At 63.4% G+C, this 55,339-nt stretch carries 55 protein-coding genes and 1 pseudogene (2 of these 56 cut by a window edge); 28 read left to right on the top strand and 28 right to left on the bottom strand.

The features are described 5' to 3' along the window. Window positions 1–573 carry the 3' portion of a putative bifunctional lysylphosphatidylglycerol flippase/synthetase gene (locus tag ACMGE0_RS01550; protein ID WP_436814098.1) on the top strand. Its footprint begins 369 nt before the window's first position, so 573 of the gene's 942 nt are visible here — the last part of the coding sequence; its start codon lies off the left edge, out of view; it ends in the stop codon at window positions 571–573. Here the strand turns inward: ACMGE0_RS01550 and ACMGE0_RS01555 are convergent. The 3 genes from ACMGE0_RS01555 to ACMGE0_RS01565 form a co-directional block, all read right to left on the bottom strand. Beyond that, window positions 553–2,058 (bottom strand): phospholipase D-like domain-containing protein, encoded by a 1,506-nt coding sequence (locus tag ACMGE0_RS01555; RefSeq protein WP_436814099.1) that lies wholly within the window; start codon window positions 2,056–2,058, stop codon window positions 553–555. The two genes, ACMGE0_RS01550 and ACMGE0_RS01555, sit on opposite strands and share 21 nt — an antisense overlap. Window positions 2,059–2,153: 95 nt before the next feature. Next, window positions 2,154–2,357, bottom strand: coding sequence for a hypothetical protein (locus ACMGE0_RS01560; RefSeq protein ID WP_436814100.1), 204 nt, complete (start codon window positions 2,355–2,357; stop codon window positions 2,154–2,156). A gap of 288 nt (window positions 2,358–2,645) precedes the next feature. Further along, on the bottom strand, window positions 2,646–2,813 hold the full coding sequence (locus ACMGE0_RS01565; RefSeq protein WP_436814101.1) for a hypothetical protein: 168 nt from the start codon (window positions 2,811–2,813) through the stop codon (window positions 2,646–2,648). A gap of 167 nt (window positions 2,814–2,980) precedes the next feature. Here ACMGE0_RS01565 and ACMGE0_RS01570 point away from each other — a divergent pair, with 167 nt between their 5' ends. Continuing rightward, window positions 2,981–3,493, top strand: coding sequence for a ferritin-like domain-containing protein (locus ACMGE0_RS01570; protein WP_436814102.1), 513 nt, complete (start codon window positions 2,981–2,983; stop codon window positions 3,491–3,493). Window positions 3,494–3,531: 38 nt separating this feature from the next. Here ACMGE0_RS01570 and ACMGE0_RS01575 read toward each other — a convergent pair whose 3' ends face one another. The 6 genes and pseudogenes from ACMGE0_RS01575 to ACMGE0_RS01600 form a co-directional block, all read right to left on the bottom strand. Continuing rightward, window positions 3,532–3,747 (bottom strand): hypothetical protein, encoded by a 216-nt coding sequence (locus ACMGE0_RS01575; RefSeq protein ID WP_436814103.1) that lies wholly within the window; start codon window positions 3,745–3,747, stop codon window positions 3,532–3,534. Window positions 3,748–3,926: 179 nt separating this feature from the next. Next, window positions 3,927–4,142 carry a hypothetical protein gene (locus ACMGE0_RS01580; protein WP_436814104.1) on the bottom strand — a complete coding sequence of 72 codons (216 nt, stop codon included), beginning with the start codon at window positions 4,140–4,142 and terminating at the stop codon, window positions 3,927–3,929. A gap of 87 nt (window positions 4,143–4,229) precedes the next feature. After that, the gene (locus tag ACMGE0_RS01585) at window positions 4,230–5,387 is read right to left on the bottom strand and encodes a GNAT family N-acetyltransferase (protein ID WP_436814105.1); all 1,158 of its coding nucleotides are present in this window, start codon (window positions 5,385–5,387) and stop codon (window positions 4,230–4,232) included. A gap of 86 nt (window positions 5,388–5,473) precedes the next feature. Then, a pseudogene (asnB, locus tag ACMGE0_RS01590) lies at window positions 5,474–7,402 on the bottom strand (asparagine synthase (glutamine-hydrolyzing)); the annotation flags it as partial. Window positions 7,403–7,502: 100 nt separating this feature from the next. Next, window positions 7,503–8,876: an FAD-containing oxidoreductase gene (locus tag ACMGE0_RS01595; protein ID WP_436814106.1), complete on the bottom strand. Its 1,374-nt coding sequence runs from the start codon at window positions 8,874–8,876 to the stop codon at window positions 7,503–7,505. Further along, a complete protein-coding gene (locus tag ACMGE0_RS01600; protein ID WP_436814107.1) occupies window positions 8,873–9,349 on the bottom strand; it encodes a DUF4126 family protein in 477 nt (158 codons plus the stop codon). The genes ACMGE0_RS01595 and ACMGE0_RS01600 overlap by 4 nt, the downstream gene beginning before the upstream one ends. Window positions 9,350–9,589: 240 nt before the next feature. On the opposite strand from ACMGE0_RS01600, the gene ACMGE0_RS01605 reads away from it, so the two are divergent. From ACMGE0_RS01605 to ACMGE0_RS01625, 5 genes are all read left to right on the top strand, one after another. Continuing rightward, window positions 9,590–11,416 carry a sensor histidine kinase gene (locus tag ACMGE0_RS01605; RefSeq protein ID WP_436814108.1) on the top strand — a complete coding sequence of 609 codons (1,827 nt, stop codon included), beginning with the start codon at window positions 9,590–9,592 and terminating at the stop codon, window positions 11,414–11,416. Further along, on the top strand, window positions 11,413–12,786 hold the full coding sequence (locus ACMGE0_RS01610; RefSeq protein ID WP_436814109.1) for a sigma-54-dependent transcriptional regulator: 1,374 nt from the start codon (window positions 11,413–11,415) through the stop codon (window positions 12,784–12,786). Before ACMGE0_RS01605 ends, ACMGE0_RS01610 begins: the two co-directional genes overlap by 4 nt. Window positions 12,787–12,998: 212 nt before the next feature. Then, window positions 12,999–13,982 (top strand): tripartite tricarboxylate transporter substrate-binding protein, encoded by a 984-nt coding sequence (locus ACMGE0_RS01615; protein ID WP_436814110.1) that lies wholly within the window; start codon window positions 12,999–13,001, stop codon window positions 13,980–13,982. 193 nt (window positions 13,983–14,175) lie between these two features. Continuing rightward, window positions 14,176–14,637: a tripartite tricarboxylate transporter TctB family protein gene (locus tag ACMGE0_RS01620; protein ID WP_436814111.1), complete on the top strand. Its 462-nt coding sequence runs from the start codon at window positions 14,176–14,178 to the stop codon at window positions 14,635–14,637. Window positions 14,638–14,649: 12 nt separating this feature from the next. After that, a complete protein-coding gene (locus ACMGE0_RS01625; RefSeq protein ID WP_436814112.1) occupies window positions 14,650–16,155 on the top strand; it encodes a tripartite tricarboxylate transporter permease in 1,506 nt (501 codons plus the stop codon). 251 nt (window positions 16,156–16,406) lie between these two features. Here the strand turns inward: ACMGE0_RS01625 and ACMGE0_RS01630 are convergent, their stop codons facing one another. Continuing rightward, a complete protein-coding gene (locus tag ACMGE0_RS01630; protein ID WP_436814113.1) occupies window positions 16,407–17,459 on the bottom strand; it encodes a LacI family transcriptional regulator in 1,053 nt (350 codons plus the stop codon). A gap of 273 nt (window positions 17,460–17,732) precedes the next feature. Between ACMGE0_RS01630 and ACMGE0_RS01635 the strand changes: the two genes are divergently transcribed. From ACMGE0_RS01635 to ACMGE0_RS01670, 8 genes are all read left to right on the top strand, one after another. Next, window positions 17,733–18,977 carry an ABC transporter substrate-binding protein gene (locus tag ACMGE0_RS01635; RefSeq protein WP_436814114.1) on the top strand — a complete coding sequence of 415 codons (1,245 nt, stop codon included), beginning with the start codon at window positions 17,733–17,735 and terminating at the stop codon, window positions 18,975–18,977. 273 nt (window positions 18,978–19,250) lie between these two features. Continuing rightward, the gene (locus ACMGE0_RS01640; protein WP_436814115.1) at window positions 19,251–20,177 is read left to right on the top strand and encodes a carbohydrate ABC transporter permease; all 927 of its coding nucleotides are present in this window, start codon (window positions 19,251–19,253) and stop codon (window positions 20,175–20,177) included. Continuing rightward, window positions 20,174–21,067 (top strand): carbohydrate ABC transporter permease, encoded by an 894-nt coding sequence (locus ACMGE0_RS01645; RefSeq protein ID WP_436814116.1) that lies wholly within the window; start codon window positions 20,174–20,176, stop codon window positions 21,065–21,067. The genes ACMGE0_RS01640 and ACMGE0_RS01645 overlap by 4 nt, the downstream gene beginning before the upstream one ends. Window positions 21,068–21,073: 6 nt before the next feature. Further along, window positions 21,074–22,180: an ABC transporter ATP-binding protein gene (locus ACMGE0_RS01650; RefSeq protein ID WP_436814117.1), complete on the top strand. Its 1,107-nt coding sequence runs from the start codon at window positions 21,074–21,076 to the stop codon at window positions 22,178–22,180. Between the two features lie 165 nt (window positions 22,181–22,345). Beyond that, window positions 22,346–23,173 (top strand): BON domain-containing protein, encoded by an 828-nt coding sequence (locus ACMGE0_RS01655; protein WP_436814118.1) that lies wholly within the window; start codon window positions 22,346–22,348, stop codon window positions 23,171–23,173. A gap of 62 nt (window positions 23,174–23,235) precedes the next feature. Further along, window positions 23,236–23,469, top strand: coding sequence for a hypothetical protein (locus ACMGE0_RS01660; RefSeq protein ID WP_436814119.1), 234 nt, complete (start codon window positions 23,236–23,238; stop codon window positions 23,467–23,469). A 218-nt stretch (window positions 23,470–23,687) separates the two neighbouring features. Further along, window positions 23,688–25,388, top strand: a complete 1,701-nt coding sequence (locus ACMGE0_RS01665; protein ID WP_436814120.1) for an HWE histidine kinase domain-containing protein — start codon at window positions 23,688–23,690, stop codon at window positions 25,386–25,388. Between the two features lie 71 nt (window positions 25,389–25,459). Continuing rightward, on the top strand, window positions 25,460–26,482 hold the full coding sequence (locus ACMGE0_RS01670) for a DNA topoisomerase IB (RefSeq protein ID WP_436814499.1): 1,023 nt from the start codon (window positions 25,460–25,462) through the stop codon (window positions 26,480–26,482). Window positions 26,483–26,542: 60 nt separating this feature from the next. On the opposite strand, the gene ACMGE0_RS01675 is transcribed toward ACMGE0_RS01670, so the two are convergent. Together ACMGE0_RS01675 and ACMGE0_RS01680 are read right to left on the bottom strand one after the other, a co-directional pair. After that, window positions 26,543–27,103 carry a type 1 glutamine amidotransferase domain-containing protein gene (locus ACMGE0_RS01675; protein WP_436814121.1) on the bottom strand — a complete coding sequence of 187 codons (561 nt, stop codon included), beginning with the start codon at window positions 27,101–27,103 and terminating at the stop codon, window positions 26,543–26,545. Between the two features lie 34 nt (window positions 27,104–27,137). Continuing rightward, window positions 27,138–27,335, bottom strand: coding sequence for a hypothetical protein (locus tag ACMGE0_RS01680; RefSeq protein WP_436814122.1), 198 nt, complete (start codon window positions 27,333–27,335; stop codon window positions 27,138–27,140). Window positions 27,336–27,547: 212 nt separating this feature from the next. On the opposite strand from ACMGE0_RS01680, the gene coxB reads away from it, so the two are divergent. From coxB to ACMGE0_RS01705, 5 genes are read left to right on the top strand one after another with little or no spacing between them, the layout of a single operon-like run. Continuing rightward, window positions 27,548–28,600 carry a cytochrome c oxidase subunit II gene (gene coxB, locus ACMGE0_RS01685; RefSeq protein WP_436814123.1) on the top strand — a complete coding sequence of 351 codons (1,053 nt, stop codon included), beginning with the start codon at window positions 27,548–27,550 and terminating at the stop codon, window positions 28,598–28,600. Window positions 28,601–28,616: 16 nt separating this feature from the next. Then, window positions 28,617–31,130: a cytochrome c oxidase subunit I gene (gene ctaD, locus ACMGE0_RS01690; protein ID WP_436814124.1), complete on the top strand. Its 2,514-nt coding sequence runs from the start codon at window positions 28,617–28,619 to the stop codon at window positions 31,128–31,130. Beyond that, window positions 31,127–31,510, top strand: coding sequence for a hypothetical protein (locus ACMGE0_RS01695; protein WP_436814125.1), 384 nt, complete (start codon window positions 31,127–31,129; stop codon window positions 31,508–31,510). Before ctaD ends, ACMGE0_RS01695 begins: the two co-directional genes overlap by 4 nt. Beyond that, on the top strand, window positions 31,507–32,151 hold the full coding sequence (locus tag ACMGE0_RS01700; protein ID WP_436814126.1) for a cytochrome c oxidase assembly protein: 645 nt from the start codon (window positions 31,507–31,509) through the stop codon (window positions 32,149–32,151). The genes ACMGE0_RS01695 and ACMGE0_RS01700 overlap by 4 nt, the downstream gene beginning before the upstream one ends. Continuing rightward, entirely contained in the window at window positions 32,148–33,212 is a 1,065-nt protein-coding gene (locus tag ACMGE0_RS01705) for a c-type cytochrome (protein ID WP_436814127.1), read from the top strand. Before ACMGE0_RS01700 ends, ACMGE0_RS01705 begins: the two co-directional genes overlap by 4 nt. Window positions 33,213–33,417: 205 nt before the next feature. On the opposite strand, the gene ACMGE0_RS01710 is transcribed toward ACMGE0_RS01705, so the two are convergent. Next, a complete protein-coding gene (locus ACMGE0_RS01710; RefSeq protein ID WP_436814128.1) occupies window positions 33,418–33,684 on the bottom strand; it encodes a hypothetical protein in 267 nt (88 codons plus the stop codon). A 112-nt stretch (window positions 33,685–33,796) separates the two neighbouring features. Between ACMGE0_RS01710 and ACMGE0_RS01715 the strand changes: the two genes are divergently transcribed. The 3 genes from ACMGE0_RS01715 (at window position 33,797) to glgX (ending at window position 36,468) form a co-directional block, all read left to right on the top strand. Next, on the top strand, window positions 33,797–34,099 hold the full coding sequence (locus ACMGE0_RS01715; RefSeq protein ID WP_436814129.1) for a hypothetical protein: 303 nt from the start codon (window positions 33,797–33,799) through the stop codon (window positions 34,097–34,099). Beyond that, complete coding sequence (locus ACMGE0_RS01720; protein ID WP_436814130.1) at window positions 34,096–34,323, top strand: hypothetical protein; 228 nt, start codon at window positions 34,096–34,098, stop codon at window positions 34,321–34,323. Before ACMGE0_RS01715 ends, ACMGE0_RS01720 begins: the two co-directional genes overlap by 4 nt. A 66-nt stretch (window positions 34,324–34,389) precedes the next feature. After that, window positions 34,390–36,468, top strand: a complete 2,079-nt coding sequence (gene glgX / locus ACMGE0_RS01725; RefSeq protein WP_436814131.1) for a glycogen debranching protein GlgX — start codon at window positions 34,390–34,392, stop codon at window positions 36,466–36,468. A gap of 148 nt (window positions 36,469–36,616) precedes the next feature. Here glgX and ACMGE0_RS01730 read toward each other — a convergent pair whose 3' ends face one another. From ACMGE0_RS01730 to ACMGE0_RS01760, 7 genes are all read right to left on the bottom strand, one after another. Then, a complete protein-coding gene (locus ACMGE0_RS01730) occupies window positions 36,617–37,600 on the bottom strand; it encodes a phosphotransferase enzyme family protein (RefSeq protein WP_436814132.1) in 984 nt (327 codons plus the stop codon). A 316-nt stretch (window positions 37,601–37,916) separates the two neighbouring features. Further along, window positions 37,917–39,404, bottom strand: coding sequence for a glycogen synthase GlgA (glgA, locus tag ACMGE0_RS01735; RefSeq protein ID WP_436814500.1), 1,488 nt, complete (start codon window positions 39,402–39,404; stop codon window positions 37,917–37,919). Window positions 39,405–39,701: 297 nt separating this feature from the next. Next, window positions 39,702–40,061 (bottom strand): DUF2934 domain-containing protein, encoded by a 360-nt coding sequence (locus tag ACMGE0_RS01740; RefSeq protein WP_436814133.1) that lies wholly within the window; start codon window positions 40,059–40,061, stop codon window positions 39,702–39,704. A 427-nt stretch (window positions 40,062–40,488) separates the two neighbouring features. Next, on the bottom strand, window positions 40,489–40,986 hold the full coding sequence (locus tag ACMGE0_RS01745; protein ID WP_436814134.1) for a YciE/YciF ferroxidase family protein: 498 nt from the start codon (window positions 40,984–40,986) through the stop codon (window positions 40,489–40,491). A gap of 85 nt (window positions 40,987–41,071) precedes the next feature. Next, on the bottom strand, window positions 41,072–41,257 hold the full coding sequence (locus tag ACMGE0_RS01750) for a hypothetical protein (RefSeq protein WP_436814135.1): 186 nt from the start codon (window positions 41,255–41,257) through the stop codon (window positions 41,072–41,074). A gap of 23 nt (window positions 41,258–41,280) precedes the next feature. Beyond that, window positions 41,281–41,673, bottom strand: a complete 393-nt coding sequence (locus ACMGE0_RS01755) for a BON domain-containing protein (protein WP_436814136.1) — start codon at window positions 41,671–41,673, stop codon at window positions 41,281–41,283. 78 nt (window positions 41,674–41,751) lie between these two features. Continuing rightward, the gene (locus ACMGE0_RS01760) at window positions 41,752–42,339 is read right to left on the bottom strand and encodes a cysteine hydrolase family protein (RefSeq protein WP_436814137.1); all 588 of its coding nucleotides are present in this window, start codon (window positions 42,337–42,339) and stop codon (window positions 41,752–41,754) included. 130 nt (window positions 42,340–42,469) lie between these two features. On the opposite strand from ACMGE0_RS01760, the gene ACMGE0_RS01765 reads away from it, so the two are divergent. After that, the gene (locus ACMGE0_RS01765) at window positions 42,470–42,799 is read left to right on the top strand and encodes a hypothetical protein (protein ID WP_436814138.1); all 330 of its coding nucleotides are present in this window, start codon (window positions 42,470–42,472) and stop codon (window positions 42,797–42,799) included. 6 nt (window positions 42,800–42,805) lie between these two features. Here ACMGE0_RS01765 and ACMGE0_RS01770 read toward each other — a convergent pair whose 3' ends face one another. After that, window positions 42,806–42,988 carry a hypothetical protein gene (locus ACMGE0_RS01770; RefSeq protein WP_436814139.1) on the bottom strand — a complete coding sequence of 61 codons (183 nt, stop codon included), beginning with the start codon at window positions 42,986–42,988 and terminating at the stop codon, window positions 42,806–42,808. A 206-nt stretch (window positions 42,989–43,194) separates the two neighbouring features. Then, window positions 43,195–43,392, bottom strand: a complete 198-nt coding sequence (locus ACMGE0_RS01775; RefSeq protein WP_436814516.1) for a hypothetical protein — start codon at window positions 43,390–43,392, stop codon at window positions 43,195–43,197. A 108-nt stretch (window positions 43,393–43,500) separates the two neighbouring features. Between ACMGE0_RS01775 and ku (ACMGE0_RS01780) the strand changes: the two genes are divergently transcribed. After that, window positions 43,501–44,307 carry a non-homologous end joining protein Ku gene (gene ku / locus ACMGE0_RS01780; RefSeq protein WP_436814140.1) on the top strand — a complete coding sequence of 269 codons (807 nt, stop codon included), beginning with the start codon at window positions 43,501–43,503 and terminating at the stop codon, window positions 44,305–44,307. A 215-nt stretch (window positions 44,308–44,522) separates the two neighbouring features. Here ku (ACMGE0_RS01780) and ligD read toward each other — a convergent pair whose 3' ends face one another. Both ligD and ku (ACMGE0_RS01790) read right to left on the bottom strand, forming a co-directional pair. Continuing rightward, a complete protein-coding gene (gene ligD, locus ACMGE0_RS01785) occupies window positions 44,523–47,048 on the bottom strand; it encodes a DNA ligase D (RefSeq protein WP_436814141.1) in 2,526 nt (841 codons plus the stop codon). 2 nt (window positions 47,049–47,050) lie between these two features. Beyond that, entirely contained in the window at window positions 47,051–47,908 is an 858-nt protein-coding gene (ku, locus tag ACMGE0_RS01790) for a non-homologous end joining protein Ku (RefSeq protein WP_436814501.1), read from the bottom strand. 199 nt (window positions 47,909–48,107) lie between these two features. On the opposite strand from ku (ACMGE0_RS01790), the gene ACMGE0_RS01795 reads away from it, so the two are divergent. Further along, on the top strand, window positions 48,108–48,569 hold the full coding sequence (locus ACMGE0_RS01795; RefSeq protein WP_436814142.1) for a sigma-70 family RNA polymerase sigma factor: 462 nt from the start codon (window positions 48,108–48,110) through the stop codon (window positions 48,567–48,569). 118 nt (window positions 48,570–48,687) lie between these two features. On the opposite strand, the gene ACMGE0_RS01800 is transcribed toward ACMGE0_RS01795, so the two are convergent. Together ACMGE0_RS01800 and ACMGE0_RS01805 are read right to left on the bottom strand one after the other, a co-directional pair. Next, entirely contained in the window at window positions 48,688–49,416 is a 729-nt protein-coding gene (locus ACMGE0_RS01800) for a glutathione S-transferase (protein WP_436814143.1), read from the bottom strand. Window positions 49,417–49,418: 2 nt separating this feature from the next. Then, window positions 49,419–50,054: a UdgX family uracil-DNA binding protein gene (locus tag ACMGE0_RS01805; RefSeq protein WP_436814144.1), complete on the bottom strand. Its 636-nt coding sequence runs from the start codon at window positions 50,052–50,054 to the stop codon at window positions 49,419–49,421. A gap of 171 nt (window positions 50,055–50,225) precedes the next feature. Here ACMGE0_RS01805 and ACMGE0_RS01810 point away from each other — a divergent pair, with 171 nt between their 5' ends. Further along, the gene (locus ACMGE0_RS01810; protein WP_436814145.1) at window positions 50,226–52,568 is read left to right on the top strand and encodes a glucose/quinate/shikimate family membrane-bound PQQ-dependent dehydrogenase; all 2,343 of its coding nucleotides are present in this window, start codon (window positions 50,226–50,228) and stop codon (window positions 52,566–52,568) included. 74 nt (window positions 52,569–52,642) lie between these two features. On the opposite strand, the gene ACMGE0_RS01815 is transcribed toward ACMGE0_RS01810, so the two are convergent. Beyond that, on the bottom strand, window positions 52,643–52,945 hold the full coding sequence (locus ACMGE0_RS01815) for a BON domain-containing protein (RefSeq protein WP_436814146.1): 303 nt from the start codon (window positions 52,943–52,945) through the stop codon (window positions 52,643–52,645). A 53-nt stretch (window positions 52,946–52,998) separates the two neighbouring features. Beyond that, the gene (locus tag ACMGE0_RS01820) at window positions 52,999–54,939 is read right to left on the bottom strand and encodes a hybrid sensor histidine kinase/response regulator (protein WP_436814147.1); all 1,941 of its coding nucleotides are present in this window, start codon (window positions 54,937–54,939) and stop codon (window positions 52,999–53,001) included. 178 nt (window positions 54,940–55,117) lie between these two features. On the opposite strand from ACMGE0_RS01820, the gene ACMGE0_RS01825 reads away from it, so the two are divergent. Then, window positions 55,118–55,339, top strand: the 5' end (the start) of a protein-coding gene (locus ACMGE0_RS01825) for a TetR/AcrR family transcriptional regulator (protein ID WP_436814148.1). It continues 399 nt past the right edge of the window; 222 of the gene's 621 nt are visible here — the first part of the coding sequence; its start codon is at window positions 55,118–55,120; its stop codon lies beyond the right edge, outside the window.

Consider the following 55,339-nt stretch of genomic DNA (forward strand, 5'->3'; position numbering starts at 1 on the left):
ATCATCTTCTGCGGCGTGACCGTCGGGCTCGGACTTGTGACATTGGCCGGCCTGGCGCTGTTGCTGCAGGGCCGCGGCGGGCCGGACCTCCTCGGCCTGGATAGCCTGGTGAGAACCGCCCTCGGCCTCGTCTGCCTTTCGGTGGCGGTCCTCTATCTCCTGCTCTGTGCCTTCGTCCGGCGGCCGCTATACCTGCGGTCATGGCGGTTCGATCCTCCGAAGCTCAGCCTCGCCATCGGCCAGATCGTTCTCGGCACGCTCAACTTCGCCTGCGTCGCCGCCTCCATTCATCAGCTCCTCGCGACCTTCACCGATGCGAGTTATCTGGAAGTCGCGGGCGCCTATGTGACGGCGAATATCGCGGCGCTGATCAGCCATGTGCCGGGAGGGATCGGCGTCCTGGAGGCGACCATGCTCGCAATCCTGCCCTCGACCGCCTCGATTGGCGCGCTGGTCGCCTTCCGCGTGCTCTACTATTTCGTGCCCCTGACGATCGGCGTGCCCACTCTGCTCGTCTCCGAGGCATACTACCGCCACCGTGGCGGCAGGTTTTCAGAGCAGACGGTGATGTGACAGGCGGGCGAGGAACCGTCGAAGGCCGCTCTTGATCTCCGGGACCGGCCAGAACGGCTGCTTCGGATCGACGATGGCGGTCCCGATGACCGACTTGGTCTCGCCCTTGTCGGGATTGACGTCGAAAGCCCTCAGCCGCCGCGGCTTCACGTTCAGCCGGTCGATTGCGGCGACCATGGAGCCGGTTTCCTCGATGATCCGCGCCACCTCCGCAGGTTCCGCGTCGAGATGTTCCGCGAGCAGGCCGTTGCGAAGCGAGGCGATCGCCAGCCTGCCGGCCGCGTCGCCGGCCTCGACTGCCAGGTCGCATTCCGTGTCCAACCCTTCCGAACGGTTGTTGAGGTTGGACGAGCCCACCCGGACGAACCGGTCGTCGACGATGATGAGCTTGGAATGCACGATGATCTCCTGCTCGCCGCCCTTGCCGTCCGGTACGACGGCGTAGAAGACGCGCAGCCGGCCATGGCGGTCGGCTCGCTTCAGACGGCGGATCAGACGGTTGCGGTTGTGCCCCATCATCAGCCGTTCCAGGAAACCGTGGGATTCCCGGGTTACGACGACGACGATCTCCGGTCCGTCGGCTTTCCTCAGGCGCGCGGCGAGCGTTCGTCCCACGCCGAAGGAGGCGAGGTACTGCGTTTCCAGATAGAGATGGCGCCTGGCCGATTTCAGCGCGTCATGGGTGAGGCGGATCGCTTCGCGGTGCCCGCGGCGGCCTCTCCATTTCCAGGGCTCGGTCAGCGCAAGGCCGGTTCTGCAATGGGTGAGCGCCGGCTCCAGATCCTCCGGCCACGGCTTCTCGCCGTGAATGTTCAAGGGCTTCAGGATTTCGCCGATGGCCTTCCGCCAGCGGCGTCGGGCGACGTCGCCGATGAGCTTGGCCGTATCGCCGGTGACGATCGTCTGCATGTCGTGGACGGGACCGTGAAGCGTGCCGTCCGGCGCGCGGCGCAACGGGTTTTCGGCGGCGTGGCGGCGGTCGTCCCACCGCTCCGCGGTGAGGTCGATACCGCCCAGGAAGGCCGTCTTGTCGTCGATGACGACGATCTTCTGGTGATGGCTCGCCCGCAGCGGATGTTTGAAATCGAACTGCAGGAAAATCCGCGGATGATCGCTCCAGCCCATCTTTCCGAACATCTTCAGGCTCTTGCCGGAATAGACCGGGCCCATGCCCCAAACCAGGAGCCGGATTTCCAGGGCGGGTTTCTCCTCGACCAGCCTGCGCAGAAGCGCGCCGAGCGTTTCCCCGTCCGGGTCGGCGGGCCGCAGCCGGATATCGGGATTGAAATCCCAGCCGACGATGAAGATCGACCGCTCCGCCTGCCGCAGCACCCGGTTCAGCCGGCGGTAATAATCCTCTCCATCGATCAGGAAGGCCAGTCTTTCCGCCTCGGCGCTGCGCCAGACGTTGCGGCCGGGGCGAATGATCGGTTCGAACTGGAGCGCCGTTTCCCGGAACGGGAGCGATTGCGTCGCGATATCCACCTGCACCACCTCGTCATAAACGACTGGAAAACGTACGAATTTTATCCTTGTTCCCGAAGCTGGCGCCAACTCTCGGGAGGTGCAGGTGCCGGTTGTCATTCATGGCGGGTCTGCTGGGCCGGTTCGGGTGCGTTGAAGGCGCTTTCCGTGTCTTCGAAGATTTCCACGACGACGGCGAGCCCCAGAAGGATCAAGGCCGCCGCGGCCAGAAGTTTCCAAAGGCCGGGCTTTACCGGCTTTTCGCGATGGCCGCCTTGGGTCTCCCGGCGGTCCATGGGGGTGCGGCTATGCATGTTCATGATCATACCTCCCGGCGCTATCGCGCGCCGGCATCTCGTCAATGCCGCATAGGCTGCCGGGCGGCATGTAAACCGGCGGGTCGGGATTTTCGTCCGGATTGGGCAGCGGTATCTCGTCCGGCAGATGATCGGGGTCCGGCTCTTCAACCGGCGGTTCCGGCGTCCAGACGGGCGCCGGCATGGGTGGCTGTTCGCTTGGCTCGCGAGGGTTTGGTATCATGGAATAGGCTCCCTGTTACTCAAATTCACAACCGCCCGGCATGGCGATTGTTCCTCGCAAGTGCCGCCTTACCGGTTGGTGGAACCGGTGTTCGTGGTGTCGGTCCCCGGGGCCGGCGCGGGAGCGGGCGCCTGCGCGGTATTCTGGCTGCCGGTGAAATAATAACCGAGCGCCAGTACCAGGAATACCACAATGATGGCCCCGATGATCGAATTCGCCCTGCCTGTGCGGCTCATGATCCTTGCCTCTATGGCTGTTGAATCTGCAGCAGGACAATTCGCAAACGAGTGCAAATGTTCCGCCGGGACAACGGGAAGAGGAACTTCGCATGCCGTCAGGGGTTGAAATCCGTCGGTCGCGCCCATTCTCCTCCAGAGGGCAGACCAATTTCGAGGAGATGCGAATGACACATGCCCAAGACAATTTCCTGGCCTGGCTTCGCGCCGCACATGCCATGGAGGAGCAGGCGGTCACCATGCTGGCCGCCCAGTCGCGGCGCATCGAAAGCTATCCGGATCTCAAGGCCCGGATCACCGAACACCTCCGCGAGACGGAAGGACATGCGCACGCGCTGAAGGATCTGCTCGACCAATTCTCCGGTTCAGGCAGCGCGCTGGCGCTGAAGGACATGGCGGCGAAGCTCGTGGCCAAGGCGCAAGGTGTCGGCGGGATGCTGACGAACGACGAGGTCGTCAAGGGAGCGATGACAGGCTACGCTTTCGAGCATCTCGAAATCGCCAGCTACCGGGTTCTGATCGCCGCGGCGGACGAACTCGAGGAGATGGGCGCGAAGATCGTCTTCGAGCGTATTCTCGCGGAAGAAATCGCCATGGCGGAGTGGCTGGAAGCCAATCTCGACACGATTACCCGCATATTCCTGATGCGGGACGAGCGCGAACTGATGGCTAAACGATAACTGAGACGGCCAGCCGCTACAGGGCGGCCGGCATGCGCTCAGTTTTTCGGCATCGCTCCGCAGTCCAGCTGGATCTGCAGGTCTCTTTCGTCCCGCACGCCCTGCTGGTAGAGCTGGATGATCTGCGCGGCGAGGTCGTTGGCGGCAAGGCTTCCGCCGGGCAGCCCCCGTTCTGCGCAAAGATGGTCGAAAAAGCGCTGGAGAAACGCCAGTTCGCTGGGTTCGAAGGTATTCGTCAGGATTGCCGGGTTCATCTTTTCGGCCTCCACTCGGGCGGCGAAAGCGCTTTCTGCCTTCCAGTCGCCGACGCCTTACTCGCGATAGGCCAAGACTACTCTTTCTCTCCCCCTTTGCAAGGGAGGAGGAACGACAAATTGCTCCCGTTCGGAGGGCTTTGTACCTCTTCTCACCCAGTCGTGAATGTACGTCTTTTTCAGTCGTCCAGGTGGTTAGCCTCGTGGTTGTGAAATTGCTCGGACTGAACGGATTTGCCGTCCAGTCCGCGTTGCCGCGAGTGTTGCGCCTTGTCGCGGTTGGAGAGCACTCTGTTCTCGGGCAGGACGTTCTTGTCGATATCCGTCATTGCGCCCTTTCCGTTGCTCTTCCCGCGGGTCGCTGCTCCAAGATGCTTCGAGCTGGCATTGGCCATGAGGTTTTCTCCCCGATCTTTTTCACTCAGAGGAGAAACCCGCGAAACGCCGTTTTGATCCGAAGCCGGTTCGATTGGGATCGGGGCCTATCGAAAGTCGGCAAGCAGCCGGCTCCAGCTCTCCGAAGCCAGTCCGCCGATGAAGATGTCGTTGCGGGCCGCCGCCTCGCGGATGTCCCGGTGCCGGGTGATCATGCAGAAATAGCCGCGATGCCGGAAGCTCATCTGCCGCTGGCGCATCAGCGCGTTCATCAGGAATGGCTGGGCCATCCCACGGGCGGCGGCATAACCGGACGCGGCAAGGTCGGCGAACATATGCCCGACGACGTCGAACTCCCGGCCTTCAAGGCAGAGGACGTTGAGCACGTGAGCCATTTCCCCGCGCCTGCCGAAGAAGAGGTAACAGCCGATCGTCACGCCGTCGGCATTGACGACGACCTTGCAGCGGAGCTTGCCGAGAGACGTGTTCAGGGCGGCGGTGTCCATCAGCCAGGTGAATTCCTCGCGCGACCAGTCTGGCCGGATCGCGAAACGCTCCGTCATCTTTCGCGCCGAGGCGAAAAATTCGTCGAACCCCGCCTCGGCGGAGGTTATGCCCAAGGGGCTTTGCGGAACGGAAGCGCCGAAAAGACGCCATGCGACAAGGTCGGCGGGTTTGAGGATCGGGGAGAGCGGCAGATGCCGGAAGGCCGGCAGGGTCTCCTTCAGCCGCTCGAACCTGGCCTGGAAAGGGCGGAAGGCCCGCCGCCATTCGAGGCTCTGGATGGGCAGTATGAAACCGCCGCCCGTTATCCAGTGATCGGCGCTGACAGGAGAGGCATTGTCGGAAAAGCAGAGGTCCGGCTGCGAGAGACGGATCGCCCGCGCCAATTTTGCCGCGCCCGCAAATCCCGCCCTGCCGTCCGCCATGAAGGCGCACAGAAGCCGCGCCGTGATGCGGCGCCCCGAAGCATGAAAGGACATGGGAAGCGAAAGCAGCGCGCTGTCGACGCGCCCCGTGCGGTCCTTGTGCACCATGCTGCCGTGTTCCGGCGCATAGCCCGGATTTTTCAGGAAAACGTGATCGAGATAGTCGAGCAGGTCCTGCTCCGGCTCCTCGTTTTTCCGGCGGAACGCCTTGTTGAACAACCGCCCGACGGAGGGAAGATCGGCGGGCTCCATGGGGCGCGCACAGCGGCTCGCCTCGCGGACGGCCGGGGCGGGAGGAAGCTCTTCGAGATGGACGGGATTCGGCGACAGGCTCATTCGGCGGGCGTCCCTATCGCCATGCTGGTCTGCCGGCTCCCGGCCATGACGCGATGCGCTCCGGCCGCTGCCGCGGCATTCCGTACCTCTGCCGTCTGACGGCTCTCGAAACTCCTCAGCCAAAGCTGGGTGGAAAGAATGCCGACGAAGGCGGCGTTGTCGCGAAAGCCGGAAACGGGCTGGGCGCGGCATTTCTGATGGAGCTTCGCCACGGCCCGGGCGTTGAAGAGGCCGGCGCCGGTGATCGCCTCTTCGCTCAGCAATTCGCTCACGTAAGCCTGCTCGCCGCTGCCGGCAAAGGAGCGGCTGTCCGGAGCGCGATAGGGCTGTTTCGGGCGCTTGGCTATGATATCCGGCAGCACATCCTTCGCGACGCGGCGGAGGACATGCTTTTCCTCCAGTCCTTTGAGCTTCATGCCGGGCGGCAGGCGGCTCGCGAATTCCACCAGCCGGTGGTCGAGGAAGGGGAAGCGCCCTTCGATGCCATGCGCCATGGCCATGCGGTCGCCCTGGCTCGACAGGATGTAACCGGGCAGCAGGAAGCGGGTTTCGAGATATTGCGCCTGATGGAGCGGATGCCAGCGGCCGAAATTTTCCGGCAGGCGGGAGGCGAGTTCCTCCGCCGCGTCATAGGCCCCCAGCGTCGAACGCAGGTCGTCGGAATAGAAGATCTTCGCGGCCGCCGTCGAGCGGAAACGCGGACGGTGCGAGAAGAGAGGGTCATCAGCCGCATCGTTGCCGGCGCCGAAAAAGGCGGCGAGATAGTCCGCCGACTGCTGCTTCAGCCCCGGCAGATAGGGATAGAGCTTGCGGAAGAGATGCGGCCGGATCTTCGAGCCCGGCCGGCGGGCGCAGAAGCGGCGCACGTGCGCCTCGCGAAAGATGTCGTAGCCGGCAAAAACCTCGTCGGCCCCTTCGCCGGTCAGCACCACTTTCATGCCCGCATCACGCACAAGCCCGGAAAGGCGGTAAAGCGGGGCAGGGGCGGTGCGCAGAACGGGCCGTTCGGTGAAGCGGATCACGTCCGGGAAATTCCCTGCGATGTCGCCCGGGCCGCAGGCGACCGCGCGGTGATGGGTGCCGAGCGCCCGCGCCACCGCCATCTGGAAGGCGCTTTCGTCATGTTCGGCATCGTCGAAGGTGACCGAGAAGGTGTTCAGCCCGTTCGGAGCCATCGGCGCGGCGAGTGCTGCGATCAGCGAGGAATCGAGGCCGCCGGAAAGATAGGCGCCGACCGGCACGTCGGCGCGCATCCTGAGCCGTGTGGCGTCCGTCAGCAGCGCCCGGAGCTCTTCTTCCTTCGTGGCCCGGTCCGCTTCGGCGTGATCGTCCGCATCCGGAAAATCGAGCGACCAATAGGGGCGGATCTCGGTCCGGCCGTTCCTGGCGATCATCAGATGACCCGGTTCCAGCTCGAAGATGTTTTTAAACGCGGTGCGCGGCGGGATCGGCGCCCAGAGCGTGAAGATCTGATCGAGCGCCACCGGATCGAGTTCAGCCTCTATGCCCGGCACCTGCAGCAGCGCCTTCACCTCGGAAGCGAAATAGAGTGCGCCCTTGTGCTCGGCGTAGAAGAGCGGCCGGACGCCCATCCGGTCGCGGGCAAGCATCAGGCGGCGCTCGCGGGCATCCCAGATCGCAAAGGCGAAGTCGCCGTTGAGGCGCGACAGGCAGGCCTCGCCATAGGTCGCATAGAGCTGCAGCAGGACTTCCGTATCGCTGCCGGTGCGGAAGACGATGCCGCGCGCCTTGAGCTCGTCGCGCAGTTCCACGTAATTGAAGATCTCGCCGTTGAAGACGATCGTGAAACGACCATCGGCGCTCGTCATCGGCTGCTGACCATCGGCAAGCCCGACGATTGAGAGCCGTACATGCGCAAGGCCGATGCCCGGGGCGGAGAACACGCCCTGTCCGTCCGGTCCGCGATGGGCGATCGCCCGTGCCATGGATGACAGCAGCATCTCCGGATTTCCGGAGCCGCATGCCTCACCGGTGAAGCCAGCCAAACCGCACATCTGTTTCCACCATGAACAAGGACATAACCGGTTCATAGACGGAAATGCTTTAGCTTCCCCTTAAGTGGCCGATAAAATTTTACGGCTGTCCAAAAGAGGTTCAGGTCGGCTGCATGCTGAGGATGACGGTCGGCCAGAGTTCCGAGACCGTCGGATGGATCGGAACCGCCCAGCGCAGCGCATCGAAGGTGGCGCCAGCGTTCATCATGTCGAGCACGCCGTGGATCGATTCATCGCCGCCGGTGCCGAGGATCGCGGCGCCGAGGATCTGTCTGGTCTCGGCATCGGCGACGATCTTCATGAAACCCTGCGTCTCGCCCTTTTCGACCGCGCGGCCGACCTGCGTCATCGGCCGGCGACCGACGAGAACCTTCTTTCCGGCTTTGCGGGCTTCGGTCTCGCTCATGCCGACGCGGCCGAGCGGCGGGTCGATGTAGAGCCCATAACCGACAAGCCGGTCTGAGACCTTGCGGCTCTCGCCGTCGAAGAGGTTCGCCGCGATGATCTCGAAATCGTTATAGGCGGTATGGGTGAAGGCGCCGCGGCCGTTGCAGTCGCCCATCGCCCAGATGCCTTCGACATTGGTCGCGAGATGGTCGTCGACCTTGATATAGCCCCGTGCATCCGTCTCGACGCCCGCCTTGTCGAGGCCGAGATCGTCCGTGTTCGGGCGGCGGCCGACAGCAAGCAGGATGTCCGAGCCGATCACCTCCGGCGCGCCTTCCGTGCAGTTCACGCCGACCGCGACCCTGTCACCATCCTTACGGAAACGGATGCATTCCGCGCCGGTACGGATATTGATCCCCTCCGCCTCCAGGATGCCGCGGATCGCGTCCGAAACCTCTTCGTCCTCGCGGCCGATGAGGCGAGGGCCTTTCTCGACGACCGTAACCTCCGCGCCGAAGCGGCGGTACATCTGTGCGAATTCGAGGCCGATATAGCTGCCGCCGACGATGACCAGATGCTCCGGCACCCGGTCGAGCAGGACGATATCGCTGTTGGTCATATAGGGCACGTCGCCGATGCCGAGGAAATCCGGGATCGCGGCCCGTCCGCCGACATTGAGGAATATCCGCGGCGCGGTCAGCAGCTCGTCGCCGACGCGCACCGTGTTTCTGCTTTCAAAACGCGCATGGCCGCGGATGAGCGTGCAGTTCGGCATGCCCCCCAGCCAGCTTTCGTTGCCGTGGCGGGAATCGAGCGCCACCTGATGCGAGCGGCGCATGACCGCCGGCATGTCGATCTTCACCGGGCTGCCGAGCACCACGCCGTAATCGGCGCCGCGGCGGGCGAGATGGGCCGCATAGGCGCTGGCGACGAGCGTCTTGGTCGGCTTGCAGCCGGTGTTGACGCAGGTGCCGCCGACATGCTTGCGCTCGATGATCGCGACCGTCTTGCCGGCGTCGTTGAACCGTCCGGCGAGCGACGGCCCCGCCTGTCCTGCGCCGATGATGATCGCGTCGAAAGCCTTCATGGAATAACCGGAATGGGTAGGGATGACACAATGAGGTAGGCGCCGACGATTGCGACCGCATCCTCGATGAGGGCGGCGGGCAGATCCTTGCCGAAGCTCTTGGCGAGCCTGGCGCGAACGGCTGCGCCGCCATAGGTGCCGATGACGGCGCCGACGATGCCGGCGATCAATCCTGCGATCCAGCCGCCGTAGGGCGTGCCGATCGCGGCACCCGCCAGCGCGCCCATGATGACGCGGGCGCCGAATTGCTGCGGCACCTTGCGGCTCGGCGTCGAGGGAAGCTGGTCGGTGACGAGCTCGACGATCGCGAGGATCGTGAAGATGCCGACCGCCCAGACCGAACCCATGAAGGCGAGCCAGGACCCGGAAAGATTGAGCCAGCCGAGATAGGCGGCCCAGGCGACGGCGGCGGGCGCCGTCATGGCGCGAAGGCCGGCGACGACGCCAATCAGAAGTGCAAGCACATAAACCACGAGAACCCCCTTTGATGCCGTTCCCGGCGTTGACCTGTCCCGGCGGCAAGACTGTTCCCGACCGGGCATGGGGTCAAGTAAAACTTGTATAAAGTCCCGCCATGCCTGTCTTCCGGTCCCCGATTACTTGCGATACGCGCATGCCTGCCTCAAAGGATTATATGGAATTCGGCCGGACAGTGATTAAAATGAACACTAGTTCCCGCTGGAAGCGCCCGGAAGGACGGAGGAGCCCGCCTGTTGAGATATCGCATTCTTCTGCCTCTGGTCGCGCTTGCGGCGATCGGCCTGGCGCTGGTCTTCAAGGGCAGCGATATCGCAGCGCGCGGCTATATGAACGAGGCCGAGGTGCAGGCCGGCACGACCCTGCGTCTCGCGGTGTCGGCGCTGGACGGCCACCTGAAGCGCTACGAGGCGCTGCCGGCGCTGATAGCCGACCAGAACAATATCGAGGCGCTTATCTTCGACCCGAGGAACGAGGGCCTGCGGGCGCGCACGAATGCCTATCTCAAGGAGATCAACGCGCTTCTGACGTCCTCGGACATCTATGTGATGACCATGGAAGGCGAGACGATCGCCGCCAGCAATTACGATGCCCCGATCAGCTTCGTCGGCGAGAACTTCATCTATCGTCCCTATTTCCAGGAAGCAGCCAAAGGCCGGCAGTCGCGTTTCTATGCGCTCGGCACCACGTCGCTGAAGCGCGGCTACTACTTCGGCTCGCCTATCGAGATCGACGGCGTCATCCGCGGCGTGATCGTCTTCAAGGTGGATATCGATTCCATCGAAGCGTCCTGGAGCGGTGGCGACGACCGCATCTTCGTCTCCGATCCGGAAGGCATCATCTTCATGACCGGCAGTCCGGAATGGCTCTATGCGAGCATCCTGCCGCTGACGCCCGACCGGATCGCCCGCACCGAGGCTTCCCGCCGTTATGCGGATGCGAAGCTGCGCGAACTGCCGGTGAGACAGGGCACCTTCGCCGATCGGAACGTTATGACGATTGCGGATGGCGGGGTCGCCAAGGAATATCTCGTCGTGTCGCAGCCGATGCCGGAGGCCGGCTGGACCGTCAACGTCCTGATGGACACCAGTTCCGTTCACAAGCAGGCCACGACGACGATCGTCGCCGTTCTTCTGATGCTCTGCCTGGCGGGGCTTGCGATCGCCATCCTCATGCAGCGCCGTGCCCGGCTGGACGAGCGCATGCAGTTGCAGGCCGAGGCGCGCAACGAGCTCGAACGGCGCGTTGCCGAACGCACCGCCGATCTCGCCCGGGTCAACAGCCGCATCGAGGAGGAGATCGCCGAGCGGCGCCTGACCGAGCAGCGGTTGAGACAGACCCAGGCGGACCTCATCCAGGCCGGCAAGCTTGCCGGTCTCGGCCAGATGTCGGCCGCGCTCTCCCACGAGCTCAACCAGCCGCTTGCGGCCGCCAAGACCTATGCCGAAACGACCGGCGTCCTGATCGATCTCGGGCGCACCGAGGAGGCGCGGGACAATGTGAAGCGCATCTCCGCGCTCATCGACCGCATGGCGTCGATCAGCCGGCATCTGCGCAACTTCGCCCGCAAGCCGAACGAGAAGCTGGGGGCGGTCGGGCTCGACGATGCGATGCGCGACACGCTGGAAATCGTTGCGGCCCGGCTCAAGACGGCCGACGCCAAGCTCGAAATCGAGATCGATCCGGCAGTGAAGGCCGTGAAAGCGGGCGCGGTTCGGCTTCAACAGGTTCTGGTCAACATCATCACCAATGCCGCCGATGCGGTCGAAGGGCTTGCGGATCGCCGCATCACCGTTTCCGCCCGGCAGGTGGGCGACAAGGTGCTGATCTCGGTGCGCGACCGCGGCCCGGGCGTGGCGGCCGCCATCCGCGAGCGCATCTTCGATCCGTTCTTCACCACCAAGGGCGTCGGCAAGGGCCTGGGATTGGGCCTTTCGATCTCCTACAATATCGTCAAGGATTTCGGCGGCAGCCTCAGCGTCGCCGATCATCCGGAGGGCGGCGCGGTCTTCACGATCGAGCTCGACGTTGCCGACGGCAATCTCCTGGAGGCGGCGGAGTGAACGGGCAAAGGGTTCTGCTGGTCGACGACGAGGAGGAACTGCGCCGCTCGACCGCGCAGGCGCTGGAGCTCTTCGGCCTCACCGTCCAGACCTTTTCGCATGCCGACCACGTGCTGGAACTCACCGGTTTCGGCTTCGACGGCGTGGTCGTCAGCGATATCCGCATGCCCGGCATCGACGGCATGACGCTGCTTCACCGCATCCGCGAGCTCGATGCGGAAATCCCGGTCATCCTGGTGACGGGGCACGGCGACGTGCAGCTTGCCGTGAAGGCGATGCGGGAAGGGGCCTACGATTTCCTCGAAAAGCCCTTCACGCCCCAGCATCTCGCGGGCATCATCCGCCGCGCGCTCGATCGCCGCGGTCTCGTGCTCGAAAACCGGCGCCTGCGGGCCGTGGCCGGCAAGCGCGACGACGTGGAGGCGAGGCTACCCGGCCGCACGCAGGTCATGGTCGACCTGCGCTACCGCATCCGGGCGATCGGCGCGACCGATGCCGATACGCTGATCATCGGCGAGACGGGCGCCGGCAAGGAAGTGGTGGCCCGGGCGCTGCACGACGTCAGCACGCGGGCCAACAAGCCGTTCATCGCCATCAACTGCGCCGCCTTGCCGGAAAACCTGATCGAGAGCGAGCTTTTCGGCCACGAGGCCGGCGCCTTTCCCGGCGCGCTCCGGCCACGCTACGGCAAGTTCGAACACGGGCGGGGTGGCACGATCCTGCTCGACGAGATCGGCTCGATGCCCGTCGACCTGCAGGCGAAATTCCTGCGCGTGCTGCAGGAGCGGGTGATCACCAGGCTCGGCTCCAACGAGACCGTGCCGCTCGACGTGCGCTTCATCGCCACCAGCAAGGTGGATCTCGAAGCGGAAGTGGCGGCAGGCCGTTTCCGCGCCGATCTCTTCTACCGCCTCAATGTCGCGACCATCCATGTCCCGTCGCTCATGCAGCGGCGGGCGGATATCCCGCTCCTCTTCCTGCAGCTCGTCAGGGAAGCGGCGGCGCGATACGGCCGGGAGGATGTGGACGTGCCGGCCGATGTCATCTCGGCGGTCGCCCAGCGCGACTGGCCGGGCAATGTGCGCGAACTGCGCAACGCTGCCGACCGGCTGGTGCTCGGGCTCGATCCGAAGCCCGGCGAAACGGCGGGGAGTGCCAAGGACGGGGCAGGGCGGCTTGCCGACAAGGTCGCGGCCTTCGAGCGCAATCTCATCGCCGGCGAGATCGCCGCGCATGGCGGAGCGCTCAGGCCCGTCTACGAATCCCTCGGCATCTCGCGCAAGACGCTCTACGAGAAAATGCAGAAATACGGTCTGGACAAGAAGCTGCTCGGCCCGGAACACATGCTGCAGGACGACCGGGAGGGCTGATCCGGCCCGGGATGGGTGGAAATCCACCCATGGTTTTCCTTCATTGTTTCCGAATCCACCCATGCTGCGGCGCGGTATTTGCGGAAATGCCCTTTTAAGACCTTCGCAACGATTGCGCGTGGTCCTGCCTTGCAACAAATGGCCCTCGGGCTGGCGCCGGAGGAGTTTTTTGCGCGCCGGCCAAGCCATAGCTTTCATCCTGGAGGACCCCGATGAAAATCATGAACGCCGTCATCGGCGCCACCGCTCTTGCGGCACTTTCGCTCTTCTCCGCCTCCGCCAATGCACAAGGTTATCCGGAACGCCAGATCACCATGGTCGTGCCGTTCGCAGCCGGCGGCCCGACCGACACGGTCGCCCGTCTCGTCGCCGAATCGATGTCGAAGGACCTCGGCCAGCAGATCGTCGTCGAAAACGTCGGCGGTGCAGGCGGCACGCTCGGCGCGGCCCGCGTCGCGAATGCCGAGGCGGATGGCTATACCGTGCTGCTCCACCATATCGGCATGGCGACCAGCGCCACGCTCTACCGCAAGCTGCCCTACGACACGCTGAACGCCTTCGAATATGTCGGCCTCGTCACCGACGTTCCGATGACGCTGCTCGCCCGCAAGGACATGGAAGCGACCGACCTCAAGGGCCTGATCGAATACGCCAAGGCCAATGCGGACAAGGTGACCGTCGCCAATGCCGGCATCGGCGCCGCCTCGCATCTTTGCGGCATGCTCTTCATGAGCGCGATCGAGACCCCGCTCGTCACCGTCCCCTACAAGGGCACCGGCCCGGCCATGACCGACCTGCTCGGCGGCCAGGTGGACATCATGTGCGACCAGACCACCAACACGACGAAGCAGATTCAGGGCGGCACCGTGAAGGCCTATGCGGTCACCTCGCCGGAGCGTCTCGACGTCCTGAAGGACCTTCCCACCGTCAAGGAAGCCGGCCTGCCGCAGATGGAAGTCGGCATCTGGCATGGCCTTTATGCGCCGAAGGGCGCGCCGAAGGAGGCCATCGACAAGCTCGAGCAGGCGCTGAAGGTGGCGCTGAAGGATCCGAACGTCGCGGCCCGCTTCGCCGAGCTCGGCACCAAGCCTTCGCCGGAGCAGGATGCGACGCCGGCAGCGCTCAAGGCCAAGCTCGAAAGCGAAATCGCCCGCTGGAAGCCGGTCATCGAAGCCGCCGGCCAATACGCGGATTAAGGTCAAGCCGGGCGGCTGCCCCTCATCCGGCTGCCGCCACCTTCTCCCCGCTCGCGGGGAGAAGGGCTATGCCGCACCGTTTCGCCATCGTGACACGATGGATCCGGCACGTTCCCTCTCCCCGCAGGCGGGGAGAGGGTTAGGGTGAGGGGCAATCTCCCGACAGTGCCTGCTCCAGTTCATCGGAGACACCATGAATTCCCTGAAATTCGACACGACCAATCTGATCTGCGGGCTGCTGCTGATCGCGACGGGGCTCTTCTTCGCCTATCAGTCGCTGGAACTGGAACTCGGCACGGCGCTGCGCATGGGGCCGGGCTATTTCCCCTTCATCCTCGCCTGCGCTCTCGTCCTGTTCGGCGTGATCATCCTCATCCAGGCAGCGCGTGTGCAGGGCGAACCGATAGGCCCGGTCGCCTGGCGCGGGATACTGCTCATCCTGCCGGCGCCGATCATTTTCGGGCTCACCGTGCGGGGACTGGGTTTCGTGCCGGCGATCTTCGTCGCCGCGCTGGTCGCTTCCTTCGCGTCCAGCCGCATGAAGCCGCTGACGGCGCTCGTTCTCTCCGCAGCCCTGGCGATCTTTTCGGTCCTGGTCTTCAGCTATGGCCTCGGTCTTCCCTTCCGCCGTTTCGGGCCCTGGCTCGGCTTCTAGGATTTGTGAGCCATGGAACTTTTCAGCAATCTGGCGCTCGGCTTTTCGACCGCGTCCTCCTTTGAGAACCTGTTCTTCTGCCTGATCGGCGTGCTGCTCGGAACGCTGATCGGCGTGCTGCCCGGCATCGGCGCGACGGCGACGATCGCCATGCTTCTGCCGATCACCTTCCAGCTCGAACCGGTCTCGTCGCTGATCATGCTCGCCGGCATCTATTACGGGGCGCAATACGGCGGCTCGACCACGGCGATCCTCATCAACATGCCGGGCGAATCCTCGTCCGCCGTCACCGCCATCGACGGCTACCAGATGGCGCGCAAGGGCAAGGCGGGAGCGGCTCTCGCCATCGCGGCGCTCGGCTCCTTCTTCGCCGGTACGGTCTCGACCTTCCTGGTGGCGATCTTCGCGCCGCCGCTCACAGAAATCGCGCTGCAATTCGGCGCGGCCGAATATTTCTCGCTGATGGTCGTCGGCCTGGTGTCCTCGATCGCACTCGCCCACGGTTCGGTCGTCAAGGCGCTTGCCATGGTGGCGCTCGGCCTGCTGCTCGGCCTCGTCGGCACGGACATCTATACCGGCACGCCGCGCTTCACGCTCGGCATCCGCGAATATGCCGACGGGCTGAATTTCGTGGCCGTCGCGGTCGGCGTCTTCGGCATCGCCGAAATCCTGCGCAATCTCGAAAGCGAGAAAACCCGTTCGGTGCTGATGTCCAAGGTGAGCGGACTTCTTCCCTCCAGGGAGGATTTCAAGGCGATGATCGCGCCGGTCCTGCGCGGCACCGTCATCGGTTCGGTGCTCGGCATCCTGCCGGGCGGCGGGGCGATCCTTGCCGCCTTCGCGTCCTATACCGTCGAAAAGAAGGTCTCGAAGAACCCGCAGGAATTCGGGCATGGCGCCGTGGCGGGCGTCGCAGGTCCGGAAGCGGCCAACAATGCCGGCGCCCAGACCTCCTTCATCCCGCTGCTCACGCTCGGCATCCCGGCAAATCCGGTCATGGCGTTGATGATCGGCGCGATGATCATCCAGGGCATCGTGCCCGGTCCTAACGTCGCGACCGAACAGCCGGCGCTCTTCTGGGGCATCATCGCCTCCATGTGGATCGGCAACCTGATGCTCGTCGTGCTCAACCTGCCGCTCATCGGGCTTTGGGTGAAGCTCCTGACGATCCCCTATTACGTGCTGTTTCCGATCATCATGGCCTTCTGCTCGATCGGCGTCTACAGCGTCAACTCTAATGTCTACGACCTCTATTCCGTCGCCTTCTTCGGTCTCATCGGCTACGTGCTGGCCAAGCTCCGCTGCGAACCCGCGCCGCTCCTGCTCGGCTTCGTGCTCGGCCCGCTGCTGGAAGAGAATCTGAGACGGGCGATGATCCTTTCGCGCGGCGACCCGACCACGTTCGTCACGCGTCCGATCAGCGCGGCCCTCCTCTTCATCGCGGCACTCGTCCTCGTCATCGTCTTTTTGCCCAGCGTCAAGGCAAAGCGCGAGGCCGTGTTCCAGGAAGAGGATTGAGAAGCTGCGGACAGCGCCGCGCGAAAAATCCGCGCGGCGCTGAAACTTTTGGTCCGGGCAGGGGATCGCGCATCGGAATGCCCCTCATCCGGCTGCCGCCACCTTCTCCCCGTTCTGACGGGGAGAAGGGATATGCCGCGCTGGTTTCCTCAATTCGCAACGTTGCGTGAGGCGCGCCCCCTCTCCCCGCCAGCGGGGAGAGGGTTAGGGTGAGGGGCAATTATGCGCACCCGATTGCCATCGCTAGGCGGTCAGACCGTCTGGAGCGCCTGCAGTTCGGAAATAGGCGCCGGTCCGGCAATGCGTTTCAGAAGCAGTCGGCCCATCAGCAGGCCGGCTTCGGAGAGATCCTCATAGATCGTCTCGACCCGCGGGCGTATCTGGTCGAAGAGGCCGGAGGTCTGCTTGGCCACCAGCCGCACGTCCTTCCCCACTTCGAGGCCGTGGTCCGAGGCGGCCGCGATCACCGAAAGAGCCGAGACCTCGCCGCCGCAGACGAAGCCGTCCGGACGGTCGGGTTCGGCCATCCGCCGATAGAGATGGTCGCGGATGTCGTCCGACTTGCTGTCGAGCGTCACGCCTTGGGCGATCTCGAAACCGACGCCTTCCTCGCGCACCGCCGTCATGAAGCCGTGCCGCATGTGATGGGCGAAGGTGAAGCGGTCCGGCGGCAGGATGATGAAGAGCTTTCTCGATCCGGCGGCGATCAGCTTGCGGGCAGCCTGGTAGGCGAAGCCGTAATTGTCGTAGTCGACATAGGGGTGGGCGGTCGCAAGCTCGGTGCGGCCATGACAGATGAACGGAAAGTTGTTCTCCATCAAGAGCTTGACGCGCTCGTCCGACGGTTCGGTGCGGGTGAAGATGATGCCGTCGGCCATGCGGTTGCGCACGATGTGGCGCACCGGGTCGATCTGCGGCGTGTCGGAAAAGTGAGGCGCGACGACAAGATGGTAGGCCGTGCCGCGCAAAGCCTCCGTCAGCCCTTTGATGATCGAGGTGGCGTAGCCGAGGATTTCCTCGTGCGGATCGAGAACCAGGCTGATGACGTTCGTACGGCCGGTGCGCAGGCGCTGCGCCGCCCGGTCCGGCAGATAGCCGATCTCACCGGCGACCTGGCGCACACGCATCCTTGTTTCGAGCGCGATCTGCGGCGCGTCGGCCAAGGCGCGCGACACGGTCGTGACGGCAAGTCCCGTCAGTTCGGCGATCGTCTTCAAGGTTGGCTTCGCATCCGGGCCGGATCTTTCCGTCGTCCGATCCGGCATCGCCCGCCGACCCTTGTCCTCCAGGTCATCCAGCGACATGTATCCTCGTCTCCTCCGTCCCCGCCCCGAAACCGGATCAGGTCTCATCTATATCGTTGCAAATTTTCCGGATGTCGCCAGGAATTTTTCTCGATTCCTGAGGAAAATTTGTCCTTTCCAAAATTTGCAAGTTTTTTCATCATCTTAAGCATGGGGCGAAACCATGCAAAAAATCCTCCTGCCGGGTTGACATCGACCGCGTTTATATCGTTATAAATCGCCATATCCGGAGAGGAGCCCGGATGCAAAGGGAGATTCTCAATGAATGTTCGAATGATCAGCAAATTCGCCGCCGGCGCGGCGATCATCGCTCTGACGGCCGGTGCCGCCAAGGCGCAGGAAAGCGTCGAAGTCCTCCACTGGTGGACCTCCGGCGGTGAGGCTGCGGCGCTCAACGTGCTGAAGGAAAACCTGCAGAAGGAAGGCGTCGCCTGGAAGGACATGCCGGTCGCCGGCGGTGCAGGCTCCGCCGCGATGACGGCGCTGCGCGCCCGCGTCACGGCCGGCGATCCGCCGACCGCCGTCCAGCTTCTCGGCTTCGACCTCCGCGACTGGGCGGAAATGGGCGTCGCCGCCAATCTCGACGATCTCGCCGCCAAGGAAGGCTGGGACAAGGTCATCCCGGCTGCTCTCCAGGACTTCTCCAAGTATGACGGCCACTGGATCGCCGCTCCGGTGAACATCCACTCCACCAACTGGCTGTGGATCAACAAGGCGGCTCTCGACAAGGCCGGCGGAAAGGTTCCGACCAATATCGACGAGCTCATCACCCTGCTCGATGCCTTCAAGGCCCAGGGTCTCACGGCTCTCGCTCATGGCGGCGTTCCGTGGCAGGACGGCACGCTGTGGGAAGCCGTCGTCCTCTCGACCGGCGGCCCGGACTTCTACAAGAAGGCCGTCCTCGACCTTGATCCGGCTTCGCTTTCCGGCGATCAGATGAAGAAGGTCTTCGACACGATGTCGAAGCTGCGCACCTATTTCGACCCGAACTTCTCGGGCCGCGAATGGAACCTCTCGACCGCTCTCGTCATCGAAGGCAAGGCCGGCGCTCAGGAAATGGGCGACTGGTCCAAGGGCGAATGGCTGCGCGCCGGCAAGAAGCCGGGCACTGACTTCGTCTGCATCCGCTTCCCCGGCACGCAAGGTTCCGTGCTCTTCAACGCCGACCAGTTCATGATGTTCGACGTGGGTGACGAGCAGCGCGACGCCCAGCTCAAGATGGCGTCCGCCGTCGAAAACCCGGCCTTCCAGATCGCCTTCAACACGGTCAAGGGCTCGGTTCCGGCCCGTACCGACGTTCCCGGCGATCAGTTCGACGATTGCGGCAAGAAGGGCATTGCGGACCTCGCCGAGGCCTCTTCCAAGGGCACGCTGATGGGCTCGCTCGCCCATGGTTACGCCCAGCCGGCCGCCATCAAGGAAGCCATGCTGGACGTCATCACCCAGCATCTCAACGGTCAGCTCACCACCGACGCGGCGCTGAAGCGCCTGCCGGAAGCGGTTGCTGCCGCCAAGTAATGGCATCTGAATGAATGGGTGAGGGGGTTGGTTGAACCGATCCCCTCACTTGCAATTTCTAGCACTTATCTTGCAGCTAAGGTGCTGAAATTGCTTTCTCTCCCACAAGGGGAGAGATACCGGTGCCCGCGAGCTCGACGCCCTACCTCTCCCCCTGTGGGAGAGGTTACGAAATCAAGATCTTAGCGTCAGCTAAGTCTTAGATTTTGTTGGTGAGGGGGCTCGAGTCGCTGTGCCAATCAATATTCTCCTGCTCCCTACCCGGAGGTCATGATGACGACAATCGAACCGGTGCCTGCCGTGGTACCTCAGAGGCAGGGCCGCTCAGTTGCGGATGGATTGCGCAACGCGCTGCCGAAGATCGTGCTGGCGCCCTCGTTCGCGGTGATACTGGTCTTCGTCTACGGCTTCATCCTCTGGACGATCACCCTTTCCTTCACGACCTCGCGCATCCTGCCGGTCTACAAATGGGGCGGGTTCGATGCCTATTTCCGCCTCTGGTCGCAGCCGAACTGGTATGTGGCCATGCAGAACCTGGCGATCTTCGGCATTCTCTATATCGGCATCTGCATCGCGCTCGGCCTCACCATCGCGATCCTGATGGACCAGCGCATCCGCGCCGAAGGCGTGCTCCGGCCGATCTTCCTCTATCCGATGGCGCTCTCCTTCGTCGTCACCGGCACGGCCTGGAAATGGTTCCTCAATCCCGGCCTCGGGCTTGAGAACACCATGCACCATCTCGGCTGGGAGAGTTTCAGGTTCGACTGGCTCGTCAATCCCCAGATGGCGATCTACACGGTCGTCATCGCCGGCGTCTGGCAGGCCTCCGGCTTCGTCATGGCGATGTTCCTCGCCGGCCTGCGCGGCATCGACGGCGAGATCGTCAAGGCCGCCCAGATCGACGGCGCTTCGAACGTGGCGATCTACCGCCGCATCATCATTCCGCTCCTGCGTCCCGTCTTCCTCTCCGCCTTCATCGTGCTCGCGCATATGGCGATCAAGTCCTACGACCTCGTCATCGCGCTTACCGGCGGCGGACCGGGCAACGCGACCGAACTGCCGTCCACCTTCATGTATTCCTACACTTTCACGCGCAACCAGATGAATGTCGGCTCGGCGAGCGCCGTGATGATGCTGATGGGCATCACCGCGATCATCGTGCCCTATCTCTATTCGGAACTGCGGGAGAGGAAGCAATGAGCGCCGCGAACGAAACCGCCAATGGGACGGTGAGCGCCGGTTCGGCCCGCACCGCCCGCTATTTTATCTACGCGGCGCTCATCGTGCTCGCGCTCGTCTACCTGCTGCCGCTCTACGTCATGCTCACGACGTCGTTGAAGTCGCTCGACGAGATCCGCGGCGGCGACATGCTGGCGCTGCCGCGCGATCCCTCGATCGCCGCGTGGGTCCGCGCCTGGGGCGAGGCCTGCATCGGCGTCTCCTGCGTCGGCATCAAGGGCTATTTCTGGAACTCCATCAAGATGGTCGTTCCGGCGGTCATCATCTCGACGCTGCTCGGCGCGCTGAACGGCTACGTGCTCACCAAATGGCGCTTCCCGGGCCACAAGATCGTCTTCGGCATGATGCTGTTCGCCTGCTTCATTCCGTTCCAGGCCGTCCTCATTCCGATGGCGCGGCTCCTCGGCCTGATGGGGCTTTCGAACACCACGACCGGCCTCGTCATGGTCCACGTGATCTACGGCCTCGGTTTCACCACGCTGTTCTTCCGGAACTATTACGAAGCCTTCCCGGACGAACTCGTGAAGGCCGCGATGATCGACGGCGCGGGCTTCTTCCGCATCTTCTGGCGCATCCTGCTGCCGACGTCCGGTCCGATCATCGTCGTCACCGTCATCTACCAGTTCACCAATATCTGGAACGATTTCCTGTTCGGCGTCTCTTTTGCGGGCGGAGAGGCCTCGCCGATGACGGTCGCGCTGAACAACCTCGTGTCCTCTTCCACGGGCGTCAAGGAATACAACGTGGACATGGCGGCCGCCGTCTTCGCGGCATTGCCGACCCTGTTTGTCTATATCGTCGCCGGACGCTATTTCGTGCGCGGTCTGATGGCCGGCGCGGTTAAGGGATAACTGCTCATGAGCTTTCTTGAAATCAAGAACATCCGCAAGAAGATCGGCAACGTCGAGATCCTGAAGGGCATCGATATCGATCTCGAAAAGGGCGGCTTCCTGGTTCTCGTCGGGCCGTCCGGCTGCGGCAAGTCGACCCTGCTCAACGCCATCGCCGGCCTTCTGCCGCCGTCTTCCGGCGACATCGTCATCGACGGTCAGGTGGTCACCGACCTGCACCCGTCGAAGCGCGACATCGCCATGGTCTTCCAGTCCTATGCGCTCTATCCGAACATGACGGTCGAGGAAAACATCGCGTTCGCGCTGGAAATGCGCGGCGTCGACAAGGCGGCGCGCGAGGCGGCGGTCAAGCAGGTGGCGAAAACCCTGCAGATCGAGCACCTCCTGAAGCGCCGCCCGAGCCAACTTTCCGGCGGCCAGCGCCAGCGCGTCGCCATGGGCCGCGCCCTCGTGCGCCAGCCGCGCGTCTTCCTGTTCGACGAGCCGCTCTCCAACCTCGATGCCAAGCTGCGCGTCGAAGTCCGCGCCGAGATCAAGGCGCTGCACCAGAACACCAATGCCACGATCGTCTACGTCACCCATGACCAGATCGAGGCGATGACGCTCGCCACCAAGATCGTCGTGCTCAAGGAAGGCACGGTGCAGCAGGTCGGCGCACCCTCGGAAATCTACAATCGTCCGGCCAACCTCTTCGTCGCCGACTTCATGGGCTCGCCGGCGATGAACATGCTGAAGGGCAAGGTCGTTTCCTCCGGCGGCGCGCAGTCGATCGCGCTCTTCGGCAACGAGGGCGTCAAGGTCTCCATGCCGCCGTCCGTCACGGCGAGCCTTGCCGACGGCAAGGAGGTCATTCTCGGCCTGCGTCCGGAAGCAATTACCGACAGCGGCCTTCTCGATCCGCAGGTACGCTCCGTCGCTCAGATCGAGGCGGATGTGACCATGGTCGAGCCGACGGGCTCCGACACGTTCGTGACCGGCAAGCTGGACGGGGCAAGCTTCACGGCCCGTACCCGTGCGGACGTGCATGTGTCGGTCGGCCAGAAATTCCCCTTCGCCTTCAATCTCGACAAAGCCGTCGTCTTCGACCCGCAGACGACAAGCCGCATCGACTGACGTTTCCCGCGCCGGCCGCAGGTCGGCGCGACCCTCCCAAGGTCTGTCCGTTTCCTCAGCCTTATTGGTCTCAATCCTCGAAAAATCCGGAACAATCCCCCCGAGGCGCGGTTCGGTCGGTGTTCGGTCCGGAACGGGATCAAGATCAGATCGAGGAGACAAACAATGGCTAACGGAAACTATTCCCAGTCGGGTGGGTATCGAAATGACCGCACGCGCGACGAGCGCGATTTCGCCCGGGAGCCTTCCGGCGATTATCGTCCGGGCGACACCGGTTATGTCCGCGGTTTCGGCGACTATCAGCGCAGCGGCGACAATTCCTTCGGAGATAGGGAGTCCGCAGGAGGCGAGGGCGATCGGTCGCGTTTCTCCCGTTACGGCCGGGGCGAGCAATGGGCCACCGACGACTACGGTTACGAGGCCGGCTACGGCGATACGGAGCGTTCACGCGCCTGGGCTCGCGAATCCTATCGGGGCAGGCCCTCCTCCTTCAGCTACGAACCCGGCCGCCGTCGGGTGAACCAGGCCTATGGCGATCGCTACGGCTCCGACTATGGGCGTGGAGCGGAAGGCCGCCAGGGCTATGGAATGGACGATCGGTTCCGTGGCTCGGACGATCGTGACCGCCGGCGCGGCTTCATGGAGCGGGCCGGAGACGAGGTCGCTTCGTGGTTCGGCGACGAAGAGGCCGAACAGCGCCGCATGATGGATGAGCATCGCGGCAAGGGTCCTAAAGGCTATCAGCGGTCCGATTCCCGCATCGAGGAGGACGTCAACGATCGCCTGAGCGACGATCCCGTACTCGACGCGTCGAATATCACGGTCACCGTCCAGAACGCGGAGGTGACGCTGGACGGCTTCGTTTCCAGCCGCTGGGACAAGCGGCGCGCGGAAGATCTGGTGGACGACGTCTCCGGCGTGCGGCATGTGCAGAACAATCTGCGCGTGAACAACGCCCCGACCGATGGGCTCACCGGCTCGACCACGGTCTAGTCTTGCTTTGACCTGCCCAAGGCCGTCGTTGCGGCGGCCTTAGGCTTTTCCAGGGAGTGCCCATGACCAAGACGACGAAAGACCGGAGCGGTCCGGATGCGATTCGCAAGGATGCGGAGGGCCAGTTCGCCAATCCGAAGACAGGCGGGAAAAGCAGCGGCGTGGCGAGCGCCAAGCCGACGGTGATCACCGGGTCGGAGGACGCGACCGCGCACAAGCTTCCGCCCGGTTCCAAGAAGCCGAAAAAGGACTGGCAGGTGAATTTCGACATCACCGAGCGATCGCGGCATACTTAAGCCGTTTGCGCCCTCGGTTCCCTCAGTTTCACCCGCCGTCGCAGGGCGTTTTTGACGTTCCCGGGAAAAGACGCATCGCCAGCAATCAATCCTTGGCCGCGCCTTCAAAACCAGTTAGAAGATACCCGCTAGCTATATTAGCAAAGGGCGGGATATTGAGACGAGTACGGTGGCGGGCGGCGCAGGTGCCTGCATCGTTCCCTAGGTAAATGCGCGGAATGTTACGGGTTTCGCGCTTTTTCCCGACAGCGCCCATCGGCGCTTACCTGGTCGCGCTTGCGGCTGGCGTCGCTTTGCCCTTGCTGATCTTCGTGGCCTATCTGATGCTGGAGCTCGAGGCGAACGAGCGCGAAATCCTCGCCAACGAGACGGCCGAGGACGCCCAGCTCATCGCCCGTTCGGTCGATCGTGAATTGCAGGACATGTCGACGACGCTCAGGCTGCTCGTGACGTCGCGGGAGCTTGAAAACGGCGATCTCAGGGCCTTCCACAACCGCACGCAGAACAGCCTGAGATCGAACTCCCTCTACGTTCTTGTGGTTGATGCGGACGGCCAGCAGCGGCTGAATACCCGCGTGCCCTTCGGAACCTCGCTCGGCAAGATTTCCAACCCGGCCGCGCTCGAATCGATCTTGCGCAGCGGAGTGACGGAAGTCTCCAATGTCTTCTTCGGCACCACGAGCGGCAAGCATGTCTTCAACGTTTCGATGCCCCTGCCGAAGGAGGTTTCCCATTCGGGCGCTGCGATGATCATCACGCAGAACGCCGAGGACCTGCAGAAGCTCATTTCGACGGAAGGGCTTCCCACCGGCTGGACGGTCGCGGTGGTCGACGGCTCCGGGCATGTGGTCACGTCGATCGGGGCAAACGCGCTGGCGTCCGGCTCTGCCTTTCCCGCCGGCACGTTGAAGCTGATGACCGGCTTCAAGGGGACGATCGAGGATGTCGACGGCGATTTGAAGCAGATGTACGGTTATGCGCAGATCACCGGCTGGACCTGGAAAGCCGTCGTATGGGGGCCGATAGACGCGGCGCAGGCGAGCATCCTGACCACCTGGCGACAACTGATCGCCGGCGGGGCGATTTTCCTGGCCGTCGGCATGCTGATCGCCTGGCTCGTCGGCCGCCAGCTCCGCATTCCCATCCGGCAGATCGCCGAGATGGCCGAGCGCATCGGCAGAGGTGAAATCGTGTCGCCTGTGGAGACGAAGATCCGGGAAGCCAACCAGGTGGCCATCGCCCTTTCCAACGCCTCCTTCGACCGCAGCCAGGCGGAAGACCGCATTCACTTGATCCTGCACGAGCTTGTCCATCGAACCAAGAATATCCTCACTCTCGTGCAGGCGATGATGCGCCAGCTGGCGCGCCAGGACACGACGATGGAGGAGTTCCAGAACGCCATCAGCAACCGCCTACAGGGTCTCGGCAAATCGATCGAGGCGCTGGCGAAGGAACAATGGGGCGGCGTCTCCATCCGCCGCGTGATCGAGATCCACATGAGCACCTTTGCGGAAGTGGCCGATCGCGTGGAACTGCGGGGCGCGGATTTCACGCTGAAGGCGGAGGCGGTTCAAAACCTCGGTCTCATCCTCCACGAACTTGCGACGAACTCGGTGAAGTACGGCGCGCTCTCGGTGCCGCAGGGCAAGGTCCGCATCGCCTGGAGAGACGTCGCCGACGAGGACGGAGGCGAGGTCAAGCTCCGGCTGGTCTGGGAGGAAAGGGACGGCCCGCGGGTCCGGGAACCGTCGCGGACGGGTTTCGGCACGACGATCATCAAGCGCCACGCGGCGGCGGCGTTCGGAGGCCAGGTGGAGGTCGACTTCCGCCCGGAGGGGCTTTGCTGGACCCTGGTGGCGCCGCGCGCCGCCTTCGAGCGGGGCGAGGGCGCCGAAAGCCTCAAGGATATCGCGATTTAGCGGCTGGCGCCGGAACGAAGGAGCGCTCCTGCCGTTAAGCGGCCATGGACGCCACTCTGACCACGATCGACATCGATCAGGACTCCCTCGAAACCATCGGCCTCACCTATGTCAGCGATACCGAACCCGGTATCCGGCGGGTCCGGCGCGGCAAAGGCTTCTGTTATCGTCTGCCGGACGGCGCGTTGCTGGACGACGACGAGGAGCGGCGCAGGATCGCCGCGCTCGGCCTGCCGCCCGCCTATGAGGACGTCTGGATCTGCCTCGATCCGCGCGGGCATCTGCAGGCGACGGGCTACGATTCGCGCGGCCGGAAGCAGTACCGTTATCACCCGGACTGGCAGAATTTCCGCAGCGAGCAGAAATACGACCAGCTCACCCGTTTCGGTGAGGTTCTGCCCAGAATCCGCCGCAAGGTGAAGCGCGATCTGACGCTCGGCCCGGGCAATTCCGATACGGTGGTCGCTGCCCTCGTGGCGCTTCTCGACGCCACGCATTTGCGCGTCGGCAACCGCGCCTACGCAAAGGAAAACGGAACCTATGGAGCCACGACGCTCCTGAAGCGGCATATGATGCTTTCGGGCAATGCGATCCGGCTGCGCTTCGTCGCCAAGGGCGGAAAACGGGTCCAGCATACGCTGAAGCATCCGCGCCTGCAGCGCATTCTCGAGGAGATCGCGGATCTGCCCGGCCGCCAGCTCTTCTCCTGGCCGGACGAGCAGGGCGTTCCGCATCCGGTCGATTCGGGAAGATTGAACGCCTATCTCGCCCAGGCGGCCGGGTTCTCCGTCTCGGCGAAGACCTTCCGCACCTGGGGCGGCAGCCTTTCCGCCTTCATGGCCGCGTGGGAATTCGTGGAGGCGGAAGGCAGGCGCCCGAAGATCAAGCTGATGGCGAAGGCCGCCTCGGAAGCATTGAACAACACACCGGCCGTCTGCCGGTCGAGTTACATCCACCCGAGCATATTGGCGCTGTCGGAAGATGTCTCGCCGCTGGAAAAGGTGATGGGGGACAAGACGGTGTTGGACGGCCCGAGAGGCTTGAGGGCCAACGAGCGGCGGCTGCTGGCCTTCCTGCGGGAGGTCTCGACCTGAGGCTCCTTGGGACGGCCGCCCGCGAGGAGCGACGGGCGGCCGGAACCGGGTTGGCGTCGATTACGCTGCCCGGCGATCGTGTGGTCCTTCCCGCACTTCCTCGACGATCTTGTCGACGAATTGCGGCAGATCGTCGGGCGAGCGCGAGGTGATGATGCCGTTGTCGACCACCACCGCCTCATCCTTCCAGGAGGCTCCTGCATTGCGGATGTCCGTCCGGATCGAGTGGTAGGACGTCGCCTTGCGGCCGCGCAGGGCGTCGGCTTCCGCCAGCAGCCATGGACCATGGCAGATCGCTGCGACGGGCTTGCCGCTCTTGACGAAATCGCGCACTACGCGCACCGCGTCTTCGTTGACGCGCAGGAGGTCGGGATTGATCTGGCCGCCGGGCAGGACGAGGGCGTCGAATTCCTCGGCCTTGACGTTCTTGGCTTCGAGGTCGACCGGGACGGTATCGCCCCAATCCTTCTTGTCCCAGCTCTTGATCTCGCCCGTCTTGATCGACGCTATCTTCACGTTGGCCCCGCGCTTCTTGAGCTCCTCCAATGGGACGCGCAGTTCCGATCGTTCGTAGCCGTCCGTCGCAAGGATCAGGATGGATGCGGACTCGATGGCGGTCATTCTGGACTCCTTTTTGTCGAAATGTTTTTCGGTCTCAAAGGCGGCCGGTGGAAAGGTCCCGGCCGTTGATGGAGGCGGGAACGCTGATTTCTTCGCGAGGCGCCTTTGGCAGCGGAAGGACGACGGCTTCGGGTACGACGACCTGCAGCTCTTCCGGATGGGCGACGGCAAACGTCTTCTTCTGGTCGGTGCCGGTCAGCCTGTTTCTCAGCATCTTGAAAAAGTATCTCATGATGATCTCCCGTCGCGAACAAGGGCATGTGCCCTCTCACGAAGGGGCAAACCCCTGCACCGCGAATTCGTTCCATCTTTTTTGCAGCGCGTTACACAACGTTATCGCGCGTTCTGGAACAAAATTCCGGACCGTGCGTTTCCGGCCGGATGTCTGCGCTCTCCCGCCGCTGATGAACTTGTCCGGGTGCCCGCCGAATGAAGGATGACCGCTTGACCGGCTCTCGCCGGTCAATCCGATCAAGACAGATTTTCGGCCCGGGCAGTGCTCCGGGCAGTCACCAACGGGCAATCCGAACCGTTCCTGCCCTCCTTCTATGTCCGCTCGTCGCGTCGTGTTCCGGCATCCAGTCGGCGCTCGATCCGGCCGGCCGGGAAGCGGCGGATGTCGCCACGCTTTTTTTCGTGATGCTGACGGGTGCCGCCGTCATCTGGGCCGGCGTCGTCGCAATGCTCGTCTATGCGGCGCGCAAGCGGCGGGCGCATTCGGAAAAAGGTGCAGGCCAGTTCATTCTCTGGGGCGGGGCGGTCATGCCGACCGTCATCCTTACCGCCCTTCTTTCCTATGCCGTCTGGCTGATGCCGAACGTCCGGCCCTGGTTCCAGGGCGAGGACGGCGGCATGCGCCGCATCGAGGTCACCGGCGAGCAGTTCTGGTGGCGGGTGCGCTATCTCGGCGAAGACGGCGGGGTGCTCTTCGAGACGGCAAACGAAGTGCGCATTCCGGTCGGAGAACGCGTCGTCTTCTCGCTCACATCGCCGGACGTCATCCATTCCTTCTGGATTCCCGTGCTCGGCGGCAAGATGGACATGATCCCCGGCCGCGAGAATCGGCTTGCCCTCACGGCCGAAAAGCCCGGCACCTATCGCGGCGTCTGCGCGGAATTCTGCGGGACGTCGCACGCGCTGATGGCTTTCACGGTGCTCGCCATGGAGTCGCAGGCGTTCGAGGATTGGATGTCGGCGCGGCAGAACGCGTCCGGAGCCGCGGATGCGGAAGGGCTGGCGCTGTTTCTGAGACATGGATGCGCCGCCTGTCATGCGATCTCCGGCACCGAGGCGCGCGGCGCGATCGGCCCGGATCTCACCGCTTTCGGCGAGCGGGGCTCGGTCGCCGCGGGCACGCTTCCCAATGAGCGGGAACATATCGCCCGCTTCATCCGCTATCCCGGGCAAGTGAAACCCGGTGCGCTCATGCCGCATTTCGGCATGCTGCCCGACACCGATATCGACCGGATCGCGGCCTATCTGAAGGGGCTCAGATGACAAAGAGGCTCATGTAATGGGGGAGCTCGGCAATTTCTCACCGGAAGAGCGGGCGGCGCAGGAGGAGCGGCTGCGCAAGGTATGGGAGACGCCCAAGGGCATCCGCTACTGGACCTCCGTCAACAACAGCCAGATCGGCCTCTGGTATGGAGCGACCGCCTTCCTCTTCATGCTGTTCGCCGGGCTGCTGGCGCTCCTGATGCGCCTGCAACTCGCCGCGCCGGAGAACGACCTCATCTCCGCCGACCTTTTCAACCAGGCCTTCACGCTGCACGGCACGGTGATGATGTTCCTGTTCGCCGTGCCGATCTTCGAAGCCTGGGCGATCTTCCTGCTGCCGTCGATGCTCGGTGCCCGCGAGCTGCCGTTTCCGCGGCTTTCCGCCTTCGGCTTCTGGAGCTTTCTGCTCGGCGGCATCTTCGTCTGCGGCTCGATCTTCTTCAACGCGGCACCCAATGCCGGCTGGTTCATGTATCCGCCGCTCGCGACCGACAAGGAATATTCCGGCATCGGCGCGGATATCTGGCTGCTCGGCCTTTCCTTCATCGAGGTGGCATCGATCGCGGCCGCGGTCGAGATCATCGTCGGGATCATGAAATGCCGGGCTCCGGGCATGCGCATCAACCTGATGCCGATGTTCGCCTGGTACCTCCTGATCGTCGCGGGCATGATCCTTTTCGCCTTCCCGCCGCTGATCGCCGGCGACATCCTGTTCGAGATGGAGCGGATGTTCGACTGGCCCTTCTTCGATGCGGAGCGCGGCGGCGATCCGCTGCTGTGGCAGCACCTCTTCTGGATCTTCGGCCATCCGGAGGTCTACATCATCTTCCTGCCCGCGATTGCGCTGATGGCGATGATCGTTCCGACCTTCTCGCAGCGGCCGATCGTCGGTTATTCGTGGATCGTGCTCGCGGCGGTCGGCACGGGGTTCCTGAGCTTCGGGCTCTGGGTGCATCACATGTTCACGACCGGCCTGCCGCAGATTTCGCTCGCCTTCTTCTCCGCGGCCTCCGAGGCCGTGGCGATCCCGACCGGCGTGCAGATCTTCGTCTTCATCGCCACCATGCTGGCGGGCCGCGTGATCTTCTCCGTGCCGATGCTCTTCGGCGCCGGCGGGCTGATCATCTTCGTCATCGGCGGGCTGACGGGCGTCATGGTGGCGCTGGTGCCGTTCGACTGGCAGGCCCACGACACCTATTTCGTCGTCGCCCATCTGCACTATGTGCTGATCGGCGGCATGCTGTTTCCCGTCGTCGCCGGCCTCTACTATTACTTCCCCTTCTTCACCGGAAAGAGGCTGAGCGACGCCTGGGGCAAGGCCGCCTTCTGGCTGATGTTCGCGGGCTTCAACATCGCCTTCTTTCCGATGCACTTCTCCGGCCTGCGCGGCATGCCGCGCCGCGTCTTCACCTATCCGGAAGGCATCGGCTGGGATTGGTTCAACCTGATCTCGACCGTCGGCGCCTTCATCTTCGCGTCCGGCGTGGCGACTTTCGTCATCGACATCCTGCGGCCGAAGCCGAAGCCCGAGGCGCGCAATCTCAACCCCTGGAATTCCGGCACGCTGGAATGGACGAACGATCCGGCGGAAAGCTGGGGCATGCGCTCCGTGCCGATCATCACCAGCCGCTATCCGCTTTGGGACCAGCCGGACCTGCAGGCCGATATCGAGGCCGGGCGCTTCTACCTGCCGGATGCGAAATCGGGTTATCGCGAAACGCTGGTGACGTCGGTGCTCGATGCCGAGCCGATCCAGTGCCTGCGCGTCGGCGGCGTGTCCTATGTGACGATCATTGCGGCGATGGCGCTCGGGGGTGTCTTCATCGCGCTCACCTTCCACTGGTGGATCGCCACGATCGTCTCGGCCATCATCACCTTCGCCGCCATCATCTACTGGCTGTGGACCGGCACCGCGCCCATTCCGGAAGAGCCGGAAATGGATGTCGGGCTCGGTAAAAAGCTGCCGATCTACGTCTCCGGACCTGCCTCGGTCGGCTGGTGGGCGATGTTCATCACCATGGTGGGGGATGGTACCGCCTTCGCGAGCCTCGTCTTCGGCTATTTCTTCTACTGGACGATCCATGACGATTTCACCGCGGCGGCCGCAGGGCCGGGCGTGTTCTGGCCGATGACGGCACTGGCGCTTTTCGTGATCGCCTGGGGCCTGACGCTCCTGGCGCGTGAGCTCAATGAGAAGGGGCCGGCGGGGGCGCGGCTGTCGCTGGTCGGGGCCTGCGCTATCACGGTCGCGGGGTCGCTCGCCGGCCTGGCCGGGCCCTATCTCCACGGCATGGAGCCGACCGCCAACGTCTATCCCGCCACCGTCTGGATCCTGGCGATCTGGACGGTGGCCCACGGGGCGGTCGGCGCGATCATGCAACTCTATTGCCTGGCGCGCAGTTTCGCCGGCAGGATGACCGCCGAATACGACCAGGATATCCGCAATGTCGCGCTCTATTGGCATTTCATGGCCGTCACCGCAGTGGTGACCTTCGGGGTGATCGGCCTCTTTCCGCTGGTGGCATCATGAAAAGCTTCATCCCCCGCGAGATCGAAACGCTCTGGACGCTCTTCACCGCGCCGACGGTCTGGGCACTGCATTTCATCGTCTGTTACGCCACCGTGGCGGTCTTCTGCGCCAAGGGGCTTTCCCTTCATCTTTCGTTCGAGACAGTCCGCATCGGCCTCGGCGTCTTCACCCTGCTCGCTCTCGCGATGATCGTGCTCTCGGCCTTTCTCGCCTGGCGGCAATGGGGTTTCGGATCGGGAGACCCCCCGCATGACGCGCCGACCCGTCAGGATCGCAGGTTCTTCCAGGGTTTTGCAACGCTGCTGCTTTCGGGCCTCAGCTTCGTGGCCGTCGCCTATCTGGCCATCCCGCTGATCTTCATCGCCGAGTGCCAGTCATGAGAAAGGCTGCGCTCGTCTTCGGCCTTGGCTTGCTGTTCCTGCTGTGGGCAGTTCTTCTCCCCTTGGCGGACCGAAGCTCGTTTTCCGTCCATATGGTCGCGCATATGGGCGTGGTGGCGGGCGCCGCGCCGCTGATCGCCATCGGGCTTTCCGGAACGCGCTTCGATTTCGCGGTGGGCAGGGGCTGGCTGACGCCGCTCATCGCCTCCCTCATCGAACTCGTTGCGGTGTGGGCCTGGCATGTTCCCGCCATGCGGGCCCTTTCGGAATCCTCCGTCTTCTTCGCGGCCGCGGAACAGGTCGTCTTCCTCGGCGCCGGCCTTGCGCTCTGGCTTTCCTGCCTCGGCGGAGCGGCGACCGGGCGGGAGGAGCGGCGGCTTTCCGGCACGGTCGGCCTGCTCTTCACCTCCATGCATATGACGCTGCTCGGCGCCCTGCTTTCATTGTCGCCGCGGCCGCTTTACGGTGAAGGGGAGGTGACATGTTTCGGCGTCACCCTCACCGCTGCGGCGGATCAGCAGGCGGGCGGCGTGGTCATGCTGCTGGTGGGAGCGGCGGTCTATCTGGCCGGCGGCGTGGCGCTGCTTGCCCAAACGCTCAATAGCGGCACACCGGGATCTTTGGAGAGGAGCGGCCGATGAGGATCCGCCGGAAGCATCTCATCGCGCTGGTGGTGGCATTGCCCCTCTCCGGCATGCTGTTCGCCTGGTCGGGGCTGATGGGCATCCAGGCCAGCACCGGCCATTGGGCCGTGACCGACTGGTTCCTCCACTGGGTGATGCGGAATTCGGTGCGCACCGCGGCGCTTTCCGTCGACGTTCCGCCGCTCGGCGATCCGGCGCTTCTTCCGCCGGCGGCGGGACATTACGAAACCGGCTGCGCCATCTGTCACGGATCGCCGGCGCAGCCCCGCTCGGCTGCGGTGCTTGCCATGCTGCCGTCGCCGCCGGACCTGAAAACGGTCGTGCCCGAGTGGAGCGAGGCGCAGCTCTTCGAGATCGTCAAGCACGGCGTGCGCTTCACCGGCATGCCCGCCTGGCCGACGCAGGCGCGCGACGACGAAGTCTGGGCCATGGTCGCCTTCCTCCGCAAGCTGCCGGAAATGGACACGAACGCCTATCTGCAGGCATCCGGCCTGCACGGCATCGGCACTGCCGGCGAGGTCTCGCCGCTGCCGATCACCTGCGAGAGCTGCCATGCGGAGAAGAAGCTCAACAACGGCAGCCTCATCCCGCGGCTTGCCGGTCAGTCGGAGGCCTATCTGCTCAACAGCCTGCGCGCCTATGCGGAAGGAAAGCGGCCGAGCGGCATCATGCAGGTAGCGGTCGGCACATTGTCCGATGAAAGCCTGCCGGAGCTTGCCGGCTATTATGCCAAACAGGCCCGGCCGCAACGCGCCGCGACAGCGGCCGATCCGCAGTTGATCGAAAAGGGAAGGGAGCTTGCCGAAAGGGGAAGGGCGGCGGACAGGATACCCGCCTGCTTCAGCTGCCACGAAAAGCCCGGCGGCAATCCCGCCTATCCGCACATTTCGGGCCAGAACGCCGCTTATCTCAAGCAGCAGCTTCGGCTGTTCCGTGAAGGCGTCCGGGGCGGTTCGTCCTTCAGCCACCTGATGACGGAAGCCGCCAAAAACCTGGACGACGAAGATTTCGCCGCTCTCGCGGCCTTCTTTGCCGGCCGCGAGAGCAAGGGGCCATAAGGCCTCTCTCCTCCCTAGGAGCTTAAACCGGAATGACCATCATGTAGCAGGCTGCTATCACCAGTATGAAGCCTGCAGCTTCTACCCATTCCCTGACCATAGACGCCTCCGTCGCTTTGGTGGTGAATGAACGAGTCAATGGTATTTTAGTTCCACGAAATAGCCATAAACGTGGCAGGATCGCCGCAAATATGAATTGCTATGGTTAACGGCCCTCCGCATCGGCCCTGGCGCGGGCCGCTTCGAGGATGGCGCGCACCTCGCGGGCGGCGGAGTTCTCGATCGCAAACGCGTCTTCCGGCATGACGCCGGGGTCCTCTTCATTGTCCTTGAAGGTCGCATCGTCCCTCAGACGCCGCAGGAACGCGGTGATGGTGACTTCGCCGCCGATCATCGCGGCCAGAAGCTCGATCAGCAGTTCGCGGTGGGCATTCAGCCGCCCTTCCAGTTCTTCCGGTGCCAGCGCAGCCATGGCTCGCCTCCTCGTCGTGTTTTCCCTTTCAGGGAGATAGGGGAGGCTTGGACGGAGGGAACAATCGCCCCGACGGAAAGTTGACCTTTCGAGCAGGGACACGGAGGAAACCATGGCAGAGTTCGCCGGAACCGGGGGCGGGAATGGGAAACATGATGTCCGCGATCGGCTGATCCTGGCTCTTTACGCCCAGCTGAAGGCGGAGCGCCAGACGCGCGAGGCGCTGGAATACGTCATCCGCAAGGGGGCGCTTGCCCCGGAAGTCCTGGAGGCGATCGCTAGCGATCCGGTCCCCGCCGCAGCGGCCGAAGACATCGTCGCGGTCGAGAAGGTTATCGCGCTCGACGAACGCCGCCGGCAGGGTGACGCCGGCAAAGCTGGCATCGGAAAATCCAACGGAGAAGATGGAAAATGAAGCGTTTGATCATCGCCCTTTCGACCGTCCTGCTCTTGAGTGCCTGCGGCGACAGCGGCGAAAACCAGAACGACCCGGTGAACAACACGCCGCCGCCCCAGCCCGAGAACACCGCTCCTGCGGACCGGAGCAGCACGCCCCAGAGCAGTACGGGCGGGCAGAGCCCTGCCAATCCGCCCGCCGGCAATACCAACACGCCTCCCGCCGGATCCGGCAACCCATAGTTACGCGATCAGGGAACGAAATGCTGTGCTGCACCATTACTAGAGGAATTTTGTGAAAGGTGCGGCATGGATACCAAGGCGAACCACTTCGTCGTCGAGCCCGGCTCATGGCTCCAGCTCGGGGCCAATTCCGACGGCAAAGGCGTCAATTTCGCGATCTTCTCGGCGCATGCCGAGCGCGTCGAACTCTGCCTCTACGACAGCACCGGAAAGGTCGAGATCGCCCGGCTCGAACTTCCGGAATATACGCACGAGATCTGGCACGGCTACGTTCCGGGCCTGAAGCCCGGCGCACTCTACGGCTACCGCGTCCACGGTCCCTACGATCCGGAAAACGGCCACCGTTTCAATCCGAACAAGCTGCTGATCGATCCCTATGCCCGCGAGCTCGTCGGCGACGTGCAGTGGAACGAGGCACATTTCGCCTACGACCTGCTGCATGAGGACAAGGACCTGACTTTCGACGAGGGCGACAGCGCACCCTTCATGCCGAAATGCCGGGTGATCGACCCGAACGAATTCGACTGGCAGGACCGGAACCGGCCCGACATTCCCTGGCCCGCGGCGGTCGTCTACGAGACCCATGTGAAAGGCTTCACCGAGCTCAACCCGGGCATCCCGCAGGATCTGCGCGGCACGTTCGAGGGCATGGGCCACCAGGCATCGGTCGATTACATCAAGAGCCTCGGCATCACCTCGGTCGAACTGATGCCGGTGCATTATTTCCCGGACGACCAGCATCTGCTCGACAAGGGCCTCAAGAATTTCTGGGGCTACAACACGCTCGGATTTTTCGCGCCGGCCTCCCGCTATTACGGGCCGAAAGGCATCCAGGGGTTCCGCGACATGGTGCGGAGCTTCCACGATGCCGGCATCGAGGTCATCCTCGACGTGGTCTACAACCACACGGCCGAAGGCAACGAGCTCGGCCCCACGCTTTCCTTCAAGGGCATCGACAACTTCTCCTACTACCGTACGATGCCCGACCAGCACCGCTACTACATCAACGACACGGGCACGGGAAACACGGTCAACACCTCCCATCCGCGCGTGCTGCAGCTCATCATGGATTCCCTGCGCTACTGGACGGAATTCATGCATGTCGACGGTTTCCGCTTCGATCTCGGCACCATCCTCGGCCGTGAGCCCCAGGGTTTCGACCAGCGCGGCGGCTTCTTCGACGCGATGACGCAGGATCCGGTGCTTTCCAAGGTCAAGCTGATCGGCGAGCCGTGGGATATCGGCCCGGGCGGCTATCAGGTGGGAGGCTTCCCGCCCGGCTGGGCCGAATGGAACGACAAGTATCGCGATACGGTGCGGGAATACTGGAAGGGCACCAACGTCTCGACGGATTTCGCCGCCCGCCTGCTCGGCTCCGGCGATCTCTACGACCAGCGCGGCCGCCGGCCCTGGGCGAGCGTCAACTTCATCGCCGCCCATGACGGCTTCACCCTCAACGACCTCGTCTCCTACAACGACAAGCACAACGAGGCGAACGGCGAAGACAATAACGACGGCCACAACGACAACCACAGCTTCAACTACGGTGCCGAAGGTCCGACCGACGACGAGGGCATCAATGCCGTCCGCGACCGGCAGAAGCGCAATTTCCTGGCGACGCTCTTCTTCTCGCACGGCACCCCGATGCTGCTTGCCGGCGACGAGTTCGGCCGCAGCCAGATGGGCAACAACAACGGCTACTGCCAGGACAGCGAGATTTCGTGGGTGCACTGGGAAGACCTGCCGGAGACCTGCGAGGAGCTGCGCGAATTCACCCGCCAGATCATCAAGCTGAGGCGCGAGCAGCCCCTGTTGCGGCGTGAGAACTGGCGCGACGGCATGGACATCAAATGGTTCAATGCCGGAGGCGGCTTCCAGCAGCCGGAGCATTGGGACGACGGTTCGACGCTCGGTCTCTATATCGGGCGCCCGGACCTCCAGCAGGAGGAGGGCATCTGGCACGACGTCCTGCTGCTCTTCAATCCGTTCGAAGGCAACGTGCCCTTCCGCATTCCGCAATTCGGCGAGGGCGGGTGGGTGTTGGAGCTGACGACATCCGACCTTGCGAAACGCGGACTGCGGATCACCAAGGAGAAGGATTTCGAGCTCGAAGGCCGAAGCCTGGCGCTGTTCCGCAGGCCGTAAGCGTCGAGCTCCCGTAAAAAACCGGACTGGTGGGCCAACCACCAACGTAATGTGGAACCGTTAAATTTTACGGTTCCACATTACTTAGCCATGACCGCTGACGACCCAATGCGGCCATTGGAACTGCGTTTTGACCAAATCGACAGAATTAGAATAGACGGTTGACGAGTTGCTCAGTTTGCCACGTCTTGAGGAAGTTCGCTTCCCGCGCGATCCAACCGACTGCGTTGCTTCCCCATTCGTTGGCGCGCGTTGCGTACTCTCCCATAAGCCAAAAATGGCGGACGATGACGAAGCATATGGCGGCTTCGAAGTCGTCTGATGCTATTGGCCGGACTGCCCGATAACCCTCAATGAACGCCTCCCACCTGCGTATCGATTTCCTGCCGAAAGATACGTTCGCCCACAGAAAAACGGACAGGTCGTAAGCAAGGTATCCTGGGCCGCTGTCATCAAAGTCAAAGAATACTGCTTCGCCAAGATGATTGATGCGCGAATTGAAGCCATGACAGTCGCCGTGACAATGCGCCCAAGTCAGATTGCCGAACGCTTCAATTGCCTTCCCAGTCTCTTCAGCAATTTTTTCGAGATCGTTATACGCATTGACATCTTCGATAATTCCACTCTCCCGCAATCGGGTGAGAGGTCGCCACAGCAACTGCTCAAGATCAAGACGATACACCGCCCCATCGGAGGAGAATGCCTCCGCCGCGTTGTGCAGCATGGCAAGGGTCTTTCCGTTTGCCTGCGCATCGCCAAGGTCTGTAGCGTGAGGTTCGCGTCCATCCAGCGCCTGAAAGAGGACACCGGAGCGCCAACCTTCCGGAGCATGGGCTTGAACGAAGAAGGTGCCTTCTCGCGTTGGAATGGGTGCGGCGACCGGGACGCCGGATTGCGAGAGGTGTATCAGAAACGCAGTTTCGGTTTTGACATCGGCCGGACCACGTGCCCTATGCTGAGAGAGACGAAACACGTAACGCTCGCCATTTTTCCCAGCAACGAGGTAAACGTCATTCAAACCGCGTTGGAGCATTTGGCAGGAGACTGGCCCCTCGACCGCATAGTGTTCACCAATAAACTGTGTGATCGCCTCAATATGCAGGGTCGAATATAACGGACGAAGGTCGAACATGGCCGATGTCCCCAATAGCCTCGTAAGTCTCCGGGCTCAAGGGTCGTGAAGGCTCCATCAAAGTCAAGGGTTCGATCCCTGCGTCCGCTCGCGGCGCATAGTTGCCATCGCGCTTACGGCCGATGGCAGTTCTGATCCCGTTGAACGGCAGAAGCAGCCGAAGCCGCTTTGGGGCTTCCGAAAAAATCCAGCATACGCATGTCACGATAGCCGGCGCTATAGGGAGTATTTGTGAAGGTTAACCTAAAGATTCCGCATTCAAGTGAGTGGCTGGGGCTGGTGGGCCCGGTTTTCATTTGCCGATATCGTTCCCGGATCAGATCGTCGCCCGGCGCAGGTCGGCGGGGGCGGCGGCCGAGATCGGCCCCGACTTGCGCACCAGGTTGGCGTAGACGGCGGCGTATTGCTGGGCGCTGCGCTCCCACGAAAACTTCGCCTTCATGCCCTGGTTCTGCAGCCGCGCCCACATTTTCGGGTCGGCATAGGCATGCAGCGCGCGGCGAAGCGCCAGCCGCAGGCCGTCGGTCGTGACCGGGTGGAACTGGAAGCCGGTCGCCACCCGCGCGGACATGGCCGCGTCGTTGGCGTCGATGATCGTCTCCGAAAGCCCGCCGGTGCGGGAGACGACCGGCACGCAGCCGTAGCGAAGCGCATAGAGCTGCGTCAGCCCGCAGGGCTCGAAGCGGGAGGGCTGCACGATCGCATCCGATCCGCCATGGATCAGATGCGCCGTCGGTTCGTCGTAGCCGATATGCACGGCCATGTGGCCCGGGAAGCGCGATGCGGTGTTCAGCAGCGCCTGTTCGATCTCGTGGTCGCCCTTTCCGAAGACGATCACTTTTCCGCCGTGCCGGATGACCTCGTCCGCCGTCTCGGCGAACATGTCGAGACCCTTTTGCCACGTCAGGCGGCTGACCGCCGAAAAGACCGGACCTTGATGCGACGGGTCCAGGCCGAATTCCTTCAGCAGGACCGCCCGGTTCTCGCGCTTGCGGCGCAGGCTGTTGACGTCGTAGCTGCGGGGCAGATGCGGGTCCGCGGACGGATCCCAGACGTCGAGATCGATGCCGTTGACGATGCCGCGCAGAACGGAGACGCGCGCGTTCAGCACGCCATCCATGCCCATGCCGAAACGGGGCGTCAGGATTTCCCGCGCGTAGGTCGGGCTGACGGTGGTGATCGCATCCGCCGTCTGCAGGCCTCCCTTGAGGAAGCTGATGTCCCCGAAATATTCCATGCGGTTCATGGAATAGGTCTCGGGGGGCAGGCCGAGGTTTCCAAGCAGCCTTGCGGAATATTGTCCCTGGAATGCGAGGTTGTGGATCGTCAGCACGACGGGGGTTATGCAGCCGCGTTCGCGCATGTAGACCGAGGTCAGCGCCGATTGCCAGTCATGGGTATGGACGAGGTCGGGCACCCATCCGGGCAGCACCCCGTCGGCGATTTCCGCCGCAGCCAGGGAAAGGGCGGCGAACCGTTTCCAGTTGTCCGGATGATCGCGGCCGTTTTCATCGACATAAGGGCCGCCCGGACGATTGTAGAGGGCCGGCGCGTCGAGAACGAACAGGCTCAGGTCTTCGATGCGGGTATGGAGCAGTGAGGCGCGCTCGCCCAGAAGGCTGTCGAACGTGACCAGCGGCATGGCGCTTGTCAGTTGCCGCATCACGGCGGGATAGCCGGGGATCAGCGACGTGGTTTCGATGCCGAGGGGAGCGAGCGCCTTGGGCAGGGAGCCGGTCACATCCGCAAGGCCGCCGGTCTTCACGAGAGGGAAGACCTCTGAGGTGACCGAAAGGACCTTCATCTGCGGCAGCCCCGGCTTTCCGGCAGTCGGGCCGACCTCACGATCCCGGATGTTTCGTTGATCGCGATGCGCGTCACCGATCGGGACGTGAACGTTCATCATGCCTGCCTCCGCCATAGGTCGTTTTCACCTTTCAGAACATTTCGGTGACGACCGAGGTTCCCTGTCGGGCTCGGGTTCAGGCGGAGTTCAGACGCAAAAAACATCCCGATTTTCCAAGGTAAAGAAAGCCACTGCGCGGCGACACGCATCGCCGCGCCTATTGAAACCGTTCTTGGTGTGTACGGACGGACGGCGCTATTCGCCGGCCGGAACTTTTCTGGAGCGCTTCTTGGCCGGTTCCGCCGAGGCGGGGATGGCCGCAGGGGTCTTCGGAGCAGTCTTCGCCGGAGCGGCGGCAGTCCCGGATGCTGCCGTCTTCGTGGCCGCCTTGGGGGAAGCGGCCTTCGCCTTGGGGGCTGCTTTCGGCGGGGTTGCCGCTGCAGCAGCCTTCCGTCGCGGAGCCGCCGGCGCCGCGTTCGAAGCTACGGGCTTGAGCGTTGCATATTCCAGCTTCGCCCTTTCCCAGTGTTCCCTATCCTTGCCGGCAGGATAGCCTTCTTCCTCCCACAATGCGTAGGCCCGTTTCTTGATCCAGTCTTCTTCGGAGTCCGCCATTATTGTCTCCATTCACCCGAGCGCCCCAACGTGCGCGGCACGGAAAAGTTCCTCTGCAAAAGCGAAAATCACCATTCGGCCAATCGGACGCGGCCATTACTCGAAAATCTGCCCCGGGGCCGAATTTTTGGCTGTCGAAGGAGATGTTTTTGTTGCCGCCGGGAAGGAGACGCATCCAGGCGGAAAAGGTACTGCGATATCGTTCCCTGCGCAACCGGCCGGGACCATATTATGGACGGGGTTTCCATCTGCGTCCTATTACCACACCCGCGACTTTCGCCCCGGATGCCGTGAGGCGCATACCGACACGGCGAAACGCCTCCCGGCAGGTCCGAGACCGCCGGCGATGGAGCGAAAGCCCGGTCTTCTGTCATGCGGAAAGGGGAAGGGCGTTGGGAACCAGTCCACGCCCTTCCTTCAAAGGCGATCAGGCAGCCTTCTGGGCCGCCCTGTTGACTGCGGATTCGGCGAGACCGGTCAGCGTCTCGTCGGTCTTGGTTTCCTCCGCCAGCGTCTGCTGGAGAAGGGTGACGGCGTCCTTCAAGCCGAGTTGCTGCGCCCAGGCACGCAACGTGCCGTAGCGGCTGATCTCGTAGTGCTCGACAGCCTGGGCGGCGGCGAGCAGGCCAGCATCGAGCGCGGGATTGCCCTTGAATTCGTCGAGGATTTCCTCGCCTTCCTCGATGATGCCGTCGATCGCCGGGCAGGTCTTGCCCTGGGCGCGCTTGCCGATGATCTCGAAGACCTGCTTCAGGCGCTCGATATGGCCTTCGGTTTCCTCGCGGTGTTTCTCGAAAGCCGCCTTGAGCTTTTCATCCCGGGCGCCGCGGGCCATCTTCGGAAGGGCCTTCACGATCTGGCGCTCGGCATAGTAGATGTCCTTGAGGGTCTCATGGAAAAGGTCGTCGAGGGTCTTGCTGGCCATTGCTCTCTCCTTGGGTTTTTATGGGATGTTGTTCGGGTCTTGCGAGGCACCTAACGTCGGGATGCCTCGGAAGGTTCCTGCCGTCTCAGCGGCTGTGCGAATGGGGTTCGCGGCCACCGGAAGGTTTGTCGTAGAGATCTTCGATAGCCTCTTCCTGCTGCCTCTTTTCGCCCGGGGACAGGCGGCGGCGGTGCAGCAGCGCGTAGGCGATCGCACCGCCGAGAAGGATCGGCCCGAGCGCTACGACTATGAACCAGAAATTATCGGCCATCGCTTTCTCCTTGTCGCTACGGATCAATGCCGTTCAGGGGCGATCCGCAGATTGTTGCGGCAGGCCGTGACGCCTGCGACGTTCAGAACGGCCTCCTCGGCGCGAACCTTGTCGGCGAGCTGTGCGACATAGCCGTCGAGGACGACCTCGCCATTCTCCACCGATACGGACACGTTGGTGGGGTCCAGGAAGGCGTCCTGGGTGAGCTGTTCGTTGACGTCCTGGGCGATCAGATCGTCGGGGCGCTCGTAATCGCGCGGTGCCTTGCCGACCTGCTTTTCCTGTTCCGGTCCCTCGGCGAAAATGTTCGCTTCGCCCTGAAGATAACCGCTCGGGCGGCTTTCCGCCGGGCCCTCCCAGCGCGGCCATTGCGAGGTCTCGCCGGGCCGGCCCGCTTTCGGCTGCTCATTTTTCATCGGCTTTCTCCTTGTCACAGGGCGCCATCGCCCATTCGGAAAACCGATTGCGTGCCGCAAGGTTCCGCCGGGCCGGCCTCATTCGCCCCACCAGCGCAGAATGCCTTCCGTGTCCAGGAGCCGGAGCTGATTGGAAAACCTGTTACCGTAAAGCGCCAGGGATGCATCATGCGTTTCGTCGGAAGCGCTGCAGATCGCGTCGGTGGCGAGGATGATCGCATAGCCGAGATCGACCGCGCCGAGCACCGCCGCAAGCACGCAGACGTCGGTTTCCCCACCCGAAATGACGAGCGTGGTGACGCCCTGATCCCGCAGCACATGGTGCAGGCGGCCGTCCAGCCAGGGCGAATAGACCATCTTGTCGAAAACGCGCGCCGGCGGCACCATCGCCTTCAGCTCGGGAAGAAGGTCGATCATGTGGTCGCCGAGCTCGCCGCGCGTCATCTGCGCCCATTTCTCGTAATAGCCACGCCAGCTCCCTTGCGCCTCGGCGGGCGTCTTCGGGGTCACGAAGCGGGTGAAGATCGTCTCCGCCGGATAAGCTGCGGCGATCGCTGCAACGGGTTCGCGCACCCGCTGCATCCAGGGAATATGCCAGGGCGTATCTTCCGCGAACATGCGCTGCATGTCGACGCAAAGGTGCCGGCAACGACGCGGGTCTTCCATCTTTCCCTCCAGCTTGTCGCGGTCAGGAACAGAACGGCGGCGGGAAAAGTTCCCGTGCAGCGTCCCGGGAACCGGCGATGCCCGAATGGCGTTGCCGCACAGGATCGACGCGACCTCAAGGGAGAGAGAGATGCAGGATGATTTGAAGATCTACCGGCTGGTGCCGATCGCCGCGCCCGACGATCCGAACTGGCAGAATTCGCCTCCGCATGGCGAAGTGGTCGTCCGGGCGAGGACCGCTGGCGACGCCCGTCTCGTGGCAAGCGGCGCGGAGCTCGATTTCACGGAGATCGACGCCTCGCCTTCCGAGGGCAGTTCGACCGAGATGGCGAGCGCGTTCCGGAACGAGAAGCTTTACACGGTGGTCGAGGACGAAAGCGGGCGTTACGAGACGGACGGGCCGCGCGGCGTCGTGGATGGGCGGGTGCGCACCGACAACCTCATCTCGACGCAGCTTTGACGCATGCTATCGGTCGGAGCGGCTCGCGATCTTTTCGCTGAGCGCCTTCTGCAGTTCACGCGCCAATTCGAGCAGACGATCGGGAACTTCTTCCTTCTCGATTTCGGTCAGCAGGACCGAGACCTGACGGCTGACGCGTCGTCCCATCCTGATTTCCTGGTCCGCAACCGGATTGTTCTGCTTCGCCATCCCGACCTCTGAAGTAACGAATCCCGGCAAAATCAACGCCGAAACCATGTCCGCGCCCCGTGAAAACCCTGGAGCAGTCTCCTTACAGCAATATGGTTATCTTCGAATATCCCGAAAAAGTCACATACGACAAATGAATTCAGGCGACCTCCTATCCAGGAAGCCGCCCGAATTGTTCCATATCGATTTCGCGATTGCCAGTGCTTCTAACGCTTCGGCGGTCTGGGCGTGCCGCTGGGGATGGACGTCACCGTCGCCGAGACCGGATCGCTTGCCGGAAAGGTGTCCTCCAGGCCTTCATCGAGCTGTTCTTCCAATTCTTTCGTCTCGTGCCTTTCGCGCGCGGAGCGTTCGGCGGTCTTCTTGTCCCCGTCCTTCTGTGGAGCGCTGGGGGTGCTGCTCATAGGATGCCCTCCTGTGCTGGTGTCGGGAGGAAACGGTTTGTCGCGGGACTTGTTCCGGAACCAAGCCGCGCCGGCGCGGGTTATCGGGCAAAACGAAGGAGTTCTGCCGTGGCGCCGCGCGTCTTCTGGAAAGGCTATCTCAAACTCTCGCTCGTCACCTGCCGGGTGACGATGACGCCGGCGGTCTCGGAAGGAGCCAAGGTCCGGTTCCACAACATCAACCGCAAGACCCGGAACCGGGTGCTGAGCCATTACGTGGATGCCGAGACGGGTGAGACGGTCGAGGACGACGATCAGGTCAAGGGCTATCCGAAGGGCGAGGAAGACTACGTGCTTTTCGAGGACGAGGAGATCGAGGACGTCGGGCTCGAAAGCACCCGCACCATCGACATCGAGACCTTCGTGCCGGCGGAATCGATCGGCTGGATCTGGTACGACCGGCCGCATTATCTGGCGCCCGACGACGAGGTGGGCGCGGAGGCCTTCGCGGTGATCCGCGAGGCGATGGCGAAGACGAAGACCGCGGGCATCGCCCGGCTCGTCATGTATCGCCGGGAGCGCGCCGTGCTGCTTCTCCCGGAGAACAAGGGCATCGTCGTCTGGACGCTGCGCTACGGCGACGAGGTGCGCGATCCGGACGAATACGCCCCCGAAAAGCCGAAGGAAAAACCGGAGACGAAGCACCTGACGATGATGAAGAAGATCATCGACGAGCGGACCGAAGCCTGGAAGCCGTCGATGGCCGACGATCCGGTTCAGGACCGGCTGCTCGACATCATCGCGGAGCGGAAGAAGGGCCGGAAAACAAAAAGGCGCGCCGAGGAGAAGGCGCCGGAACGGCCGAGCAACGTCATCGACATCACCAGCGCACTCAAAAAAAGCCTGGAGGCGGAGCGGAAGTCGCCAAGGAAGTGATGGCTGAGGTTTGCCCTTACCCTCTGCCCGTTCTGACGGCAGGGCAATCGCATGTGGGCTTGCCCTTCATCCGGCTGCCGCCACCTTCTCCCCCTCAAACGGGGAGAAGGACGCGAGACGCAGGCTTCCGGTCCCCTCTCCCCGCCTGCGGGGAGAGGGCTAGGGTGAGGGGCAGCGCTTACTCAAGAGGAGATGTCCCTGGGACACCTTCTTAACTACCGCTTTCCCTTTCCCTCAAACTCGATCGGCACTTCCGCCTTGCGGAAATCGCCCCAGGGGTCGCTCGCCTGCTGGGCGATGCGGGCCGGCGTGTTGTTGACGGTGAAATAGTTGGGGCCGATCGCGCCGCCGAGCTCGTCCCAGGCAAGCGGCATGGAGACCGGGGCGCCGGGCCGGGCGCGGGTGGAATAAGGGGCGACTGCGGTGTTTCCCCGGCCGTTGCGCAGGTAGTCGATCAGGATCTTGCCCTTGCGCTTCGATTTGGTGATGGTCGAGACGTACCGGTCGGGATCGTCGCCGGCCATGCCGTCGGCGAGCGCCTTCATCGCCGCCTTCACCTCCGGCCATTCCGCCTTCGGCCTGACCGGAGCGACGACATGCAATCCCTTGCCGCCTGAGGTTTTGACGAAGGGAACCAGCCCCATGTCCTCGAAACGCCGCTTCACCTCGTGGGCCGCGGCGATGATGTCGGTCCAGGAGACGCCTTCGCCGGGGTCGAGGTCGATATTGACCATGTCCGGCTTCTCCCAGTCGTCGAGATTCGAGCCCCAGGGATGGATTTCCAGCGCCGCGCTCTGGACGAGGCCGAGCAGGCCGTCGAGGTCGCGGATGGTGATGTCCTCCTCGCTCGGGTCGGCGGGGTCCTTGATCAGGACCGCGTTCTTCGTCATGCCCTTCCAGCCGTGCTTCTGGAAGAAGAGCTGTTTGGTGATGCCGTCCGGCCCGCGGATCAGCGCCAGCGGCCGGTTGACGACGAAGGGCGCCATCAGCCGCCAGACCTCGGTGTAATAATCCGCGAGCCCGGCCTTGGTCACGCCGGCGTCCGGCCAGTAGATCCGGTCCGGATGGGTGAGGTTGACCGTCCGTTTCGGCGGTTTCGGTTCTTCCGCTGCGTTCACAGGCCCGCCCTCCCGGACGATATCCTTCGGGTCCTTGTCTTCCCTCAGACCCCGGAAGGCGGCATGGCGGATATGCGCATCCGCCGTCCAGCCGCGGAATTCCACCTCCGCCACCAGTTCGGGCTTCAGGAAAACGACGTCCTTCTTTTCCACCCCCGTGAGCTTTTCGTCAAACGGGCTCCTGTCGATGCGGATTTCGTTGAGCTTCCTGAAGAGCGATTGGGCCATCGCGCCCGTATAGCCGGTGCCGACGCGGCCGGCATGGCGCAGCCTGCCTTCCTCGTAATAGCCCATGACCAGCGAGCCGATCGCCTTGTTGGAGACGGAGGAGGGGACGTAGCCGGCGATCACGAATTCCTGCCGGGCCGAGCATTTCGACTTCACCCAGTCGCGGCCGCGCCCGGGGCGATAGGCGGCTTCCGCGATTTTGGAGACGATGCCTTCGAGGCTCAGCCGGCAGGCATGTTTCAGCACCAGGCCGCCTTCGTCGCCGAAATGTTCGTTGTAGCGCAGGACGGGGCCGCTGCCGGTCAGCAGCTTTTCGAGCGCCTCCTTGCGCCGCAGCAGCGTGGCGCCGGTGAGGTCGTAGCCGTCGAGATGAAGGAGGTCGAAGGCGAAGAAGGTGAAACGATCGTCGCGGCCTTCGCTCAGGTCCTGCTGGAGCAGCGAAAAGTCCGTCGCGCCGGAGCCGGCCTCGACCGCCACCTCGCCATCGATGATCGCGTCCTGAACGGGAAGTTTTTCGAATGCCGCGACGACGTCCCCGCCGAACTTGTGCGTCCAGTCGAGCCCGGTTCGGGTGAGCAGTCTCACCTTGCCGGCGTCGACATGCGCCTGAAGGCGATAGCCGTCCAGCTTGATCTCGTGCACCCAGCGTTTTCCGGAGGGCGCGCTTTTCACCAGCGTCGCGAGCTGCGGCTCGATGAAGTCAGGGGGCCCGGCCTTTTTGGCGCCCCTGATCTTGGATACGGTGATGTCGGAGCTTTCAGGCGCGGGAGCGGCTTTCGTCTTCGCCTTGGCTTTTGCAGATCGTTTCCGCCTGGAAACCTGCCGGCCCCAGACTTCCTCGATCGTCTTTCCGGTTTTGACCGAAAGCGGCATTTCCTCCAGGATATCGGGATCGCCCTCGGCGCGGGCGAATTCGTCCTCGCCCTTGATCAGAAGCCAGTTCTCGCGTTTTTCGCCTTCCTTGTGGCCCATGCGGACCAGGTGCCAGCGGCCTTCCAGCTTCTCGCCCTTGAGCTCGAATTCCATATGGCCTTTCCTGTAGGCCCTGTGGGGGTCGCCGATCGGTTCCCAACTGCCGCGATCCCAGAGCATCACCGCGCCGGCGCCGTAATTGCCTTCCGGGATCATGCCCTCGAAGCCGCCGTAGTCGAGCGGATGGTCCTCCACATGCACCGCAAGCCGCTTCTCGCCGGGCACGAGGCTCGGGCCGCGGGTCACGGCCCAGCTTTTCAGCACGCCGTCCATCTCCAGGCGGAAGTCGTAATGCAGGCGTGTGGCGTCGTGTTTCTGGATCACGAAGCTGTTACCCGTCGCCTTGCGTCCGCGCGGCACTTTCCCCTGCGGCTCGGGCGAGGCCTTGAAGTTCCGCTTCCGGTTATAGGTTTCGAGCGCCATGATCAGCCGGCCTTTCTCTCTGGAGCCGCGGTCTTGCGCGATCCCGTGCTCTTCTTCTTTGCCGCCGTCTTTTTAGGGGGTGTCGGAGCGCCGGCGCTCTGGCGAAGGGCGTCGAGCAGGTTCGAAACCTTCTTCGGCTCGGGTCTCGGCTTCTTCTTGAGCTTGCGGCCTTCGATCTTTGCCCGGATCAGCTCGGCCAGCGCAGCCTCGTAACGGTCGTCGAATTCCGTCGGGTCGAACTCGCCGCGCTTGGTGTCGATGATGTGCCTCGCCAGGTCGAGCATCTCGCCTTCGATCTTGAAGTCCTTGATGTCGGAAAAGATTTCCTTCGACGGCCGCACCTCGTAATCGTAGTTCAGGGTGCTCGCCACCATGCCGGTTTCGCTCGGGCGGATGAGCAGCGTGCGGAGCCGCCGGAACAGGACCGTGCGGGCAAGGGCTGCGACATTCTTCTCCTTCAGGCCCATGCGGATGAGGCCGAAGATCTCGGCGGACGGCTTGTCCACCGGCGCAAGGTAATAGGGCCGATCGAGATAGATCGTATCGACCCCGTTGCAGGGGATGAAGGTCTCGAGCTCCAGCGTCTTGTCGCTCTCCGGCACCGCCGCCTTGATCTCGTCCGGTTCCAGGATGACGTATTCGCCGCTGGAGACTTCATATCCTTTGACGATATCCTCGTTGTCCACCGGTTTGCCGGTGTCGGCGTCCACCATCTGGCGGTGGACCCGGTGACCCGTCTCGCGGTTGATGATGTGGAAGCTGACGCGATCGGATGTGGAGGCGGCAGTATAGAGCCCCACCTGACAGCTCAGCTCTCCGACCTTGAGGTAACCTTTCCAGTTCGCACGCGGCGCCACGATCATAACTCCGTGAAAGTCCTATCAACCGGGCTGCAAGCCCTTTGTTCCGTCATGAAGATGAACGGGCCGTTCATCTCGGCGGAACCAAATATGCGAGGCGTGCGTTTGCCACCGAAATTCCCGCCCATCGAAGATTTCGGAGAGGTAGGCAACGGTGTCTGAATCACAGTTGAATAGTGATCCTGCACGTGCAGACATAGTGAGGCTCATTCCGGCTCTCCGCGCATTTGCCCGTACATTCTGCCGCAACCCGGTCGACGCGGACGATCTGGTGCAGGAAACGCTGATGAAGGCGCTGGCCAATCTCGACAAGTTCGAGCCGGGTACCAAGCTGAAGAGCTGGCTCTTCACGATCATGCGCAACACGTTCTACACGCGCGCCAAGGTGCTCGGCCGCGAGGCGCCGGGGATCGAGGAGAACGTCTCCGGCGATACGCCCGTGGCCGCCGCGCAGGAGACCGCGGCCAGGGCCCGCGAGGTGCAGCGCGCGCTTCAGAAACTGCCGCCGCATTACCGCGAGGTGCTGACGCTCGTGGCGATCCTTGGCGAGAGCTACGAGACGACGGCCGAAATCTGCGATTGCGCGGTCGGCACGGTGAAAAGCCGGCTCAACCGGGCACGGCATCAGATCCTGCAGGAACTGGGAGAAGACGTGAACTGAGCCGTCGAGCAGGGGCGCTCGTGCTCACATTGGTGGAGGTCACATGAAGTTCGCATTGATCGCGGCGGCCATCGTTCTGGTGACCATCGCGCCCGTATTCGCGTTCATCTAGGCCGGTTCATGCCGGATCCTGGTCCAGTTCCGGGTAATGCCGGAATATGCCCGACTCGTTGAAGGCGAGCCGGCGCTTCGACGTGAGATAGGCTTCGATATTCGGCCGCTGGCGGACCATGTCGCGGACCTTGGCGACCTGCGGGTAATCCTTTTCGAAATTCCCCATCGCGCGCGGAAAGGCGTAGGCCAGGCCTTCGGCGAGCTGGAAGAGCGAAAGGTCCACATAGCTCAGGCTGTCGCCGACCGCATGGCCGATTCTCTTCGGGTTGGCCTCGATGATGCGGTTGAAATAGCCCATGAACTTCGGCACCCGGTGCTTCAAAAAGGTCTTTGAACGCGCCTTCGCCTCGTCCTTCTGATCCTCGTAGTAATCGTCCGTGCTGATCGGATGATGCGTGTCGTGTGCTTCCGCGACGAAATCGGTGATGGTGAGCTGCAGCCCATGGGCGAAGACGCGGGACTTCTCGTCCCTCGGCACGAGGTCCAGCTTCGGTCCGAGGTAATGCAGGATGTTTGCGACGTGCGAGACGACGATATCGCCGTCCCTCAGGAAGGGCGGGGCGAACGGCATGTGGTCGTGACCATGCCTGCCGCGCATGTAATCCAGCATCTTCTGCATGCCGTGGCCGCTGCGGGCCACGTCGATATAGTCGGCGCGGGCTTCTTCCAGTGCCAGCCGCACGAACTCGCCGCGCCCCTGGATGCCGTCCCAATAATAGAGTTCGTAGGCCATGTTCACTCCAGAAATTCCGCGATCTTCCTCAAGTCATCCACAAAACGGGCACGATTGAGTTCCGCATCGGGTTGGTTCAGCGTCCTCAGCAGCGCCGAGGGATGGATCGTCACCAGCACCGGCAGCCCGTCCGGCGATTGCAGGATCGTGCCGCGATCACGCGTCACCTTCGCCTGCCGGCCGAGCAGAGAATAGAGGCCGGTCGCGCCGAGCGCCACCGCGAGCTTCGGCCTGACGAGGCGCAGCTCCGCCGCAAGCCACCAGGCGCAGGCCTGCACTTCGCCGGTATTGGGCTTGGAATGGATGCGGCGCTTGCCGCGCGGCGTGAACTTGAAATGCTTCACCGCGTTGGTGACGTAGCAGAGATCGCGGTCGACGCCGGCCTCCTCCAGGCAGCGGTCGAGCAGCCTGCCGGCCGGACCGACGAAAGGCTTGCCGGCAAGGTCTTCCTTGTCGCCCGGCTGTTCGCCGACGAAAAGCACCTCCGCTTTGGCAGGCCCCTCGCCGAAAACGAGATGCGTGGCGTTCCTGTAAAGATCGCAGCGGGTGCAGCCTTCCGCCAGTTCCCTGACCTCCGGCAACTTCCCGCCCTCGGCGCCCGGTGTCTCGAAGGCCGGGCCTTTGCGCGACGTCAGCATGATCGGAACTCCTTGTAGAAACATCAGAACCGGCTTGACCACGGGACGGTTCCGCTAAATTTTGCGGGGCGGGAACATGCGTTGGAACTTTTGTGCGAAGCTCGTGTTGAAGGCGCGGGGGACGCGGGTTCGCGCGGGCCTGAAATTCCGAGCCGAAACGGGGGCATCCTTATGGCCATAAAGATTACGGCAATCCTTTTCACGCTGATCGGACTTGCGTTGGCGGTTGGCGGCGGCCAATTGCTGATGCTCGGGGGCAGCGCCTATTATCTCATCTGCGGTCTGGGCTTCATCCTCACCGCTATCCTGCTTTTCCTCGGAAGGGCCATGGCCCTCAGGGTCTATGCGGTCCTCGTGCTCGCATCGCTCGTCTGGGCGATCTGGGAAGTCGGCTTCGACTGGTGGCAGCTCGGTCCGCGCGGGGGCCTGATCATCATTCTCGGCCTCTGGCTGCTGACGCCCTGGATAAGGAGACCGCTCGGCTTTTCGAGCCCGACGGGCGCGCGCTACGGTGCGGCCGCCACGCCGCTCGCGCTCTCCGTGGTCATCGCCATCGCGGTCGCGATCTTTTCCATGTTCATGGATCCCTACAACAAGAGCGGTGCGCTGCCGGAACAGTCGGTCGCCGCCGCGCCGGCCCTGGGCGGCGACGTGCCTCCGGGCGAATGGCATCAATACGGCCGCACGCCCTATGGCCAGCGCTACTCGCCGCTCGACCAGATCAATGTCGAGAACGTCGCAAACCTCACGGAGGTCTGGCGCTATCAGACCGGCGACGTGAAGCGCCCGGACGATGTCGGCGAAACCACCTATCAGGTGACGCCGCTCAAGGTCGGCAATTCGCTCTATCTCTGCACGCCGCACAATCTCGCCATCGCGCTCGATGCGACCACCGGCCAGGAGAAGTGGAAATACGATCCGAATTCCGGCATGAACCCGGACCGGCAGCACCAGACCTGCCGCGGCGTCAGCTATTACAAGGATCCGGCGGCGGCTGCCGGCGCGCCCTGCGCGGAGCGGGTCTATCTGCCGACCTCGGATGCGCGGCTGATCGCGCTCGACGCGGCGAACGGCGAGGTGTGCACCTCCTTTGCCGATCAGGGCACGCTGCATCTCGAAACCGGCATGAAGTACAATCCGGCCGGCTATTATTACTCGACCTCGCCGCCGGCCATCGCCGGCAACAAGATCGTCATCGGTGGGGCCGTGAACGACAACTATTCGACGCAGGAACAGTCGGGCGTCATCCGCGCCTATGACGTGAATACCGGGCAGCTCATCTGGAACTGGGATTCCGGCAATCCAACGCAAACCCAGCCGCTCCAGCCCGGCCAGACCTATACGACGAACTCGCCGAACAGCTGGTCGGTCTTCAGCGTCGACGAAGAACTGGGGCTCGTCTACATCCCGCTCGGCAACCAGGTGCCGGACCAGCTCGGCATGGGCCGCAGCGAGAGCGTCGAGAAATATTCCTCGTCGATCGTGGCGCTCGACCTCAACACGGGCGCCGACCGCTGGGTGCGCCAGACCGTGCATCACGACCTGTGGGACATGGACGTGCCGGCGCAGCCCGTGCTCCTCGATATCACCAGGCCGGACAACACGGTCGTGCCCGCGCTGGTCGGGCCGACCAAGCAGGGCGATATCTACGTGCTCGACCGGCGCACCGGCGAACCGATCATCCCGGTGACCGAGGAACCGGCGCCGGGAGGCGCGATCCCCGAGGATTTCACCGCCCCCACGCAGCCGACCTCGGCGCTCACCTTCAAGCCGAAGCCGCTGGAAGAAAAGGACATGTGGGGCATCACCATGTTCGACCAGATGGTCTGCCGCATCTGGTTCCACCAGTACAACTACCAGGGCCGCTATACGCCGCCGTCGCTCAAGGGCACGATCGTCTATCCCGGCAATTTCGGCACCTTCAACTGGGGCAGCGTGGCGGTCGATCCGGAACGGCAGGTGATGTTCGGCATGCCCACCTATCTCGCCTTCACCTCACGCCTGGTGCCGCGTTCGGAAATTCCGCCGAAGGGCCAGGACGAGAAGGGCAGCGAACAGGGCCTCAACCGCAACGAGGGCGCCCCCTACGGCGTCTATATGGGGCCGTTCCTGGGACCGCTGCAGATCCCCTGCCAGGCGCCGCCATGGGGTTATGTCGCGGGCGCCGATCTCAGGACCGGCGAGATCGCCTACATGCACCGCAACGGCACGGTCTACGACATGACGCCGCTGCCGCTGCCCTTCAAGGTGGGCGTGCCCGGCATCGGCGGGCCGATGATCACCAAGGGCGGCGTGGCTTTCCTCGGGGCCGCGGTCGACGATTATCTGCGCGCCTACAACCTCACCAACGGTCAGATACTGTGGACGGCGCGGCTTCCGGCCGGCGGCCAGGCGACGCCGATGACCTATGCGGTCGACGACGGGCGGCAATTCGTGGTGATGGTGGCGGGCGGCCACGGCTCCGTCGGCACCAAGCCTGGGGACTACGTGATCGCCTACGCCCTGCCGCGGTGACGGATGCGCATTCAAAAAGCCTGGGAGCAGACCGCTCCCAGGCTTATTCCATTTCACTCGGCGTAGAAACCATGTCAGAGCGGTCTTGGCCCGCCGTTGAAGAAAGACGGCGCGATGTGATGGATTTCATTGCGGACCGCCGTGACGCCGGGCACGCCCAAGGCCACCTCCTCGGCCCGTCCGATTTCCTCAGGCACCTGGACCGTGCCCATCAGCGTGACCTCGCCATCTTTTACGGTCACCGTCACATCGCTGGCATCGACGCCGCCCGCGGAGGCGAGCGCATCGGAAACGGCGCTTTCCAGCGCCGCCCGGGGCGGGAATTCCGCCTCCACCTCGGCAGGCGTCTCATGAAAATGCTGGTGCTTGAAGACCATTGATCGTTCTCCCGTTTTCATACGGGAGACAACGCCCGGTCACCGATATTGGTTCAGGCGCCGCCAAGCGCCGAGACGACGATGTCCTGAAGCTGGCTCTGCGAGAAGGGTTTCGGCAGCCGCGGCAGGTGGTTGTCGCCGCCGGAGGGCAGTTCCGCGTAACCGGTGGCAAGCACCACGGGAAGGTCCGGCCATTCCGCGCGGATGGCGGCCGCCAGTTCGGAGCCCGTCATGCGGGGCATGGAATGGTCGGTGATGACGAGATCGATCCGGTGCCTGCCGCTTTTGAGTTCCTTCAAGGCATCGGCACCGCTATAGGCTTCGATCACGGTATGGCCGAGATCCTCGAGCATCAGCGTCGTATTCATCAGCACCAGCGCATCGTCGTCGACCGCGAGGATCGAGAGATGTTCGTTCGGCGCTTCCGCGGATGAGGGCTCAGCCCGCTCCGAAGGCTGCAGGCAGTCGCCTGCGTCCGCGGCGGGCAGAAAGAGCGAAACCGTCGTGCCCTTGCCCTTTTCGCTCTCGATCTCCAGCTTGCCGCCCGATTGTTCCGTCAGGCCCTGGACCATGGAAAGGCCGAGCCCTGTTCCCTTGCCGACGCCCTTCGTGGTGAAGAAGGGGGCCGTTGCGCGGGCAAGCGTCTCCTCGTCCATGCCTTCGCCGGTATCGGAGACCGAAAGCCGCACATAGCGTCCGGGCTTCAATCTTTCCGTCCGTTCGTCCGCCGCATATTCCTCCGCGCCGACCGTGATCAGGCCGCCCTTCGTCATCGCGTCGCGGGCATTGACGACGAGGTTGAGGAGCGCCGTTTCGAGCTGCACCGGATCGGTCACCACCGACGGGAGATCGTTGGGGAAACGGGTCTCGATACGGGTATCGCCGCCGAGCGAGCGCTGCACGAAATCCATCATGCCGCTCACAAGCGTCATCGTGTCGACCGCCTGCATATTGAGCTCCTGCCGGCGGGAGAAGGCAAGCATGCGCTGGGTCAAGGCCGCGCCGCGCTCGGCGCCCTGGATGGCGTTGTCGAGCAGCGGGATCAGCGCCGGATCCTTCGGGAGGCGTTTCTTCAAAATTTCCAGGCTGCCGAGGATCGCCATCAGCAGATTGTTGAAGTCGTGCGCGATGCCGCCGGTAAGCTGTCCGATCGCTTCCATCTTCTGGGCCTGGAAAAGCTCCTCGCGGGCCTGGGTGAGGGCTTTCTGGGCCTCGACCTTTTCCGTGATGTCGCGGGTGATCTTGGCAAAGCCCAGGATCTCGCCGTCATCGTTCAGGATGGCGTCGACGATCACATGCGCCCAGAACCGGGTGCCGTCCTTGCGCTGGCGCCAGCCCTCCCGCTCGAAGCGTCCCTCGCGTCTGGCGGTATCGAGGCTCCGCTGCGGTTCGCCGCGCTCGCGATCCTCTTCCGTGTAGAACTCTGAAAAGTGCTTCCCGACGATCTCGTCGGCGCGGTAGCCCTTGATGCGCTCGGCGCCGATGTTCCAGTTGCTGACGTAACCTTCCGGATCGAGCATGTAGAGGGCGTAGTCGGTGACGCCCTGCACCAGGAGCTGGAATTTCTGTTCGCTTCGCTGGAGGTCCGCTTCCGCCCGCTTCCGCTCGGTCAGGTCGCGGGTCACCTTGGCGAAACCGAGAAGCTCCCCCGACCGGCCCCAGATCGGATCGATGACGACATGCGCCAGAAAGCGGCTGCCATCCTTGCGGATGTGCCAGCCTTCACTTTCGAAACGGCCTTCGGTCGCGGCGGTCTGCAGCGCGCGCTCCGGCAGCCGGGCCAACCGGTCCTCGTCCGTGTAGAAGCGGGAAAAATGCTCGCCCAGGATTTCCCGCGCTTCATAGCCTTTGAAACGCTGAGCTCCGGGGTTCCAGCTCGCAACCCTGCCGTCGGGATCGAGCATGTAAATGGCATAGTCGGTGATGGCGTCGACCAGAAGGCGGTAGCGCTCCTCATCCAGTAACGAAACGTCGTAACTTTGCGGCATGCTCATCGAATGTCCCCAGGCCCCGCAGCCTGCGCGGCTCAAGGCGCACAAACGTTTCGTTTTGGGCTTTGGTTCCTTTTTATCAGCCGATTTTATCACCTGTGAGGGAATTCAGCGCGCTCAGGTTGACATGCGGCGGTTTTTTGTTTACGACTGACGAAAGATGAAAATCGTCACACGTAAAATGAAAGCCGTCAGCCACATGGACGCAAGCGATCACACTTTGGAGACGACGAAGCAGGAGAATGTCAACCGCATTCTCGACGCGGCCGAGCGCCTCTTCAAGCACTATGGCTATACCAAGACGAATGTCGCCGACATCGCCCGCGACCTCGGCATGTCGCCGGCCAATATCTACCGCTTCTTCTCGTCCAAGGCGGATATCCACCAGGCGCTGGCGAACCGC

The sequence above is a fragment of the Neorhizobium descurainiae genome, assembly GCF_051400715.1.
GTDB lineage: Bacteria > Pseudomonadota > Alphaproteobacteria > Rhizobiales > Rhizobiaceae > Neorhizobium.

What these genes read in the sequence shown, in the direction of transcription:
- ACMGE0_RS01560 (WP_436814100.1), bottom strand. Translation starts at nt 2,357, where the DNA reads ATGAACATGCATAGCCGCACCCCCATGGACCGCCGGGAGACCCAAGGC.
- ACMGE0_RS01565 (WP_436814101.1), bottom strand. Translation starts at nt 2,813, where the DNA reads ATGAGCCGCACAGGCAGGGCGAATTCGATCATCGGGGCCATCATTGTG.
- ACMGE0_RS01570 (WP_436814102.1), top strand. Translation starts at nt 2,981, where the DNA reads ATGACACATGCCCAAGACAATTTCCTGGCCTGGCTTCGCGCCGCACAT.
- ACMGE0_RS01575 (WP_436814103.1), bottom strand. Translation starts at nt 3,747, where the DNA reads ATGAACCCGGCAATCCTGACGAATACCTTCGAACCCAGCGAACTGGCG.
- ACMGE0_RS01580 (WP_436814104.1), bottom strand. Translation starts at nt 4,142, where the DNA reads ATGGCCAATGCCAGCTCGAAGCATCTTGGAGCAGCGACCCGCGGGAAG.
- ACMGE0_RS01585 (WP_436814105.1), bottom strand. Translation starts at nt 5,387, where the DNA reads ATGAGCCTGTCGCCGAATCCCGTCCATCTCGAAGAGCTTCCTCCCGCC.
- ACMGE0_RS01595 (WP_436814106.1), bottom strand. Translation starts at nt 8,876, where the DNA reads ATGAAGGCTTTCGACGCGATCATCATCGGCGCAGGACAGGCGGGGCCG.
- ACMGE0_RS01615 (WP_436814110.1), top strand. Translation starts at nt 12,999, where the DNA reads ATGAAAATCATGAACGCCGTCATCGGCGCCACCGCTCTTGCGGCACTT.
- ACMGE0_RS01620 (WP_436814111.1), top strand. Translation starts at nt 14,176, where the DNA reads ATGAATTCCCTGAAATTCGACACGACCAATCTGATCTGCGGGCTGCTG.
- ACMGE0_RS01625 (WP_436814112.1), top strand. Translation starts at nt 14,650, where the DNA reads ATGGAACTTTTCAGCAATCTGGCGCTCGGCTTTTCGACCGCGTCCTCC.
- ACMGE0_RS01630 (WP_436814113.1), bottom strand. Translation starts at nt 17,459, where the DNA reads ATGTCGCTGGATGACCTGGAGGACAAGGGTCGGCGGGCGATGCCGGAT.
- ACMGE0_RS01635 (WP_436814114.1), top strand. Translation starts at nt 17,733, where the DNA reads ATGATCAGCAAATTCGCCGCCGGCGCGGCGATCATCGCTCTGACGGCC.
- ACMGE0_RS01640 (WP_436814115.1), top strand. Translation starts at nt 19,251, where the DNA reads ATGACGACAATCGAACCGGTGCCTGCCGTGGTACCTCAGAGGCAGGGC.
- ACMGE0_RS01645 (WP_436814116.1), top strand. Translation starts at nt 20,174, where the DNA reads ATGAGCGCCGCGAACGAAACCGCCAATGGGACGGTGAGCGCCGGTTCG.
- ACMGE0_RS01650 (WP_436814117.1), top strand. Translation starts at nt 21,074, where the DNA reads ATGAGCTTTCTTGAAATCAAGAACATCCGCAAGAAGATCGGCAACGTC.
- ACMGE0_RS01655 (WP_436814118.1), top strand. Translation starts at nt 22,346, where the DNA reads ATGGCTAACGGAAACTATTCCCAGTCGGGTGGGTATCGAAATGACCGC.
- ACMGE0_RS01660 (WP_436814119.1), top strand. Translation starts at nt 23,236, where the DNA reads ATGACCAAGACGACGAAAGACCGGAGCGGTCCGGATGCGATTCGCAAG.
- ACMGE0_RS01665 (WP_436814120.1), top strand. Translation starts at nt 23,688, where the DNA reads ATGTTACGGGTTTCGCGCTTTTTCCCGACAGCGCCCATCGGCGCTTAC.
- ACMGE0_RS01675 (WP_436814121.1), bottom strand. Translation starts at nt 27,103, where the DNA reads ATGACCGCCATCGAGTCCGCATCCATCCTGATCCTTGCGACGGACGGC.
- ACMGE0_RS01680 (WP_436814122.1), bottom strand. Translation starts at nt 27,335, where the DNA reads ATGAGATACTTTTTCAAGATGCTGAGAAACAGGCTGACCGGCACCGAC.
- ctaD (WP_436814124.1), top strand. Translation starts at nt 28,617, where the DNA reads ATGGGGGAGCTCGGCAATTTCTCACCGGAAGAGCGGGCGGCGCAGGAG.
- ACMGE0_RS01695 (WP_436814125.1), top strand. Translation starts at nt 31,127, where the DNA reads ATGAAAAGCTTCATCCCCCGCGAGATCGAAACGCTCTGGACGCTCTTC.
- ACMGE0_RS01700 (WP_436814126.1), top strand. Translation starts at nt 31,507, where the DNA reads ATGAGAAAGGCTGCGCTCGTCTTCGGCCTTGGCTTGCTGTTCCTGCTG.
- ACMGE0_RS01705 (WP_436814127.1), top strand. Translation starts at nt 32,148, where the DNA reads ATGAGGATCCGCCGGAAGCATCTCATCGCGCTGGTGGTGGCATTGCCC.
- ACMGE0_RS01710 (WP_436814128.1), bottom strand. Translation starts at nt 33,684, where the DNA reads ATGGCTGCGCTGGCACCGGAAGAACTGGAAGGGCGGCTGAATGCCCAC.
- ACMGE0_RS01715 (WP_436814129.1), top strand. Translation starts at nt 33,797, where the DNA reads ATGGCAGAGTTCGCCGGAACCGGGGGCGGGAATGGGAAACATGATGTC.
- ACMGE0_RS01720 (WP_436814130.1), top strand. Translation starts at nt 34,096, where the DNA reads ATGAAGCGTTTGATCATCGCCCTTTCGACCGTCCTGCTCTTGAGTGCC.
- glgX (WP_436814131.1), top strand. Translation starts at nt 34,390, where the DNA reads ATGGATACCAAGGCGAACCACTTCGTCGTCGAGCCCGGCTCATGGCTC.
- ACMGE0_RS01730 (WP_436814132.1), bottom strand. Translation starts at nt 37,600, where the DNA reads ATGTTCGACCTTCGTCCGTTATATTCGACCCTGCATATTGAGGCGATC.
- glgA (WP_436814500.1), bottom strand. Translation starts at nt 39,404, where the DNA reads ATGAAGGTCCTTTCGGTCACCTCAGAGGTCTTCCCTCTCGTGAAGACC.
- ACMGE0_RS01740 (WP_436814133.1), bottom strand. Translation starts at nt 40,061, where the DNA reads ATGGCGGACTCCGAAGAAGACTGGATCAAGAAACGGGCCTACGCATTG.
- ACMGE0_RS01745 (WP_436814134.1), bottom strand. Translation starts at nt 40,986, where the DNA reads ATGGCCAGCAAGACCCTCGACGACCTTTTCCATGAGACCCTCAAGGAC.
- ACMGE0_RS01750 (WP_436814135.1), bottom strand. Translation starts at nt 41,257, where the DNA reads ATGGCCGATAATTTCTGGTTCATAGTCGTAGCGCTCGGGCCGATCCTT.
- ACMGE0_RS01755 (WP_436814136.1), bottom strand. Translation starts at nt 41,673, where the DNA reads ATGAAAAATGAGCAGCCGAAAGCGGGCCGGCCCGGCGAGACCTCGCAA.
- ACMGE0_RS01760 (WP_436814137.1), bottom strand. Translation starts at nt 42,339, where the DNA reads ATGGAAGACCCGCGTCGTTGCCGGCACCTTTGCGTCGACATGCAGCGC.
- ACMGE0_RS01765 (WP_436814138.1), top strand. Translation starts at nt 42,470, where the DNA reads ATGCAGGATGATTTGAAGATCTACCGGCTGGTGCCGATCGCCGCGCCC.
- ACMGE0_RS01770 (WP_436814139.1), bottom strand. Translation starts at nt 42,988, where the DNA reads ATGGCGAAGCAGAACAATCCGGTTGCGGACCAGGAAATCAGGATGGGA.
- ACMGE0_RS01775 (WP_436814516.1), bottom strand. Translation starts at nt 43,392, where the DNA reads ATGAGCAGCACCCCCAGCGCTCCACAGAAGGACGGGGACAAGAAGACC.
- ligD (WP_436814141.1), bottom strand. Translation starts at nt 47,048, where the DNA reads ATGGCGCTCGAAACCTATAACCGGAAGCGGAACTTCAAGGCCTCGCCC.
- ACMGE0_RS01800 (WP_436814143.1), bottom strand. Translation starts at nt 49,416, where the DNA reads ATGGCCTACGAACTCTATTATTGGGACGGCATCCAGGGGCGCGGCGAG.
- ACMGE0_RS01805 (WP_436814144.1), bottom strand. Translation starts at nt 50,054, where the DNA reads ATGCTGACGTCGCGCAAAGGCCCGGCCTTCGAGACACCGGGCGCCGAG.
- ACMGE0_RS01810 (WP_436814145.1), top strand. Translation starts at nt 50,226, where the DNA reads ATGGCCATAAAGATTACGGCAATCCTTTTCACGCTGATCGGACTTGCG.
- ACMGE0_RS01815 (WP_436814146.1), bottom strand. Translation starts at nt 52,945, where the DNA reads ATGGTCTTCAAGCACCAGCATTTTCATGAGACGCCTGCCGAGGTGGAG.
- ACMGE0_RS01820 (WP_436814147.1), bottom strand. Translation starts at nt 54,939, where the DNA reads ATGAGCATGCCGCAAAGTTACGACGTTTCGTTACTGGATGAGGAGCGC.